This window comes from Shewanella sp. S1-49-MNA-CIBAN-0167, assembly GCF_040310145.1.
Taxonomy (GTDB): domain Bacteria; phylum Pseudomonadota; class Gammaproteobacteria; order Enterobacterales; family Shewanellaceae; genus Shewanella; species Shewanella psychromarinicola.
The window spans coordinates 1-57671 of record NZ_JBEOPO010000032.1 but is presented as its reverse complement, the minus strand read 5'-3'; the positions used below and the strand labels follow the sequence as shown (position 1 = coordinate 57671).

The window sequence follows — 57671 nt, the reverse complement described above, 5'->3', positions numbered from 1 at the left end:
GTTACCACTAGTCACTTGCATATTTACTCCTTAAGCATTGATTATTAATTATTTTAGGCAAGAATACCCCTTAACTACACGAGTGTTATTTGCGCTGTTTTGGCGGTTGTTTCATATCGTCAGGACCATTGGCGGGTACAGCGACAAGCTCGCCATCGATAATTTGACAGCTTGCTTCAAGGGTGTCGCCACGGGGGGTGTCAAAACTAACCTGATCATTTTCAGCACTGTTAGCACACGCTTCAACAGCTTCTTTAGGTGGTTTTCTATCATGTGGGTTAGCATTAGCACCGACAGATACTAATAACATAAAGCTAAGTAGACCAATACTGATTGGCTTAAGAGTCATGGTGACACTCCTTGGTTAGGTAACTCATGGCAATATAACCTAACAATGTGGAGTAATTGTGCAGAATTGGAGGAGATTTTTATCAGTTATTTATCGCGACTAGTTTGTGCGTATATAGCTGGTTATAATGTCTTTTATGAAAATATCTCAAAAGCTTTTCTTAGCCTTCGTTGGCCTTACCAGTATTGTACTTATCGCCACGTTATCATTAGCGAGGTGGAGTTTTGACCAAGGTTTTTTAGACTACATCAACGGATTAGAACAAGAGCGTCTACAGTATTTATCGAATGAACTATTGGCACTTTATGCGGCTAATCCGGTATCACAAACTGATCCATCAGTAATGACAGAGCAACAATCTACACGAGTGTGGCAGTCTATTAATCAAAAAGCATTAACACAAGCCATTGCGCTTCATGCGCCACGTCCACAAAAATATCGTCCAGACGGCAGCGCAATGCCCCCCCCAAGACCGATTGGTGATAATCCTCCTTTGGGACCGGGATCACAATTAGGTCCTCCTAGACGACGGCCTCCGTTTGCTTCACCACCTTCTGGTCCACCGACAGGGTTATATTCAGCAGCGCAACAATTTATCGTCGGCGCCGACATTGACCATGCGGACGTTCTCATTAGCTTACCGCTAATATTTGATGATCAGGTCGTCGGTTATTTATACAGCAGCCCTATTAGAGACATTGAATCTTCTTCGGCTACTGCATTTTCTCAGCAACAACGCTGGACCAGTATGGGAATTGGTTTATTGTGTTTACTGCTTGCGAGTGCGATTGCTTGGTGGTTATCTCGTTTTCTGCTTATTCCGGTAAAGCAAGTTATGCTGGGCGTGTCATATTTATCTCAGGGTAATTATGATCAACGTTTATCGCCTCAGCGCACCGATGAATTAGGCCAACTAATGGCTAATATTGATCATCTGGCGCTGACATTATCTAAAAATCGTAGTGCCAAAAATCGTTGGTTAGCGGACATTTCGCACGAATTGCGTACCCCTTTGAGTATTTTATGCGGTGAAATTGATGCGATTAAAGCGGGGATCAGAACATTTAATCACATTCAGTTAATCTCACTTGAACAAGAAGTGCTGCGTATGAAGCACTTAGTCGATGATTTGTATGAACTATCTTTATCTGATGTTGGTGGATTACGTTATCATTTCCAGCGGGTGAACGTCAGTGAATCACTACAAAGCACGCTTAATAGTATGGCTACCAGCCTACAAGATAAAGGCCTAACGCTACAAAGTAAGCTCCAGCCTGAGGTGTATTTATCTGCCGATATGCTTCGTCTTGAACAGCTATTTATTAATTTATTAATGAATTCTATGGCTTACACAGACAGTCCAGGGGTAATTGATGTGCGATTATCACAACAAAATAAAACGATGAGATTAACTATTAATGACACCAAGCCCAGTGCCAGCATTGAAGAGTGTGAACACCTGTTTGAGCCATTATATCGCCAAGACAGTGCCCGCACACGCCGTGGTAGTGGTGCAGGTCTTGGTTTAACCATCTGTAAGAATATTGTCGAAGCGCATGATGGCACCATTAAGGCCATCCCATCACCACAGGGTGGACTTTGTATTGAAGTACTATTACCTATGCACAGGGAGTCATTATGAGTGGACATGTTCATCAACAACCATTAACCATATTAGTGGTGGAGGACGAGCCTAAAATAGCGCAGATTTTAGTCGACTTTTTAACCCTTGAAGGTTTTAACACCTTGGTACAACACGATGGTCGTGAAGTGATTGAAACGGTTAAGTCTCAACAAATTGACTTTATGATTTTAGATCTGATGTTGCCCTATAAAGACGGTTTAACCATTTGCCGTGAGTTGAGGCAATTTTCAATGCTGCCAGTATTAATGTTAACGGCGCGGGTAGATGAAATTGACCGCTTAATGGGCTTAGATATTGGAGCAGACGATTATGTGTGTAAACCATTTTCGGCTAGGGAAGTCGTCGCTCGGGTCAAAACGATTTTAAGACGAGTTGAAAATACCCATGGCAGTCAAAGTGAACAGATTATTCGTTATAAATATCTGCAGATCAATATCGAACGTTTTAAATGTCAGGTCGACCAACAAGAGATTGAATTAACACCGGTTGAATTTAGATTACTGCACACTTTGCTAAAAAGACCCGGTGTAGTGCACTCTCGCGACAGCCTAATGCAAGTTTGCTATGTTGACGATCGTATTGTCAGCTCGCGTACCATAGATAGTCATGTCAAAAATCTACGTCATAAGTTGGCCCAAGCTAGTCAACAAAAAGAACTATTACATTCAATTTATGGGGTAGGCTATAAGGTGGAATGAGCTGGTAAATAATACCAGCGCATGTGGCTGGCTCGAGGCATGCTGAGCGTGTGGTAAGTCCGTTTGGCTATGATGAATATAGCTTGTTAGCTGCTCACCTTATTGATAAACGGCCTGGAATTGTCGACATAAAACGCCCTCAATCTGCCCCGTTTTTTCGAACATCTCTATCCGCCATGCCCATAGCAGTGGGCTTTGACAAGCAACAGTGGTATGCCTTCACTTATGACGCTTAGTTTACTGGTGCTATTTATGTTGGGCCGTTAAGAGCTATCATAACTTGGTACTATCTGTGCGCTACAACGCCTTATTCATCAGTTAACTCGGTTTAGCAAATGCTTAACTGAGATCATTAACGCTCCACTTTCCGCTTCTTCGGTAGTCATCTGATTATTAAAATATTATTGAGTCGACTTACTTTTATTTATTATATCTACAAGGATATTTGCTCGCTCATCGCTTCGCTTTTGTTTGACATGGCATTGAAATAATTCGCGGTATCAATGTGGTATCAATGCGGTCTCATTTTGATCTCATTTGGGTCTTATTTTGACATCGAACACACTGACGAGACATTGATTTAGGCGATCGGCAGTAGAGCATCGGTATTTAACTATTGGTATTAGCGCAATTGGTTGTAGACTAAGAGTTGATAGTCGGACCAAAGTGGATCAGGTAAGATAGTGCTTCCACTGGCATGTGCTATTTGGAATACATTTATACTGAGGTGGACTGTTTTTCTGCCTAGGAGCATTAATGCAACTGTTTGTAAAAGATTTAACTGTTATTGATTTTTCTTATCTTTGCCCCATTCGCGGCATGGTAGGTGAAAGCTGGATTGTCGATGTGCTATTAGATGGCGGCTTAGATGAGCAAAATATGGTGCTCGACTTTGCCAAAGTCAAGCGTACCATCAAAAACACCATCGATGATGTTGCCGATCATCGTTTGTTAATCCCTACGGCTTGCAGCGAAGTGCGCTGGCAGCAAAAGGGCGACCGAGTATGGATGGACTTTAGCAGCCAAAAAGGTGATATCCACCTGGCGTGTCCATCACAAGCTTTTGCACTGATCCCAACCGAAGTTATCGACTATGAAAGTGTTAATGACTTTTTGAAAAAAGCCTTACGTGAAGTGTTGCCAGAAAATGTCCAAGGTATCAGCCTGACATTACGCCACGAAGCACTTGATACGCCGTTTTATCATTACAGTCATGGTCTACGTAAACATGACGGTAATTGTCAGCGTATTGCTCATGGTCATCGGAGCCCGGTAACGGTATTTGAAAATGGCATCGCGACACCTAAATGGGACCACTATTGGGCTGAACGTTGGCAAGATATTTACCTTGGCACCGAAGAAGACTTAGTGTCTATCAAAACACTTCATTTGTCTAAGCAAACGAAAGTCAGCGACGAAACGCATTTTGGTTTTCACTATGTTGCCCCTCAAGGTGATTTTCAATTAGCGATTCCTAAGCATTGTTGTGACTTAATTCCCCATGACACCACCGTCGAGTTATTGGCTGAATACATGGCTAAAACATTGTCGAGTAAAGAGCCCGAAAGTCATTTTAAAGTCATCGCTTTCGAAGGTATTGGCAAAGGAGCCATTGCAGTAAGAGGTTAATCAAGTATTATTAATGGGCTGCCATACGGTAGCCCTTTTTTTATGTTTTTTGTCGCAATTAACAAGGAATGCATTTCGATTATGTTATTAAAAAAGACACTTTTACAATCGATTTCAACGGCCGCAATGCTGGTGATCAGTCTATGCGGACTCAGTACTAACGCTGCTGCAGCGGTGACATTTCAAGGTCAGTTTGAACAAGGTGCACTAGTGCGTGGCGCCGTGCCAGCAGGCAGTAAAATTTTACTTAATGGCCAACCGGTAAAAATCACCCCAAATGGTCAATTTGCCATTGGGTTTGATAGAGACGCGAAAGCAGAGCAAGTGTTTAAAGTCATTTACCCAGACGGATTAACCGAAATTAAACCGCTAAAAATTGCCGCGAGGCAGTACAAAATTGATCGGGTCACTGGCATTAGCCAAAAAATAATGAAACCCGATCCTGTCGCCCAAAAAAGGGCGGCTAAAGATGCCAAACAGACTCGCGCCGCCAGAGGCTTATTTAGTCAGCAACAGGCATTTATGCAGCCCTTTATTTGGCCAGTTACGGGCAGAATTTCAGGCGTTTATGGCAGCCAACGGGTATATAACGACGTTCCCGGTAACCCACATTTTGGTGTTGATGTTGCACGTCCAACAGGCACGGTCGTCGTCGCGCCAGCAGACGGCGTTATTACCTTAGCCGAGCCTGATATGTTCTATTCTGGTGGCACTGTGATTATCGATCACGGTTATGGGATTAATTCAACATTTTTGCACTTAAGTAAATTGTATTTAACCGTCGGTGACAAAGTTGTGCAGGGCGATAAAGTTGCTGAAATTGGTGCAACCGGTCGCGTTACGGGTCCGCATTTAGATTGGCGCTTAAATTGGTTCCAAATGCGCCTAGATCCAGTGTCAATAGTGCCGTCAATGGCCAGCGTGTTGGCAGCGGAGAAAGCGGCAAAATAGTTTTTAGCTTATATTTTATCGTTCCGGTAATGCGATTAAGTTGGAAGAGTTTGTTTATGTTTACATTTTTTTGAACTATAGCTGGCGCGATTTTCGGTTTAAATGAACCACTCTGGTGATATTTTAATGTTACCTCGAGTTACCGACATAGATAGCACGAGTCAATGGTTACATTATAAAGCACAAAGGGTCTTGGCATGATCAAACGAGTGGGCAATACCAACATTGAACTGAAACACAAAGCGACATGTCATTGTGGAGCGGTTGAACTTGAACTCACTTTACTAAACGGCATCGAAAACCCGAGACGCTGTGATTGTTCAATTTGTCGTAGAAAAGGTGCCATTGTTGCTTCGGTTAAACTCGATGGAATTCGATTGGTAAAAGGCCAAGATGTGCTTAAGCTATATCAATTTAATACCAACACCGCGAAACACTTCTTCTGTTCTCACTGTGGTATCTATACCCATCATCAACGACGCTCAAACCCGAGCGAATATGGCTTTAACATTGGCTGTTTAGACGGCGTCAATCCATTTGATTTAGGTAACGTGGTCACCGGCGATGGTGTCAATCACCCAATCGATCGGACTGCTTAACAACAAGTAAAATTTGACTAGCAGTAATCGTGGGTGTCACATTCATTTGTTCGCATGAGACGTTTTCCCAGCCAATAGCTGCCGACGTACAAAGCTCAGTCAAGTCAGGGTGCCGCTCGCAATGTCATGCATATAGTAAGAACACAAAGAGATTGAGCCACTAGGTCGCTGGTGTTGTCAGAAGAGTGAAATGGGACGGTTAAGGTTTATGGTCAATATAATGAGAATAAGACTACAACTGAAGATGTTTAAGCATGGATCTACATTGAGGTTATCGGGATTATTTCGATTACAGTTGACCAGGTCATACGGCTCAATCTTATTAGCAATGTTGCTAATTTATGTGCTGGAATAATCAAAGGCTATCGCAATGAATGATGAAAGCAGCTATGTTGTTGATTATAAGAATGGGTGGCTTAGTTTCGTTGTTAGTTTCGTTGTTAGTTTAGTTGTTATGTTTATTAGCTAGTTATGGAGAATATATTATGAGTAAACCAATACGTGCTTCAGATACCCCCTATGCAGTCGAGGTAGAAGCGGGTAAAAATTATTTTTGGTGTTCATGTGGGGAAAGTAAAAAACAGCCTTTTTGTGATGGTTCTCATAAAGGTTCTGAATTTACACCAGTGAAATTTACTGCCAAAGAGTCTAATAAAGTGTTCTTTTGTGGCTGTAAATCAACAAGAACTCAGCCAATGTGTGATGGCAGCCATAAACAAACATAACATCAACAGGAACATCAACAGGAAAATCACTCGCGGGGCGGGGCCAAAACGCGGGAGTTTTCCAGTGATATTAACATTAAATCTGCGCGGACATTTCAGCACTTGCGGCAGTGGCAATTAAGCGATTATCCATATGTGGCGTTGTTGCGCTGTTAATTTAAGACGACATTAACGGTTGGCTATCTGTTTTAGCATGTCTAATGCAACGGCTTCGGCAATACTGATGCCGTCGATACCCGCCGATAAAATGCCGCCTGCATAACCGGCACCTTCACCTGCAGGGTACAAACCTTTGGTATTAAGACTTTGATAATCTGCGCCACGTTTAATTTGCACTGGTGAAGAGGTACGCGTTTCAACGCCCGTTAACATGGCATCTTTACTGTCAAAACCTCGAATTTTCTTACCGAATGCGGGAATGGCTTCGCGGATCGCATCGATGGCGAATTGGGGTAATGCATCGCTTAAATCAGTCATTTTTACATTGGGTTTATAAGATGGCTCAACATTTTCAAACGGTTTACCCACCCCCGCGGCTAAAAAGTCGCCTACCATTTGCGCAGGTGCATCATAATTACTGCCGCCCATAACATAGGCATTGCGTTCCAATTTACGTTGCAGCGCGATCCCTTGCAGTGGATCGTTATCAAAATCACTTGGGTCTATCCCCACCACAATGGCACTGTTAGCATTACGTTCACTTCGCGAATATTGGCTCATACCGTTAGTGACTACCGCATGCTCTTCTGACGTTGCCGCCACAACCACACCACCAGGGCACATACAAAAGCTGTACACACTGCGACCACTTTTACAATGATGGACCAACTTGTAATCTGCAGCACCTAACATTGGGTGGCCCGCGTTACTGCCAAAGCGGTCTTTATCTATCATGTCTTGTTTGTGTTCAATACGAAAACCAATCGAAAATGACTGCGCCTGCATATACACGCCTTTATCATGCAACATTTGGAATGTATCACGGGCACTGTGGCCAATCGCAGCAATGACATGTGTAGAATGCAGCACTTCGCCATTTCTAAGTGTGACACCCGTCACCTGACGATCGCTAATATTGATTTCATCGACACGGGTTTCAAAGCGAACTTCACCGCCTAATCGGATGATCTCACTACGCATTTTCTCCACCATAGTCACCAGTTTAAAGGTACCAATGTGTGGTTTGCTGACATAAATGATTTCAGCCGGTGCGCCCGCGGCAACAAATTCTTGTTTTACTTTTAAGCCTTTAAAACCAGGGTCTTTGACTTGACTGTATAACTTACCATCAGAGAATGTGCCCGCACCACCTTCACCAAATTGCACATTGGATTCGGTGTTTAGCTCACTGGTACGCCAAAAACGGAAGGTATCTTTAGCGCGTTCGTGCACTGATTTACCGCGCTCTAAAATAATGGGCTTAAAACCCATTTGCGCCAATATAAGTCCGACAAACAAGCCACATGGTCCCATACCTATCACCAATGGGCGCTCCGTTAACCCTTCTGGAGCACAAGCAACATACTTATAATCGGTATCTGGTGAAACACGGATGTTGTGATCATCAACAAGCGACGCCAATAACGCCACTTCGTCTACATTGGTTAATGTCACATCCAATGTATAAATTAACCAAATTAAATTCTTTTTACGGGCATCGTAGCCACGTTTAAACACATGTATGTCAACCAGCTGCTCCGCGGAGATAGATAGCTTTTGCAATACCACATCTTGCAGCGCATCTTCATTATGGTCGAGAGGCAATTGTACTTGGTTTAAACGGATCATGATTTACCTAAAAAAGAGACTTAAAAAACAGCGCATAGTTTACGTGATTTAGCTCTAAAATGAAATTATCTATCGATGTCATATGCCATTCAGGCTGCGATTGGCGAAAGCTCATCATCGCTACTGGACAGGTTAAAGGGTGTTTTTAACATTTATTGCGCCGATTGGTTAATTAAGCGACCATTTTTAGGCCTTTATTTTCGTCACTATCAGGATGTCGTTTAACTGCCCCAATCGTTGTCCTGTCATTAACAACATGCTATATGGCTAGATTATATTTATGTCTTGGGTAAGCCCTGTCAAGAAAAGGGATTTCACGCCTGTTGTGTATTATTGAACTAAACTTAGGTAAACCGACAACCATTGGCCAAAAGGGCTTATGATGATCATTACCCGATGAATAGTGAGCCCCCCAAAGCACCTTTGGGCATTTTCCCTAGTTCCTGGAGTGAGCTGCGGGCTGGTCGAATCCCCGGTAATATTCCGATATGGGTGGGGATCCTATCTGAACTCACTGAATTTGGTATTTTTTTCGTCGCTTATTTTATTGCCAAATACCATTACCCAGAAGCTTTTTCTCAAGGCCCCCAAAGTGTAAGTACCCTCGCGGGGGTAACAAACACATTGATATTACTTTCAAGCAGTTACTTCATTGCAAAAGCCATGATCAATATTCGGTTAGACAATCGAGCCAAGTGTGAAGTCTATCTGTGGCTCACTCTGGCTTGTGGTTGCTTGTACCTATTGGTGAAATCCGGCGAATTCTATTGGAATCATCAGCAGGGTTTTCGAACCAGTAGCAGTGAGTTTTTTACTGTTTATTACTATATGACTTTTAATCATTTCCTCCATGTGGGTTGGGCTGCATGCGCGGTTTTATGGGTGATTTTTCGTGTGCGTAGAGGAGCCTATTCAGCGAAACAACATTCAGGTCTAGAAGCATTAGCCATGTACTGGCACATGATTGATTTGATGTGGATCCTTATTTTTCCACTCTTGTATGTTCTAAGGTAGGCCATGATGAAATCTTTTGGAAAAATGGAGTATTGCTGGTGGGCGTTGATTGGAATAACGCTATTTAATACGTTTTTGGGTGAAAAATTTAACTCTTCAGCGCTGGTTAGCATCTTGGTTGCATTGACCGTGATGTGTAAGGGATTAATGATCATCGATCATTTTATGGAATTGCGTCATGCCCATCGATACTTGCGATTATTGATGCGAGCTTATCTTATTTTCTTCCCATCCTTGATTATGGTGACGACTTTATTATGAATCAACTTTGTTATTAACCAACAGCGATGGGAGTTTTTCAGCCAAAATGTTAATAAATGCTATATTTAAATAGCTTTCTTTTCGAGTAGTGTCGAATACTAGGGACCCATATGACCTTATCAACTACCACTGCAATTGCTATTAATGAACAGATATTTTATCAGCAGCAAGACAACGAAATACAACTGTTCGAGTACGCGTTTTCTCATCAACTGCCATTGTTAATTAAAGGGCCTACGGGCTGTGGTAAAACGCGCTTTGTGGCTTATATGGCGGAGAAACTAGGCAGACCTTTATACACTGTGGCATGTCATGATGACTTAACTGCCGCGGATTTAGTGGGACGTCATTTGATTGGTCCAAAGGGTACCTATTGGCAAGACGGACCGTTAACGAGGGCGGTGAGAGAAGGCGGTATTTGTTATCTCGATGAAATCGTCGAGGCACGTAAAGATACCACAGTGGTATTGCACCCACTTGCCGATGATCGTCGCATATTACCGATCGAACGAACCGGAGAAGAACTCGCTGCAGCACAAGGTTTTATGTTGGTGGTGTCCTATAACCCTGGTTATCAAAATATTCTTAAAGGAATGAAGGCGAGTACTCGGCAGCGCTTTGTCGCATTGCGGCTTGGCTATCCAAATCCTCAGCTCGAGATCCAAATACTGATGACGGAATGTCAAATAGATCAAGATTTAGCGGGTAAGTTGATTGAATTGGCCGGGTCACTGCGCAGACTGGACTGTGACTTAGATGAAGTGGCTTCTACGCGCTTATTAATTTATGCGGCGCGAATGATATCCAGTGGTATGTCGCCACTGGCCGCGTGTCGCAGTTGCCTTGCGGAGCCATTGTCTGATGATCTCAGTACCGTTGAAGCGCTCATGGATGTCGCTCGACTGTATTTTGATTGTTAATGCCCTTGCAGATGAAAAGTCATAATATGGTCAATACCGGATCCAATCAGGTACCAACCGGTGATGTCGCGGGTGTGACATCAAGCCAGCGGCCACATTTGCCGGGTGATTTGGCAATGTGGTTTTTCATTTTGGCAGAGCTAACGGTATTCGCTATTTTTATTATTGGTTTTGCAGTAACACGGCAGCTGTATCCCGATATGTTTCAACAGGGACAAACCTACCTGCATCCCGTCGCCGGTGGGATTAACACCATTGCGTTAATTTCCAGTAGTTGTTTGGTCGCCCTCAGCTTAAATGCGGTAAAGCATTCACGCCAAGATTATGCTGCGGCGCTATTGGGCGGTGCGTTACTCACGGCGGGAGTCTATTTAGCGGTGAAGTCATGGGAGTATAACGAGCTGATCCAACAAGGATTTGGTTTGTCGACCAATACCTATTTTACCTTGTATTTTTTTATCACAGCATTCCACTTTATGCACGTCATTCTCGGAATGATTATCTTGGGCTCCATGGCATACAAAACAACAAGAGGAGCCTATCAGGGTAAGAGCCTTTCGGGTTTTGAGTCAGGAGCTTGCTATTGGCATATGGTAGACCTCGTGTGGATCATTATTTTCCCGCTGTTGTACGTCATTAATTAATCATAACTAATCATAACTAGGCTAATGTGAGGCTGCAAAATATGAACAATCATCAAGGTCTCATTCTTCGGGTATATCTCTATCTGATTATCCTGACTGCCGCTTCTGCTTATGTGGGCAGTGTTGCGCTGGGCGCAAGTAATGCCTGGTTGCAAGGTGTAGAAGATATTGTGTTAGCTAGCATTCTGCTGGTGACCTTGATAAAGGGACTACTGATTGTTGATGTCTATATGGAATTGAAACCGGCGCCAGCATTGTGGCGCAACTTATTACGGGCTTATGTTACCTTGCTCCCGATAGGTATTGGATTGATTTACTATTTATTTTGAGTGCCCAGTGGTTCACTCTTGAATCTCATATTAATATAATTAACCATATGATTAATGAGTTTTTAATAAGTTATTTAATAATATTTGCATTACTTATTGATGTCTTTTCGCCATAACATGAACAACTAAACTTGTTTGTAGCCCATTTTATTACCCGCCCACGCCCGCACTAACATCCATACCGCAATCAAAATAAAGAAGGCATGCACAGAGATAAAATAGGTAATCACAAATACCCAAGTCATGCCCGAATTGAAGCCTCCAAATAAAATCATCAGTGCACTTACCAGTATTAATGCCGTTGCAGCGGCTAAATTAAGCTTGATGGCAAAATTGAGGTGATAAGCGGAAAACGAGTCGGAAGCAAATTGATTGATTTTGCTAAGCAGCACGATAAACGATAGCAGGGGTAAAAAGGTGAGATTGAGCAGAGACCACAAGGCGATTGCAGACGCTTGTTTTATTTGTTTTTGATCGTATTTATTTAGTTTCATGTTTACATACCTGCCTGCGGTTATCTGGGTAAATAAATGATCATCAGTAAGCAAAATAACGCAATGAATACAAAGGCCCATAAAAAAACTCTGGTTTTATAGACACGGCTACTAGGGTGCGCTTTTGGTAAAGCCATACCACAGTGGCAACAGACAGGAACGGGGTCGGTCAAATACCTCGCCGTTTTACTATCAAGTGTATTTTCAGTCTGGCAATACAAACAGGGAACTTTTTCAATCATTTAGGTCTCCTTTGCTTAATAAAGTCTAGTAAGAAGATTGGGTGAGCTGATGATATAAGTGTGGCAATTTTGTCGGTAACTGGCTTGGGTCAAAGATAACGCTGAAGCCATTATGGCCAAAAATATAAGGCAGGTATTGGTCAGCCTTTTGATCTATGGTGATACAAAATGGAATGAGTCCAAGGCGGCGGGCAGCGATAATCGCTTGCTTGGTATCTTCAATGCCATATCGACCTTCGTAATTATCGATATCATTCGGCTTGCCATCAGTCAAAATAAGCAGCAACTTTCGGTGGTGTGTTTGTTCCGCCAAAATATTGCTCGCTTGGCGGATGGCGGCACCCATTCGGGTATAAAAGCCTGGCCGCAAACTTAGGATCCTGCCACGTATATGATCATTGTAGGGTTCGGCAAAGTTCTTTAATAGTGTAAACCTAACGTGATGGCGCTTTACCGATGAGAAACCATACAGCGCAAATGGATCGCCCACAGCCGCCAAAGCTTCACTGAATAGCAGCATGCTGTCCTTGATGACATCAATGACCCTAAGTTGGTTATTGATGTAGGCATCTGTCGACATAGACAGATCCGAGAGTAACAAGCAGCTTATGTCACGCTGGCAGTTCTGAAACCTAACGTAGAGTCCAGTTTCTTGCGCCATAGAGGTCTGACTTTCAATATGGAAATCCAACCAAGCGGTTAAATCAATTTCATCTCCGCTCGGCTGAGATTTTTGCCAGTTTTTAATACTTTGCAGTTGCTGGAATTGTTGGCGGATCTTTTTGGCAGCTGAGTCTAATGACCGCGGCAATGGCTGCGGCTTACTGTCGCGGGGCAACATAGGTTGTAATAGACAACGCTCAGCCACCAGTTGATTCGATTTGTAATTCCACTCTGGCAGCGTAATGCCTTTCCCTAAGGGCAAGTCATCCTCAATTGCAGAAGGTAAGTCGAGATCTATTTTAAGCTTGGCGGTTTTTTGCTTTGAGCCCTTTGCCACCGTAATAATATCAAGGTCTTCAGCCACTCTTTGGGCATCATCGTCTTCGGTGTCGTCCTCTGCGCGATTCACCCTAGAAAACTCGCTCCACGAGAACAAGTTTTCTAAGCGAAAAACCATCAGACTGTCTTTGGTGTCATCTTCTTCTATTCGCTGTGATTTTTTTCTAGCCTGTACGCTTTGCTGCTTAGTTGCCGCGGATGAACCTTGCTCTTCTTGGCAATCAATATCTGCCGCGCTAAAGGGGTTATCTTTGACGTTCTCATTGGGGTACAACCAGATATAAATGGCTTGAGGTGCATAGTGTGCAACCGGAAATTCAATAATAGATCCAGGGTGGGTTATTGCTTGGATCACTGCCCGTTCGAGCGGTTGTAAGGATTTAGGCAATGCTTCAACAGGAACTCGTTGCTTGAGTATTGCTGTCACCAGTCGTTGATAACGAGGCCTTAGAGCGGGGCATTTATTGAGTACTTTGGCTACGACAGCTTGATTGTCTCTGGCCCAGTGGGTGAACTGCTCTGGGTAATGCGGGGCAAGGGCAGCAAGCCAGAGGTAGAGTTCTTTATTGAGTTGTGGTGTATCAAAAATAGCGATGGATTGCGGCAGACGAAGGCTGGTTTCGTCTTGCCAAGCAAGGCTGACTTGTTGTTTGGCGCCAGAAATTTTATCGATAAAATTTCTATGAGCATAATAATCACGCGGCACTGCGGCTTCGACGCGTTTTGTCGGTGAGCCTCCTAGTGCGCGAAAAATCACCCCAACGGATTTCTTGATATCATCAAATTGAACTCGGGCATGATCAAATTCAGTGTTGCTCTTTTGCACAATGAACTTATGCCAAATACTTCCCACCCATTCTTCCATTTTAGTTTATGTGCCTCCATGGTGATAAAAATAGGGGGGAACTAGCGGCAATAACGACTCCGCGATAACTCTATTCGATTAAAGCAGTCCATTGTTCAGTTCGCTATTTAGCGACCTTTCTATCGACAATAAAGTTACACATATAGGTTATTAAGCCGATCAAAAATATGACCCCCGTCGCTTCTCGTGCCCAATAGAAAATTGATAATTTATCTTGGGTTTCCATAAAGCTGAGTGCTTCGCCGCCTTCAGGTAGACGTTGTAACCAGACCTGCAATACCCCAGCTCCAGTTAAGAACAGCGTAATGAAGACCATGGCAACCGTCATTAGCCAGAATCCCCACATTTCAAGTACTTGCGCTTTTTTACTCGATGCTTCGCCGATACCGCGTAACTTCGGCATAGCATAGGAAATAATGGTGAGTACTATCATTGCATAGGCACCGTAAAACGCCATATGGGCATGTGCCGCAGTGATTTGGGTACCGTGAGTGTAGAAATTAACCGGTGCCAATGTATGTAAAAATCCCCACACACCAGCGCCCAGAAATGCCATCACTGCCGTTCCTAACGCCCACAGCGTGGCGGCTTTGTTTGGATGTTCTCGGCGGCGGTTATTGACCATGTTGAATGCATACAGCACCATGGCAAAGAAAGGTAAAGGTTCTAACGCGGAGAATACCGAACCCACCCATTGCCAGTATTCTGGGGTGGCTAACCAAAAAAAGTGATGCCCAGTTCCCAGTAGTCCGGAGATCAATGCCATCGCCACAATTACATACAGCCATTTCTCAATAATTTCCCGGTCAACACCAGTGATCTTGATCAGTATAAAGGCGAGGATCGCACCCATAATTAATTCCCACACGCCTTCCACCCAGAGGTGGACCACAAACCACCAATAGAATTTATCCATAGCAATGTTGGACGGATTGTAGAAAGAAAACAGGAAAAAGACAGCCAGACCAATTAGCCCGGTGAGCAGTACCATGTTTATCACCGTTTTTCGGCCGCGCAACATGGTCATGCCGATATTGAACAGAAAACCGAGACAGACGATAACAATGCCAATTTTAGTAATTGTGGGCTGCTCTAAGAACTCCCGCCCCATCGTCGGGAAATACTCATTTCCCGTGATCTCAGCCAATCTTGAATAGGGCACCAACAAATAACCCAACACTGTGAGTGTGGCAGCAACTGCAAATACCCAGAAAAGCAGGATAGCGAGTTTAGGGCTATACAATTCGGTTTCAGACTCTTCGGGAACAAGGAAATAAGCGGCACCCATAAAGCCAAATAATAGCCAAACGATGAGTAAGTTAGTATGCACCATTCGAGCAACGTTAAAGGGAATGATCCCCGCGAGAAAATCTCCTACGACATATTGCAAGCCCATCACCAAGCCAAATAGAATTTGTCCGGTAAACAAAATAAGCGCAAATATAAAGTAAGGTGTCGCAACTGATTGAGATTGAAATTTTAAAGTGCTCATTGCTTAACCCTCAATGTTCGGTGGCCAGCTGTTAACATCTATTTCAGCGGTGAATTTCAAGAACTCTGCCAAATCGTTAACCTGTTGTTCCGTTAAGTTAAATTGAGGCATTTGTCGACGTCCAGGGATACCGAGAGGTTGAATTTTCATCCAACCTTGCATAAAGCCTTTAAATGCATCGAGATCACCGCCACCGCGGCGATAAAAAACATTTCCCAACTCTGGCGCATAATAAGCGCCTTCACCAATGAGTGTATGGCAACCAATACAGTTGTTGTCTTCCCATACGGCTTTACCGTTTACAACGGCTTGGGTGAGGTTCTCTCGATGATCAGATTTGGGCATTTCTCTGGTGGTATGCATAGCGAGGCCGGCAAACAATAGTATAAAAAACACACTGCCGCCATAGTAGATATTTCGAGCCATACCTTTCGTAAAAGTGTCTGACATATTGCTATCCCTTATACTTACTTACTTTAACTTTTGGTCAAAGATTAGCTAAAAGGTCAACTAAGTGTAGTGCACACTGAATTATTCACTGGAATTATTAGACATAATCGACACAGGGACATGACACTATTTGTAACCAGAGTTGTTTAGCTTGATTTTTTTGATCAAATATCTCCCTAAAAAAGCCTATCCCGGGCTGCTCTCCCAGTTATTCGGATACTCTAACAATTAACCACCAGGGGAACAGGCTTGATGATCCTATGACTTTGTTCATCACCAGCCACATAGCAAGTTTTTGGGGACTGTTAAATGCTAATTGATACTGCTAAAGTTGATGCGATGATGGAGGGGTATCTACAAGACTCAATAGAAACGTGTCACTTTGGTCTTGTTCAATAAGCTTTTTTATAAAATGAAAATGGGTGACTTGGTTAAGCGTAAAAATGGCACAAAGCGAGAAAAATTCTCTTTTTGCTTTTCCTCTTTTTGCTTTTCCTCTTTTTGGTTTTTCAATATAAGGGGGGGGGCGTGAAGGTCGTAGCTGAGAGTGGATCTTAGTATTTGATCGCTGAACATTAGAGCATAAATTTTTAAACGTCATTTATCCATTCGGCTGATGGTGTGATGGAGCACCTATGCCAAGGAATAAGCCTTCAAAACTGACGTTGCCGCCATAGCCTGCGACTTCAGGTAAAAGAGGTGGTCAATAAGTTAACTCAGGGACTCAGTAACGCTGCCTCTGTGTTGGAAGTGTTAGATTGTAAAAAAATATCAACATGGGTTATTAACAGGAGTGAATTATGGATATAACAGGCTTATTGATTACGTTAGCCATTGGCGCATTAGCCGGCTGGTTGGCTGGGACGTTAATGAAAGGGATGGGCTTTGGTCTACTCGGTAATATCGTAGTCGGTATTGTAGGGGCAGTGGTCGGGGGGTTTGTATTTAGTTTACTAGGCATTTCTATGGGAGGGCTACTGGGTTCAATTATTACCGCAACGGCGGGTGCTGTCATCTTGTTATTTGTTGTTGGCCTTATTAAAAAGCTATAGCAAGCTAACATATACCCAAACGACCTCGAAATGCAGGGTTGTGTATGTCCAGAAGAGACCGAGTTCAAGGTGCTAGGAATAGGGCAGCCTTCGGTCTGCTAGGTTCTAGGGTCGCTGCGCTCACGGATAGAGCGGTCTGGCACCTAGGCCCTTGGCTTGTCATATCAGGGCTAGCGACAGCTTCGCTGCTAAGATTTTATAGGATCTCGCCGCGCAGCGTCCTAGCAGCGTAGCGATCTAGGCTCTTGCGATACAGTCTCTTCAATCACTGTCTTGTCCAGTTATCCTTCGGGAGCGCTGAAAAGAGCATGTTGAAGTGGCTTGGGTATAAGTACTCAAAAACGCAAACTGCTATAGCATAACCATGACAACACTATTGTGAGCCGATACAACACGCCTTATGAGTATTGTTCTGAATATGAATATGTGTATGAGTAAATCGGCCTCTTTTGTTGGTTTACTTCAGCCATAGTGGTCATGGTTAATTATCTAGGGCTCAATTTACTGAGAAATGAGCTCTATGTATGTGCCTGAATAAACAAAGACTATCGCAATGGATGCTGAAAGAGACTATGTTATTGATTATAAATGTGACTTGGTCGTCTTTAGTTATCATTATGGCTTAGATCAAACTCACTGATAAATGTATCAGTGTTCGGCGTTATACCACTTAGTGTAGTGATAGGAGGACCACATGCTTCGATGGACTATTTTACTTTTTAGCATAATCGTTTGCTTGAATGTGACCGCTGCTACTAACCTGACCTCATTGAGTGACAAGGGGATTGATAGCTGGGAACCCAAAGAATTCTCAGGTGAATCAATTTACACCATAGATGAATATAAAGGGCGCTTGGCGCTAAAAGCACTCAGTCATAATGCCGCATCAGGGTTAGTGTTAGAACAGCAAATTGATCTTACTGCAACGCCTTACCTAAACTGGAGTTGGTTAGTCGAAAAAACGCTGCTGCAGTTAGATGAGCGCAGTAAAAAAGGCGATGACTTTGTCGCTCGAATTTACGTGGTTATCGATGGTGGTTTTATGGTGTGGAAAACCAAATCATTAAACTATGTTTGGTCGAGTAATCAAGATAAAGACTTGGTTTGGGATAATGCGTTTGCTGGCTCAAGTGTCAAAATGATGTCTGTTCGAGGAAAGGAAGCGCAAAAGGGTCAGTGGTACCAAGAAAAACGTAATGTATACCAAGACTTGATTGATATTTTTGGTGACAAAGGTAGTGAGCAAGCTAACCAGAAAGCTTATCAATATATAGACATTATCGCGATTATGACCGACACTGATAATAGTGGAAAAGAAGCTGAATCTTATTATGGTGACATAGTATTCAGTGCAATGTAGCGACTTGTTAATCAGCGATTGAAATAACATAAAATTAAATCAATACAATATTTTTACTTACGTTTAGCTAGCGAGTCAGCCGGTAATTTTATGGGTGTTTGACTACATTTAAAATATTGATTTGCATTTAAAGTATTGATTTACATTTTAAGTATTAATTTGCTTAATCATGGAAGATTTATGAACATCAAAAAGTGGATTTGGAAGATAGTAATAATATCGGTTATCTGTGTATTGTTACTTAACCCAGAGTTAGTGTCTTTAGCTGTGCTTGTTGATGCTGTTGGGCTTGATTTATTGTTATTACTTATTGAAGTACAGATAGTGGCTGTTAGTGGCTATTATTTTCAAACTTGGTTTAAGCCAATATTGATGCCTGCCTATAAGTTATTAGGTAAAGTGGACCCTTACTTTTTCATCCCAACAAGGGCTTTAGTTGCCAAGTACCCGATGATTTTGTGCCATGCAGTGCCCTTTTTAATATTGCTCATTATCGGTGCAGCAGTCGTTAAACCTGTGATTGATACGGGTGATATTTGTTAAGTTACTATTGTTGAAAGCTAGAACTGGCTATGCGGCCTCGAGTAAGCCGCATTGCTTGTTTTATCGTTAAAGCAGTGGGCTGAATAAGTAAAAAAACTGTTCCACTAATCGTTTGATCAAAGGTCTTTTGCGCCACTGACGAGCATCCATTTTTATCGAGTTAGCCATATATTGATGTTGGACTTGACTGAGGGACTGAGTAAATTCTACATTGTCTACAGAAAGAGTGACTTCGAAGTTAAGCCACAGGCTGCGCATATCAAGGTTAACAGTACCGATTAGACTATGGTGCAGATCAATTACGACTGATTTTGTGTGCAGTAAGCCGCCAGCAAAACGATGAATATTTACGCCCGCATTAAGTAATTCACCAAAGAAAGGCCTGCTTGCCCATTCCACCATCAGTGAGTCGTTTTTGTCGGGTATGATTAAATTAACCTGCACACCACGCAAGGATGCAGCAGTCAACGCAAAGAGTAGGTTTTCACTGGGCACAAAATAAGGGCTGGTGATGGTGATGCTGTGTTTCGCTTGATAGATACTCAGCAATAAAACCTGCTGGATCATGTCCTCAGGCATGCCAGGTCCAGAAGGGATGACTTGAACCATGTCGGATGCTTTATCTTCATGGGGATAACATTTTGGAGGCTCAGGTAACATTCTTTGGTCGGTTTCGGTTTCCCAATCCCACGCGAAAATACAATTAAGCACTGGCACATTGGAGCCGGTGATCCTGACCATAACATCTATCCACTCACCCACTCCGGCACTTTGATTAAAAAACTTGGGATCAATGAGATTCATTGAACCGGTATAACCGATTTGGTTGTCTATCACGACTATTTTACGGTGAAGTCGGATGTCGAGCCGGCGGAATAACATACGTACAAGAGAAACGGATAGCGCCGAAATAATAATTATGCCTGCATCGCGCATCAATTTTGGCCACTTGCTGTTAAAAAATGTTCGGCTTCCTGCTGCATCTAATAAGATTTTTACTGCCACATCACGTTGAGCGGCTTGGATAAGGACTTGGGCAACTTGGTCAGCAAGTCCGCCGGGATGCCAAATATAGAACTCTACATGAACCGACGTCTGTGCTTGTTGGATATCTTGGATCAGGGTAGTTAAAATTGTGTCGGGTGATGATTTAAGCGTGAGTTGATTATTGGATAATGTCGGGATCCCGAGGCGTTTTTCGCATAATTGGCTTATGGTAATGGTGTAATCATTTAAATTTTGCGGACGATATTGCTGGGTAGTGAAAAGCCGGCTAAGCCATTTCCGATAGGGGATATACATTTCTTTGGCTCTGGCTGCGCGCTTCTTACCAAGGTTCAGCTCGCCAACGAGAAAATAAAGCACAATGCCTATGATGGGGACCACATAGATTAGCATCATCCAAGCTAAGGATACGCCCACAGAGCGCCGTTTATAGACAATACGAGTGGTGATCCCGGCAATGATCAGCCAATAGGCTAACACGCTGATTAACGTTAATACTTTGTAAAGCTCAACCATAGCAAGCCAGTGGATCAATCATGCAGAAAAAGATATATTTATCATATCAGGTTTCAAACTATTTGATCTACCATCTACCATCTACCACCTGCCATCTGTACGGCTGGGTATATCAAACAGTTTGTTTTATTATAAAGGTGCTAGTCTTAATCAAACGGGTGTTAACCAAGCTCAAGCATAACGTTCAAACATCACCCGTAAAATGAATAGAGGTATCGTCAATCGGCATTTTTCGCTCAAAGCCAACATCAATACCAAGATTGCAACCAAAGCACAAGCTGCTAGGGCTTGCTCGATGGGGGAGTCTTGTTATCGTCATATTAATAATGACGACAGTAGTGGTTGTGCCATTGTTTATTCAGTTTGCGACTAAACCTCAGGTGATTAATAGTGAGCAAGAGTCGTTTGCTGCTCAATGTGTTGATGCCATACCTAAAGCCAATTTGGATATGGATGGTCAACTGGCTGTCGCGAGCTGGAATATCTATAAACAGCAAAATGCAGGCTGGCAAACGCTGTTAAGCCAACTGGCCAAGCAGAATCAATTATTGTTGCTGCAAGAGGTTAAGTTATCTGACAATTTTCAACAGTGGCGCCAACAAAACCAGCAGCAATTGGCGATGGTACAAGCCTTTCGTCAAGGTGATATACCGCTTGGTGTAATGAATATGTCTGAAGTTGCAGCGAGTCAAAGTTGTGGATATTTGACGGCCGAACCCCTAATTCAATTTCCCAAGTCGAGTCTGTTAAGTTACTTCCCCTTGTCCAATGGTGAAACCTTGCTAGTGGCAAATCTACACAGTATTAACTTTGAATACGCTCTAGATAGTTACACTGAGCAGTTACAGCAGCTGTTACCGGCATTGAGAGCCCACAAAGGCCCAATCATTTTCGGTGGTGATTTAAATACATGGCGCTCCGCTAGATTGTCCATGCTAGCTCAGACGACAAAGGCATTAGGGTTGAAAGAGGTAACACCAGCAGAAGACACCCGAACAACTGTGATGGGCTACCCCATTGACCACCTTTATTTCCGGGGACTGACGTTAGAGTCTGCAAGGGTGATCACCACCCAAACATCGGATCATCATCCTTTGTTGGCACAGTTTAGATTAGGCGAAAGTTAAACCACATAGCTTATGGTGATTTTGGTTTTTTGGTTTTTTGGTTTTTTTGCGAACAGTGCTCACTATGGTTAAATTATTAACGTATTAATAAAAATTAAGTAAAATTAAAAATTCGAATGTAGAAAACACAGCGTTTTAAATCGTTCACGTTTAAATCTCAATAGGGAACGCCTACAAAGTTTACCCATGGTGTGTCATTTTTTGCTCACGTTATCACGGTAAGAGCATAATATTACATTATGCTCTCCCTGCTATTCTCTTCATTTTGGTACATCTGAATCTTATCTTTAAGTCGTTTTTCGAGTAAAAAAGTGTTGTGTCACTGCTTTATCTAATCTGTAGAGAAAACCCCGTGATCAGAGCGAAGCGAAGTCGCGGGGTAATTTATCTTATTACTTCTTATTAAACATAGCTTGACCAGTTTTATCCTTATCGGACCAAAAATTAATATTGAATTGTGCATCAGGGCTTAATTCAATGCGGTGCCAGTACTCTGGCGGGCTGGTGGCAAACTGGCCAGCATTAATCACTACTTTCACTTCTGGCTCAGTCGCTTCGCTGTCTGCAAAACCAAAATACGTGACTACACCTTCCATCACACATAATTGGCCGAAGACACCTTCAGCGGTATTGTGGTGGTTAAGTAGCGCATCAGGCACATTTTTAGTGGTGAAAAATGGGGTAGAGCGTTGAATGGTCCAGTTTGCTGGAATACGTTGATGAGACATCATTCTCTCCTAAATTGATACATTAGCAGGCTTAGTTGAGCCTACTGGTTTAAATACTAAATACTAAATACTAAATACTAAAGATTAGCTGGCAAGGCTCTCAGCAGTGGAAAGGTGTTTTTCATGTGTCCTTCTGTTACCACAAAGCCGATGATCTCTTTTTGCTCGTTATACGCTTTTACTGAGCAACCTAAAGCATCAATATCAACCTGCCAGGATGCAACATCTATGACGGTATTACCGCCTAATTGGATAGGCATTTGCGGCGTTTTAACTTTGACCAGCATAGCAGGCAGTTTCAAATCTGTCGGTTGGCCTAATAAGGTTTTCGCTAACGCATTGGCGCTTAACATAATCGGCTGCAGGTAGGACATCACCTTGCCGTTTATCTCGGCGCAGTCTCCCAAGGCATACACATTATTAACTGAGGTTTGCAGCTGCTGATTAACCACCAAGCCGTTGTTGACCTTGAATCCCGACTTTTGAGCTAAACCCACATTAGCCTTTAACCCCGCCGCTGAAATGACACAATCAACAATATGTGTTTTACCCGAGCTGAGTGTGGCACAAATTCCTGATCCGGTTTGGTTTAAGGAGCTAATGGTGCGGCCAAACTCAAATTCAACACCTGTTTCGGTCATCTTCTTTTGTAATACACTGGCGACTATATCTGGCAGCATCGTTGCCATAAGGCCGTTGCTTGGATCTACAACTACTACGCTTTTACCGCAACGGTTAAGATCCATTGCTATTTCAGTACCGATAATGCCGGCGCCAATCACTAAAATCCGCTGCGCATTCTGTAGCTGCAGCTGCGCAGTTTCAAACTCGCGCAAACTATTTAAGGTGATCACCTTGTCGGTTGCATTACCAAGCATCGGTGGAACAAATGTTTTTGCCCCCGTTGCCAGCACCAATTTTGTGTAAGGGTAGGCGACACCTTTAACAAATACCGCCTGTTGATCGCTATCAATGCAGTCAACCTGAGTAAAAGCATGCAGAGTAATATTATTCTCAGAGGCAAATTCCTGCGCACTGAGGCGAATTAAATCCGCACTGCTTTGTTGATTACTAAATACATGGCTCAAATCAGGCTTATTATAATCGTGGCCCTCATCGAGGGTAAAAACAGTTATAGGTATGTGCTGATCTGTGCGCCTAATGGTTTTGATTAACTGATATGAGCCAAAGCCGCTACCAATAATGATGATGGGTGCACTCATGATACTTTCCTTGCTTCAATAGGGATAAATACCTCTTTGCCAAGGCCGCAATCTGGACAGAGAAAGACATCTGGTACTTCGCTCCACGGTGTTCCTGGTTCAACATCTTGATTAGGTTCGCCCAATACTGGCTCATAAACCCAGTTACACACAGTGCATAACATATTTTGTGAATCATCAATTGCCGAAGCAGCCCCGCATTCAGGTTTACTTTCCCGAGACTTAGTTGCTGGCTTAGCGGTGGCAGTGGCTTGATTGTTTTTGGCTAGGGATGCTGGTGAAATGGATTTAACATTACTAAGATCATGCCATGCCCAGTTTTTGGCAATCTGTCGCCCATGGTCGCGGCATTCGCGCATGGCTTTACCATCAGGTCGCCATTTTGCTTTTAGGCCCACAATCGTATCAAATCCGGCATCGGTAAGACGGGTGTGAATACGATCGACCGCACCGCCGTTCCAACCGTAGCTGCCAAAGGCACCGGCTTTTTTATCTTTAAAACGCAGGCCGGTGATCTCTTCTAGCATCCCAGCGACTTTCGGCATCATCACATTATTCATGGTAGATGAACCCACTAATATGCCTTTAGAGCGGAACACATTGGCTAAGATGTCATTTTTATCATGGCGGGCCACATTAAAGACTTTAACTGACACCCCAGGATCAACATCGTGGATCCCCTGAGCAATGGCATCAGCCATCATGCGGGTATTATTAGACATTGAATCATAAAAAATAGTGATCCTGTCTTCCTGATAATTATCTGCCCATTGCAGATATTGATGAATAATCTGGGTAGGGTCATCGCGCCACACTACGCCATGGGCGGTGGCAATAATATCAACTGGCAGATTAAAGCTCAGCACCTCGTTAATTTTAGCGGTAACCAGTGAGCTAAACGGAGTTAAAATATTGGAGTAATAACGTAAACATTGGTCCATCAATTCAATCTGATCAACCTCATCGTTAAACAGATGCTCATCGCAGTAATGTTGACCGAATGCATCGTTACTAAACAATACGGCATCCTCGGTTAGATAGGTCATCATACTGTCTGGCCAATGCAGCATAGGCGTTTCAATAAACACCAACTGCTTGCCGTTACCGATATCTAGCGTGTCGCCGGTTTTGACAATATTGAAATGCCACTCTGGATGATGATGTAAGCCAGTAATGGAATCGATAGCATTTTCGGTACAGTAAATCGGGGTATTAGGGATTTTAGCCATCAGAGCCGCTAACGCGCCTGAATGATCTTCTTCAGCATGATTAATAACAATGTAATCAATCTTATCTAGGTCAATTTCCATCTCAAGATTTTGAATAAACTGCAGGCTGAAGCGATGATCAACGGTATCGATTAAGACATTTTTTTGCTCACGGATAAGGTAACTGTTATAACTCGTCCCTTTGGTTGTTTTATATTCAGTGCCATGAAAATCCAATATTTCCCAATCACGTTGGCCAACCCAGTCGATATTATTTTTAATGTGAATTGTCATATTTACACCTGTATTAAATTGAAAAGTTACAAATTCATAAAGTTAAATATTTTAATGCAGACTGCATGCCAACTAGTTAAGTAACTGATTAATTGGGTAATTATTTAAATTAAAGTTTAGTCGTTGTCATATTAACAACTCTAAAAGGTGTCTTAATAACACCCACGTGTCAAAATGACACGTTCAAGGTAGTGTCCTCTCAAGAGTCTAATAAAGACCTGATCACTGGCCGCCTAGTCTTTGGTCACCCTTACTTGCTTGGCGGTAATGAATCATGGCTAGACCAAGACACATGATAGTGAGCTAGACGAGACTCCTTATGGTAATAACCGTGAGTAAGCAGGCCGCTTTTCTGATGTAAACCTGAAACATTGCTCAGAATTCATTATGTAATGTTAATTATCTAGAGCTCACTCTATTGAAAAAGCCCCCCAATTGAGTACCTGAATAGTCCTAAAATGTATCGCAATAAATGCTGAAAGAGGCTATGTTATTGATTAAAGTAATAGCTTGGCTAATTTGTTAAGCTTGGTCAGCAAGGAGTAGAGTTGCTCGATAATGTGAGGTGATGATATTCCTCATTTTCATTTAACATGTTAAGTGCTGGCAAGTCTCATACAAAGTGCGATGGTTTTTATTGGATTCTAAGGATGATTTACTAAAAAGGCTCAATCTTAGGGAATGTGCTATTCTTTTCTAGAAACGTGTCATTTTTTTGCTAGCGTACATAGACACGATCTCTAGCGCTAGGATAAAAAACTATTGGAATAAGTAGATTTAGCGGGGGTGAAACTAATTACAAGCACAATAGTCATGGGAATTATCATTGCAAGACAACAGCCAAGACAATTTATTGATGATAATCGGTTGAATATACCCACGCTGTGGAACGCTAACACAGCGTCCGGAGATTGATGTTAACTGGCGATGATACCAACGTCGCATGGAATTATTTTTGCTTAAGAAATAAAAGTGTTATCTATGGTGGATGACTAACTTCCGCACAATAAGTTTAGTCGCCAAGAAGTGATCAAGCTTTACCCTAGTCGCTGGCAAATTGAACTGTTATTCAATGAATTTAAAAGTGATAGGATACCGAAAAAAGTTGTTACGCGTCAGCCACTTTTAGTCGAGGGGTTGATCTGGGAGAGCCTGCTGAGTTTGCCGATAAAGCGTGATATCGACCGTGTCGCTCAGCGGCGGTTTAAAATGCAATTATCCCAGCTATAAATGGCCAAAGTAATGCAATCTTGGTTTGAGTGGCTATTAAATCGCTACTAGGAAATTAATCAACAGAAGGTTTATGGAGGGATAACATTTATCACGGCAAATATCTGTCGAGGTTGAGTGTTAAATAATAATATAAACAATGGTTTGTGGTCAGTTCTGGAATATTTAAATGCTTAAAGTCCAGTGTATGTGCTAACAGTAAAATACTGCGATGTGTGCACCACAACTGTGTTATAAGGAAATTATTCATTATGCTTAAACTTACATTGGTTTTAGTCACGAAGTTGACCATTCAGAGTAGAGCCTTTGCTGATCTTTTAAAGACGAGTCTAGATTGTGAGACCCGATTTATTAGTAATGAAATGGAACTGGAGAACCTCGATAGAGCATTAAATCCATTATTACTTGTTGATGTGGCTAACCTACCCAATATTGACGATCGTTGTTGGCAAATCCAGTTTGATACGAATCTTTCTCAAGTGCATATCGTTTTACTCAATACTTCTAAAAAATTCGATAAACAAGACTTACTCGATTGGCCAAATTGTTGCGGTATTTTTCCACAATCATCTTCACTGGTTTTATTGCTACAGGGGATGCGAAAAATTCTCGCCGGTGAATATTGGTTACCAAGAACTATGATGTGCCAGTTACTGCAACACTACCGAAAAGAAGATATACATCCTGAACAACCTATGGTCTCCCTCACTCGCCGTGAGTGCGATGTACTTAGATTAGTGACTGAATGTAAATCCAACATTGATATTGCCAATGCACTATTTGTGAGTGAGCACACGGTCAAATCACATCTTTATAAAGTATTTAAGAAAACGGAAGTTAAAAATCGTACCCAGGCAGCGAATTGGGCAAAGGATAACCCATCTGCATTTAAACAATTGCAAAGATACGACAATAAATAACCTCACTGAAGTGTTAAGCTGGGATCTTTTTACTGATCATGGTCGCATTTTTTATTTTAAATAAAAAACTAGGTTAAACTAACATTAACAGCGACCAAAACTAAAAACTTCCCAGACCAGATGCACTGATATCAATATGAATTTCATCTTCATAGATTCCCCCTGGTCGATTTTCTGTTTCACCAATTTGGATAGTCATAGGTATCCTCTGCCCATTATGGTTCTGTGGCGCATTAACAACCAGCTGATTGCCCGTTACCGTAAAATCAATGACACTGTCAGCCACACTAAATATGTAATCGATATCCCAACGCTCTTGTTTACTTTGATGCCTAAGCTTACCTTGATTATCTGAACGGAAACTAATTTCATAGCCAGCAGTACTTCGAATAAATAAATTAGGATCGATATTCAGCCTTTTTCCTGTTGTCAGGCGACCAAGGTCTAATGGATAAAGTCGTTGCGATAATCCATAGAAACTGATGCTTGCAACAGGAGGAATGCGTGCAGAGATCAATTGATTACGTTCATCTAATACAGTTGTAGACTGTTCAGGATTTGGAATAAGCTGCACGAGTAATTGATTGGTATAGTCTCCTTCTGAACCAAATTGCTGCGCAGGGAAACGTAATTGAAATCGAAAAATGGACTGTTGTGGTGATACCTCGGCAAACCAGTGTCTATTTTGAATAAAACTGCCTGACGTTTGAAGATAGGGGGAAAATGTCAATGAATTTCCGCTTTGCCCCGAGAGTTGATAGCCTTGCTCGATAGTCGAAATCATTAAACTTAAGGCACAATCTTCGTTAGGATCACTAAAACTCACTTTCACCTCGTAGTATTGCATTAACCCAAATGGACTTGTGGTAAAGACATCATATTGATTTTGTGCGCCTGAACTCATTAAACTGACACTTTGTACCCTTGCTTCACAAGCCGCAAAAGCACTAGCAGAATAAATACAGGAAGCAAGAAACATGGCCGTCACGCAGCAAGCCAGTTTCAGCCTTGGCATGATCACTTCGATAAGGTTAGTTAGTGTCATATGGACTCCAGATATATTGGTGCTCTATACACCCTGCGTTAATCAACATAAAGATTACCTAAGCGTAATAAAGCCTTGCTATCATCGCTTATGACTAGCTGATATGTTCGTACGTTTTTGCTATTTAACTTAAGTAAGTAACTACCAGGCTTAAGGCCACTAATGGCAAAGCGACCGCTGCGGTTAGTGAAAAAATCTAAAGCCTCAAAATTTTCATCCGTTTGCGATATTGCTTGTCCGGCTAATAAACTAATAGGCTCACCGGTTTGTTTATCAAATAAGGAGCCCATAGCTGTGATAATGGCATCAGACCCTACCTTAAGCGAATAACCTTGTTTATAACCTGGGTTAAGCGCAAATACCCCATCACCTAAATCGTAGCCAGGGGGTAAATCAGTCACCTCATAGGAAATAAGTTGCTCACTATAAGCCGGTAGATCTGGCACAACCATGGCGCCTAACCCATCGGTATAAACCCTTGAACCTTCATCTGAAATATCTACATCAATGCGATTATTAGCCAGATTAGAGTAGGGTTGTATAATGGCAAAGCTATCGCCAACCGGACGACTAATCGCAACGTTTGCACCAGAAAATACCAATGCTGAAGCCAGTTCTGCGCGGCTGAAATGGCTGCTCTCATTATTACTTAAATCATTAACGCGACTAGTATGCTGTAGGTTAAGATTATATCGATTTGCAGAGTAATCTATACCGGCTTCAAGGTTGGCATCGGTATCACTCGTGCGCTGACCACCAATAAACATATTGACGCCACCCGTTTTACCTATGCCTTTAAGGTAACTATATTCAGTTTGCAAATCTTCCATATCACTACTATAGCTGCTGATTACGCGAGAATATCCCCCAAATGGCCAACTTAAGGTAAATAATGCATTAAATTCATTAGCATCATCCTGGCGATCTTTGTGGGTTAATCTAATACTCCAACTGGCAGGAGTATCAAATAAATCGCCGGAGAGTGCAGGGCTGATTGTCCAATAGTCACCTTGTTCCTGATATGAATCAACATAGTTAACGGTCAGACTGACACGCAAAGCCTGGGTGATCGATTGACTATAACGCCCGGTAAAGAAGTTCCTGTTAATATTGAGCGTAGGCATTAAGTTTATTGGATTAATTGCAGAAATATTTTGTTGCGAAAAGAAATCATCAACTCGACTAAATGACTGCGAAAAATACTCATGAAAGAAACTGAGCTGAGTGTTATTAGGATCATCAGCAAAATCAACATCGAAACCTAGGCTGGCAGCCACGCCTTCACCGACAACATCTTGATGGCTATAAGCGACATTTAAATCAAAAATACCTAATGGCGTAGCAAATAAACTGCGCTGCCCTAGCTGATATAACTCTTGTGCCGCCTGCAGGTTAACGCCGAGGGTCAGAGATGGCGACACGCCATACTCAAACATACCACCGACAATAAATGCATCGTTATCATATTTGAGTTTATCTGCAACTAATTCGCTACTCACTCCCGAGCTAAATGCATATTCAAATTCACCGGGTTTTAATAAGTCCATACCCGTAGCGATACTAAAGTTAATTCGCTCTTGGCGACCATTGCGATCGGTTATCAGCAACTCGACATCACTTACCCCCTCTGCTAATGGAATATCCTCGAGATTATAGGAGCCCGCCCCTAAACTTAGTCTTTTGACCACCACGCCATCAATCAGGACATCGACTTCGGAAGTACGCTCTAAGGTAAATTGACGTGCAGCGGTTGGCCTCACATTACGGGTTGGAATAAGCGAAAAGTCACGAGAAACTCCGAATCCAAGAAAATCGACCCCATTTTGAAAACCGCTGGGACGGCTATAAAAATCCCCCAACACCATACGAGTACCTTGGTTGGGGAAGTCAATATTAAGCCGAGTACCTTGGCGAGAATACACCCCTGACTTACCATCTAATTTATTATAGACAGCTTCATACTCTAATAAGGCATGGCGGTAATTAAGCCCCGCCTCAATAAGATGGTTGAAATCGGTGAAACCTTGACTTTCTTCACTTATATTTTCCGTATTTGATGACGATAAGTAAAGGTTGGTATATCCGCTTAACGTTGAAGCGTCGATATAACGCCGGGTATTTTTTTTAGCTGCAAACGATAAACCGCTTACTTTAAGCGCCTCAATGGGAGCTTGCATGATCAGCTCTAAACTCGACATATCAAAAGTCAAATTAAGCCCCACCTGAGAAAAATCGGCTTGGTTTAATACATCATCATGTTGGTACCCAGCTAATGCCTCGAGGACTTCCGGCACTATAGTATCCGCAAGTAAGGCCAAGGTTGATTTTGCAGGGAGTTCAATATTTTGATCTGCGGTGATAATTAATTCGACGTCACCAATCGCACTATCTTGCAATCGCAATAGGCACTGCAAACGAATGTCTCGCCCAGTGGGGTTTAACTTTATCTCCTCGTTCGCCAAACCTGAAAGCGGCAACAAGCTCAGTAATAGCAATAGTTTACATAACCTGGCCATTAGGGTTCTCGCTCTATGGGGGTTAGAGCTAAACTAAATCCTACGGATAAAGGCCTATCAAGGTGAATAGACAGATTGCGCTTCGAATTGGGTGGGAAAAATGTATTAGTTTGCTCGGCGACCAACGCCTCCCCTTGTATAGTAAGTTCGGTACCGTCGACCCGGGTAATAATCAAGCGATAGTCATTTAGATCGGCGTACTTTCCTCCTTGGTTGTCAATGCTGAATTGCAATAAAGCCGAGGCCTTTGCCTGTTTATCTTGAGAGGGATTTTCCTTTTCGCCGTTGGCAGCTTGCTGGGTTATCGAATTGCGCTTTATCACTAGCAGAGGCTTCATACCAATGGCTGACACATGTACTGCCGCGTTAAAATGGACGAAGATCTTAACCCCACTCTTGTTGGTATTGTCGTCTGACAACTGAGGTTGGCTAAAACGAATAAAATAACTTTGGGACTCAGGCAGGGATTTTTGTCCTAACCACTGTACGCGAACCGACTGCACCGCCCCGGGGGCCAACACGATGGCGGGAGGGAATACTAATAAATCAGGGGTTGTTTCAGGTACAACGGTATAACTGGAACCAACGGCGAACGGATTAAACTGGATCCGATTAACATCGATTTCAACCGGCAATGTAACATTAGAATTATTTTTAATTAAAATTTGCTGATAATTAGGCCGGCTATCAATAGAAAGCGCGGTAACCATGGGAGATATTTCCATCCCATATACAGCCTTTGCCATTGACAGTGTAAGCGTAAATATAAAGCAACAACCAACCACGGCATGCAAGCCTAGTGAATTTCTGTGCATACAACTCCCTGTAACGCTAAGGTTATTCTATTGTCTAAACAAGCGTTAAGCATCACCACTACAATAATAGATATCCCATAAAATCAAAATCGCTATTTCACCATTTCAATTTCAATATTAAGTTTGTCCATACTCAAGGTTTCAATTGGCTGCATGGTTAAGGTACGAGAGGAGTTCGGTAAAATCAAACTGCCGGAGACTAATTCGGAAAGCTGTTCTTTAGTTAACTGCAGTGACTTTACACCATCGCTGACACGCCATTGAGTATTACTAAGACGCACATAACGGTTACCTGAATTATTAATCGTTACCTGCCAATTATTATCTTTAAAACTGATATTTTCGACGGCCAGAATGGCTTTAGCATTGGCCGGCACTACATTGACCAAAGTATTAAAATTGACCGCTAGACTCAATTTTGTGGCACTCTGCCCTGACACGGTAACGGGCAATTGTCGAAAACCTATGCTGTACGCTTGCGACTGGGAAATATCAGGTTCGCCTAAATAACGCACCATCACAGCTTGTGAACGCCCAGCTTGCAATACTGTTGTAACCGGAATAATTAATAAATCATCATCAGCTGGAATATATTCAATATTGCCTGAACTGTTAATTAGCACCTTAAGCGGTACCATTTCAAGTGTAAGTGGTTCGCTGTCGTTATTTTCAACCCGCAAGGTTAATTGGGCATTTCTGCCAACAGGCTCCATTTCGGCCACCATAGGCTGAACTTTATAGGCATATACCTTAGTTACACCAAGGGCACCAATAAGGCATGCCAGCGCTAATAGGCATGATATTTTTTTATTATTTTTTATCATCTGTCACTTCCCAAAAAGATAATGAAACATGAGAGAGTAATACTCCCTCATGTTTTATTTACTTAACCTAAATTAGTTTGCCGCATCAATTTGTACTGTTAAGGTATCTGAATAACCACCAGACCAAGTTGCCCCACCAGGTGTCATAAACGACAATACACCAGCAGCGCCACCGAGCAATCCAGTAGCTGAATATGAAGCATCGACGTTGGCACCATTAGTTCCAACACCGCCTGGCGCATTAAGAACTAAATCTGGATAAGCACCAATTGCCAAAGTGGCGGTATATGGAAGCGATTGATCCTCTGCATCATCTGACTCAAGGCCACCTTCAGCACTGATCATTTGTATCGTTGCACCGTCAGCATCATTACATTCAACAGTTAATCCAATATTTGCTGCATTGGCAGATCCCGAGACGTTACCAAAATCTCTTAATTGGGTATTTAGACCTGAAACCTCACAAACCGCGGGCACATAACCGACTAACTGAACATCACCGGCATTTGCTGTACTTGCGAAAAGTGCTGTTAAAGATGCTGCAACTAAAGTAATCTTTCTCATGGTAAAACTCCTTGTAATATTTCAGATTGGTTTTTTACTAGCCGACCAGTTCTTGCCAACTGGTCGGCAACTTTTCTCCATTGGGGAGAAAATCTCATTAAATACCCTGCTGAGTAAAATTGGGATAAACCTCAATATGCAGGGTATCGCTGTATTTTCCGGCATGTACCAGTGCCTCAGGCAGTGTAATATCTAAGCTTGCTGAAGTCGCAAACGGAATATCCTCGCCAGCACTAAATCGCCGTTCTTGTTGAATATCAATACTATTAGCCGTTAATCTAAACTGAATAGATTCTATTTTTAGCTCAATATCATAGGCCGCAACCACATCATTTTCAGCCTCCGCTTGGCTTAGCTTAAGCCCACCATTCTCTGAGCGTAGGGCAACCAACATCGCTTGATTGCAGTCAATTGCTATCGTTGTGGAGTGGACTAACTGCTGGCTAAAATCGAAAGTGGAGCTGGTGGGTATTGCTATTACACACCTATCTTCAATAACACCTGAAAGTGCCAGAGTCAGTGATTCGTTGGCCTGTGTAGTTGTTAGGCTGTAAGAGAAGTGTAAAACGAGGAATGCGGTTGTATATTTTACAAAAAAAAGCATATTCCTCCCATTTACATTCATATTAATGTCCCCATTACATTAGATTACAGATTACTTTTACATCGATTACCTGAGATAGGTACAGATGAAAGTGTTGCAATAATGTTAGCCATAATACTGATTAACACAATATGAATTAAAGTATGAAGTTTGAGATAATCATTCATACTTACTGTTACGTTAACTCATACTTTCTCAATGTCTTTCTATCAGGGTTAACTATGTAAATTATTGAAAAATAGGTTTTTTACTCGAAATTATAGGTCAGTACATATATATTGGAGTATGACATAGGTATCAGTCCGGCGAACGACACCTCGCTTAGGTAATAAATGATCAGCTTGTTAAGGTTTTGGGATCAGTCCAGTTCCAATCGATGATTAAGTCGTAGAGGCGCCGTTCTCATTATGGCCAAAGAGCCGATTTTTTTTTACAGAAAGGCCGAATATTTGGACGCATTTACAGTATGTTTTATTCATCATTAAGCTAGTGGTACTATGATGCTGCCAACAAAGCCACGGTGAGTCGACGTTGTGAGTTATCCCGTGGACGGTCTTATTTCAGCGTTAAAGACTAGAGTGTGCTGGTAGAAGGTACTGACCGAATTATCCGTGGAGAAAAAGTGGTTCGATTGGCTTAAGCAGCCAACACATTCAAGACAGACTCAACATCCCTACGAAGAACGGACTTAACATTACCAACAGCTTTGGTCATTTACCCAAAGGTGCTGTCGGTTCGTTACCCACATAAACCGAATACTGTAGATATTTCTAAAATGGTGTCAGATGCCGCAAACCGCCAATGTTGGTATTGTGGTTAAAGCCTAACCTTTGCAATTACTTGCAAGTCATTTTCAGCTTGATTGGTATCACGCATGTTTTGCTTGTTGAAATCAGCCAATTTCTTCATTTTCATATACCTTTCACTACTTAGGGCTCACTCTTCTGAGCAATGTACTTAATTTATGCACTGGTATAATTAAAGGCTATCGTAATGAATGCTGAAAGAGGCTATGTTATTGATTATAAGAATGGCTTGGGTTAGTGGCTAGCAAGGCTAGAAAAGGTCGCTGTACAATGACAGCCTATGCCTATCGACTGTTGAGACTGGATGATTTATGTTAGTAATTAGGTGCTTAATGTATGGGTTTGGCTATTGTCTGAATGTTACTCGAGTCTTTCATTTCGGTTTTAGTGATAGCCCATTTGGCACAAGCTTTTAGATGAGCCTGGTGTTTATGAATTCAATTACAACGCGTACATAACACTAATAGCATCGAAAGGATGCGTAAATATTTGGATAAAGGTGAAAAATATGTCAATCACATTGATAGTTATTCTGGTTCTGGTGGCACTGGTGTTTTTTTATGTGACCGGGGTATTTAATAAACTGGTTACGCTGAAAAATCGCTACAAAAATGCCTTCGCACAGATCGAGGTGCAATTAAAACGTCGATATGACTTGATACCTAATCTTGTCGAGACCGCCAAGGGTTATATCAAACATGAACGGCAAACCTTGGAAGCCGTGGTAGAGGCACGTAATACGGCGCAGAATATGTTGTCAAAGGCGGCGGCCGATCCCAGTAACACTGATGCCATAAAAGGACTGAGTGGCGCTGAAAGTAAACTGGGGGAGGCCATGATGAACTTTAACATGGTGATGGAGGCCTATCCGGATCTTAAGGCCAATCAGAATATGCTGCAGTTAAGTGAGGAACTTATCTCCACGGAAAATAAGGTCTCTTTTTCCAGGCAGGCCTTTAACGATCAGGTGATGGCTTATAATACTTATAAACAAACTTTTCCTCCGGTGTTTTTTGCGGCGCGATTTGGTCATGGGCAAGATGCAACATTGTTGGAGTTTGAAGATACTGTGGCCATCCAGGCGGCACCCAAAGTCTCATTTTAGTCATTTTCCTAGGTATGCAACATGAATTTTTTTGAATCCCAGGACCGAGCACGTAAAAACACTTTTCAGCTGATTTTGCTGTTTAGCTTGGCGGTGATCATCCTGATCGTGATGGTTAATCTGCTGGTTATGTTGGCGTTTGGTTTTATCGACAACGAGCAAATGTCAGCGGGTCAGTCTTTTTGGCAGCAAATGGATTGGCGCACTTTTGCCACTATCAGTTCGGCAGTCGTTCTGGTGGTCTTGGGAGGCAGTCTTTATAAAATCATGGCTTTGTCGGCTGGTGGCAAGGTTGTTGCCGAAGGGCTAGGAGGGCAATTAATCGCACAAAATACCACGGTTCTGAATCAACGAAAATTATTAAATGTGGTAGAGGAAATGGCTATCGCTTCTGGTACGCCAGCACCACCGGTATATTTGTTGGCTGACGAGAACGGTATCAATGCATTCGCCGCCGGTTTCTCCCCCAAAGATGCCGTTATTGGCGTGACTCAAGGAGCGATTGATCACCTCAGTCGCGATCAACTTCAAGGTGTCATCGCTCATGAGTTTAGCCATATTTTTAACGGTGATATGCGCCTAAATATCCGCTTGATCGGTGTTCTTAACGGGATACTGATCCTCGGTATTATTGGTTACCACTTACTGTATTCCACTTCTCGTTCTCGGCGTGGACGGGACAATGGTAAAGGGGCCGCAGGAATATTAGCACTGGCGATTGGGCTCATTGTCATCGGCTTTGCCGGGACTTTTTTTGGCGGCTTAATAAAAGCGGCCGTGAGTCGACAAAGAGAATACCTAGCAGATGCCTCAGCGGTTCAGTTTACCCGTAACCCAGAAGGCATTGCGGGTGCATTGAAACGCATCGGCGGGCTAGAGTTTGGATCTTTGATAGAGGATCCCGGGGCAGCTGAAATCAGCCATGCTTTTTTTGCTCAAGGCGTTTCAGGTTTGATGCAAACGTTGTCCGCTACCCATCCACCACTGGCAAAGCGTATCTTGCACATTGATCCCCATTGGGATGGCAAATTTGCCACTGTCGACAAGCTCGAAATAGACCAAAGTGTGCAATCTGGCGATGGAAAAGTATCCAAGGCTCAGCCAGAATTGGCGAAAAAAATGAGCACAATTGCTGCCGGGGCGTCCATAGTTGATCTTGCCAATAGTATTAGTCAAATAGGCAATCCTACGCGGGAAACGGTCGATTATGTTCGGGCGTTAATTGCGCAGTTACCCACTGTCATCAAGGATGCTGCTCGCGAACCCTATGGGGCTCGGGCCGTTGTTTATGCCCTGCTATTGGATAAGGATCAGCAAATTCGGCTTAAACAATTAGCTTATTTACACCAATATGCCGACGCAAATGTTGCCGTTTTTACCCGTAAACTGCTGTCTGAAATAGATAGGTTAGAGGCTGGCTCTCGGCTTCCATTAATTGATATTGCCATCCCAGCTCTCAAACAGTTATCACTGTCTCAGTACCAGATTTTCAGAGTCAATATGGATGCTCTGATTGACATGGATTTTAAACTTGTCTTAAAGGAGTGGACCTTACGTAAAATTCTGTTCATTCATCTGGATGCTCACTTCTTCAAACATCCGCGCAGCCTACTGGCTAGCGTAGATAGCGAGCAACTTAAGCCCGAAATTGCATTGCTGCTATCCGTGTTGACCTATGCCGGTCAGCAAGAACAGGTTGTCAGAGAGGACGTTTTTATCACCGCGGTAGAAGCATTGGGAATGAGCGAGCTCAAATTAGTTAACGAAAATGCAGTCAAGCTATCAGATCTGGACACAGCGCTACAAAAACTGGAAAAGTTAACTCCTATGGCCAAACCGATGTTATTGCACGCCTGTGCCGTTTGCATCATGCGCGATCAAAAGATAGATCCGGTTGAGGTTGAATTATTACGGGCTTTTGCCGATGTTCTGGCTTGTCCAATGCCACCACTGATCTCTTATGCTTAAGCATTGTATCGCTCAATTTACCTTGAGTATGGATTGCACTCGTTAGCCTTAACTCATAAGAATATGCACCAATAATGGAATGGACCTACCGTTTGCTCGTCTTTTTAATAAGCGATTAAATCATCAAATTAAATGCATCTCCCGCCATATTATTAACTGCGTTGCAAGAAACCTATCTAGACAAATGGATCGAAACCTACAAAAAAAGATCGAATTCATTTGGGGAAATGTGCCGCGGCTCACCGGCAATGAAACATTACTTAATGGGAAATAGGTTGGGGCTGATAAGAATTTAGCTAAAAGCTAAATTGAAGGTCACCATTTTAAAAACGGGTAACGGTTAGCTTAAGTCAGAGCCATTACATTTGAGATGGAAATGACACAACAATGATGACTTAAGAGTGTTGCTGGCATCGCAATGATCTGCTGTACCATAGCGACATTAAGTCAATTTTTTAGACAAAAAATAATAAAAAAATAATATAAAAATTAGTGGCTTATGTTTTTTAGGTAAAAGGGAATGCAGCCCTCCATTAAACCCACTAGCCATCGGCTATTGCTTGACGTCAATACTTGTCTCAATTGGTGCTTTGGCGCGTCGTTAAGTAAAGGCCAACAAAAGAGGCTATTTTAAGGCGCCCCGGGGCATTAAGCGTCTTCGTTTTTTATTCTCAGATGCAGTCACTGTCGATGTAGGCAGAGGATTATCGGTGGCCAACGGCAAGGTGAAGTATAAAAACCGCCTCCCAGTGGTATAGTTGGTTAATTTCGTTGCACAACAGGAGACATATTATTTACACACTGTATTGGGATCGCGGTGGGGCCAACATGGCCACTCACGCCGTACTGGAAGAGTTGGGCGTGGCCTACGAGTTGATCGAGATCGATTTGGCTAAACGAATGCAACGTACACCGGAGTACCTGGCGATCAACCCGAACGGCAAGGTGCCCACATTACAGCACCGGGGCGAAATCATTTATGAATCGGCGGCGATTCTGATGTACCTGCTTGACCAGCACCCGAATGCCGGTTTGGCCCCCGCACTGCATTCGCCGCAACGAGGGCATTATTACCAATACCTCACTTGGATGTCGAACACCTTGCAGGAAGCGGCTAACCGCTGGGCCCACCCGGAGCACTACGTCACTGGCGATACCGATTTGCCCTCTGTGGTGGATAAAGCAACCCAGGACCTGAGCCGCTGCTGGAGCATCCTCAACGATGATCTGGGCAATAAAGGCCCATGGCTTCTAGGTGACAGACTAAGCGGCGCCGACTTTCATTTGTTTATGGTGGCCTACTGGAGCAGCCGTTATGGCAGTCGAGCGCAAGACTGGCCAAACCTACGCCGCCACATGCAAGCCATGCTTCAACGCGACTCTATCCAACAGATGATGTCTCAGGAGGGACTGACATTGGAATGCTGATCCGAGGTGGGATGGTTCACGCACTTAATAGAATTTTGCAGTGAATAAGTCCCTATGGCCATTAATTCATTATGTTTAACACTCGTGGAGTCCATATACGCAAAGTGGCACAACGCGAGATAGAACTAGGGTGAAAATAATTTTAAGGTAGTGGCCATTTTTTCTTCATAAAGAGCATGTTTCCATTAGGCAATTGTAGGGCTGTGATTACTGTTTTTGGTGTCTATTTGTTGGTTACATAATTAAATTTTCAGTTTCTTCTCGTGAGAGTATGAAAAAAAAGCGAAAAACATTGCCAGTAATATGTACACGGCGAGCCAGAAAAAAAGCTGAGAGCCTGTGATCCCATTATCAATGAGATAACCAAATAAAATCGGAGAAATCGAGGTCGATATCACACCAAGAGAGACCATGAGTGCGCGTATTCTCCCAAGATACTTGGTGCCATAGACTTCAGCCCAAAGCGCATTAATGATTGGGCTACCGGAGCCCATGGCGATGCCGAGTAAAATAAGTAGCGCGTAAGCAACCCAGTTGCCTGTTAGTTGCGAGGCCAACAACAAAGCCATGAGCATTGGGATTGGGTAATATTTTAACAATTGTCTCCCGCTGAATCTGTCAACCAATGCGCCCGTATACATTGATGAAAGCCAATGGGCAATCCCATAAAAGACGAAGCAATTGGCAAAAAGCATGGGTGTCCAGCCCATCTGAGGAAGAAAAAATCCCTGATGAATAAATATTCCTGTCACGATGAATGGTGCGGCAAGGACTGTGGGTAGTACCAACCAAAAACGATAATCGGCAAGTAATGTTCTTCTCGATCCATCCTCTTTGAGTGGTTTAGAAGGTTCACAGTCTAAAGTTGGATCATGTTCGGCATATTTTTGATTTCTCGCACGTTTAATAAGAAAAAGTGCCAGAGGAAGATAAAGTAAGGGGACTGATACTGCTATGATCAACCAACTTTGTTGCCACCCGAATTGTGCAATAAAAAATACTGCAATGGAAGGCAGTATGATTTCACCTAAGGGAACCCCTGTGGTTGCTACACTTACACCTTTGCCACGATTCAAAGAAAACCTTTTCATCATTGTGGTTATGGCGGTGTGTGGAAAAAGTCCCTGACCAAAAAAACGCAGGAGAAAAAGTCCGACAACAAGCGTTGTTAGGTTATTGGTCTGCCAGAGCGTAAGCGCTGCCAGAGAAAGTCCAATTGTGCAGAATAGGATAAACTTTTCTAACGAGACTTTGTCAATACTCCCACCAATCCACATGATAAGTAGGCCACTGGCAAGTGTTGCCATAGAGTAGGCGGTTCCATAGCTTGTGGCTGATAGACCAAGACTTTCTTTAAAGCTGTCTCCGAACCAGCTAATGAAAAACGACTGACCGAAGTTGCCCATGAAAACGGTCATCACGCCAAAAATGAGAATTGGCCAGCTGTGGCTTATAAAACGTAAATATTCGCGGATCATGTATTATATAAGCTCCCTAAAAAATTCACACAATTGACTTTTTTGATGGTTTGTCAACAAAGGGAAATGCGGATGACTATTATGCTATTCACATTTAGCTATGTTTCCAAGTCCAAATAGCCAAATGAACCTATTTCCTTTTTACTCTATTGCCTTTGTAGGATAGGCGGCTTTGTCATTTTTGTTTATGTGCATGTTAGCATGGTAGGTTTCTAAGTCGCTTTTACCTGAAGATAGCACACCGCCACAACGGGGCTTGATTGATGGATAATAAACTATCTTTTTAAATGCCCTTGCATCAAAGGAGCCATAGTATCAACGCTAGATTGTTGCTGCCAATCTGGTAAAAGCCGATATAAAAAAAGCGATGTATACGAAGCAGAATGAATGATTGTGTTCAAAGCAGTATTTTTTCGTAAATAGATTTTACTCTTTCTATACGGCACAAACTTTTTCTTTACAGAAATGGGTTTTCTTGTTGATGAGTGAAACGTTATAATTTCGAACACTTAACTGAAGTATCGTATAAATAATGCGCGCTTTGGTGATAACGTAAATGGATATATTATTTTGATGAAGATATTTGGAACACACAGCGGGGCATTTCATGCCGATGATGTTTTTGCCATTGCGGCGTTGTCGATGTTGCATCCGGAGTATGAAATACATCGCTCACGTGACCCCAAAGTATGGGCAAAATGCGATTACCTCGTTGATGTTGGTGGTTACTACAATCACGATGAAAAGGTATATGACCACCATTTTAAGAACGGTCCGACATACGATGATGGTTTAAAAATGTCATCTATCGGCCTTATTTGGTCTCATTATGGTACTGAGATTTGTGGCTGTCCTGATATTGCCGATAGGATTAGTCGACGTTTGATTAGACAGTTTGATGCAATTGATAATGGAGTGACATTAACACATCATATTGAAGACTTTTCTGATGTGCGCGAAATCTCACTATCGGGGTCAATTTCTATGATGAACCCTCAGGACCACTCTAAAACAGACGACGTTTTTGAGGGCGAAGTAGTGCGCGCTCGTTTAATGCTTCAGACTGCCATCGCACAAGCCAAGCACTGGATTGATAGTCGGGAAGGGGTGGAACTTGCTCTTAACGTGGCTCACAATGAAAAACGTTCATATATCATTGTGCCTGAAGATTGTAAGTGGATAGAACACCTGTTTAACAGCAATGGAAATGAAACGATACTTTATGCAATATTTCCAAATGGTGAAAAATGGTACGCCCGCACCGTTCCATCAGCTCCTGGAGAATTCTCTAACCGTAAAGATTTTCCAACATCATGGGCTGGTTTGAGTGATGAAGCGTTTTCAAAAGTGGCACAGATCCCAGATGGCGTATTCTGTCATCATGGCTTATTTATCTGTGCAACAGGTTCACTTCAGTCAACTATGAAGTTAGTCGCTGATGCCATTAAAGCCTAAACCGACAACGCCATGATAAATGTTTGTATTTGGTAAGCAGTGCTCAGTAAAAGGTGAAGACCTAAACGAGCTTGAACGTAGGGCTGTGAACCAATGTAGTACTCAAAACATGGCCAAGATTGTTGGCGGCATCAAAAGGATTTGCTGCGCCATAGCGTCATTACGTAAACTCGTTAGTAAAAAGACTAGCGAGTTATCTTTAAACGCAATGACATCATGCTAATGCGAGCCTGTAAACGATTCAAAAGATGTTATTAGTTTATAGACATTCGAAATCATTCTGAGACATTCAATATCACACGAATATATGCGCTCATCATTGGCGATAACAAGTCTAGATAACCTCAACAATCGAGTAGCCAACATCGCGGCTGAGCTCAACGTTTTACCGAAGTAGGAAGCAAAGATGAGTAGAGATTTTTTCGAGCATAAAGCAGTTATTTTCGATAGCGATGATAATAGAGTTTCAAATGTCGAAAACATTGCCAATGCTGTCATTAAAAATGTAAGCCTTGATCGACAAATGCACTTAATGGATTTTGGCTCAGGTACCGGATTGCTACTTGAGCGCATTGCGCCGTCTGTACGAAAAATTACTGCTATTGACATTTCAAAATCGATGAATGATCAGCTTGAAAAGAAGCGAGTCAGTCTTAGTTGTGAAATTGATATATTGGCCATTGATTTAGAATCTACAGATATCACAGATAAATTTGATGGCATTATATCTTCAATGACAATGCATCATGTGAAAGATATTGGGGCAATGTTCGTTAAGTTCTATTCTCTGCTAAATGATGGCGGAATAATCGCTATATCTGATCTTGACAAGGAAGATGGAAGTTTCCATACAGAAGATACTGGTGTCTACCATTTCGGTTTTGACCGAGATGCGATTGCTCTTGCAGCAAAGCAAGCTTGTTTTCGAGAGGTTGAAGTCGTTGATGCTAGTGTAGTGCACAAGTCACAAGGAGAGTTTGCGGTATTTTTATTAACGGCTAAGAAATAAGCATGTATCAAGTTGATCAAACGAACAACACCGTTGGCTGTTGTTCGTTGCTTACTTATTTTCTTGTCATTGATCTAAACAAGCCAAACTCAGTTATGGCATTGGCATATCGATGTTTGGCTTGTTTTATCTAATCTGTAGAGAAAACCTCGTGATCAGAGCGAAGCGAAGTCGCGGGGATGAATCGATAAACTAACCTTGCTCTTGAATATATTGACGGATCGTATCAACGGAAGTGCTGCCGTTTCCAGATAAAGCGTTATTAGTACTATGCTTAGCAGGCTTGTTCACTTTCAACAATCTTTTGAATATCGTGCGGGTGTACTTTAACGCAAATGCCATTGGCCTTAAACGCTATGGTTGGGTTGGCTAAGCGCTCTTTATCGCCTTTTGGCGAACTTTGCTTTACCTTAATGTCACTGTTTTCTGAATCATTACTCGCAATAATATCAGCCAGTTGTGGCACTTTTTCGATAAGCTCTGCGACTAGTTCATCACAGGTTTGTGCCTGTGACGGAAACACTAACTCGACATGTTCCCAGCCTTCAACTGGATAAGCTTTGTCGGATGGGAAGGGCAGTTCAACACATTGAATGTGCATTGCGCCAATAACTAATGGCTCGGTTAATTTAATGATTAAAATAGGCCGACCGTTAATGATATTATTGGAGATTATTTTGCCATGTTGGCTAAATTCATCAGCTAATAACTGCGCCATGTGGTTGTCGTTCACTCGTAAGGCGGCATGATCGCAGTATAGTGATAAGTTCTCTAGGCCTAACTGATCAATAAATGCCGTAATGCGCTGACCAAAGTCGACCCAAGTATGTTGTAGGTGTTGGTAATTCATTTTGTGACCCAAAAAACAAAGCAAAAATGGTATGGTTGAGATTAAATCAGCCTATGGCCATATTTCAATCGGTGTACCGGCATCAATCATTTGCCATAATTCATCCATTTCTTTGTTGGTGACGGCAATGCAACCATTGGTCCAGTTGTACTTTTGTGCTTCTTTTGGCGGCAACGTTGAACGAGGGTTTTCACCGTGGATCATGATCATGCCACCGGCTCGGATCCCTAATGCGTCAGCCCTTAATTTATCTTCTTCATTGGGATACGAAATATGAATCGATTTATAAAATGCACTATCAGATTTTTTATAATCTAAAACGTAACGGCCTTGTGGAGTGCGTTGATCACCTTCTTTAAGCTTATGACCACTGGGCACATCGCCCATGGCAATGAGGTAACTTTTAACCACTTTTCCGTCACGCATGACAGATAAACGAGATTCGGATTTATTGACCACAACTAAATCCACTTTTGCTGTTGTTTGGCTTGTCGAAGCAAGCGCTAATAACGGGCAGAAAATTAAGGCTATAAATAATATGTACAACGCGCGCATGAAAACTCCGTAAACCAATGACCTTTTTAATTTTTATTGTAAAATGACCTTATTTCGAATGTTAACATCCGACAGTCAATGTTAGATTTTAACGACTACAAGGGTTAATTGATATTAGTTAACCAAGTTTATTTGCAATTTATTGCCCAAGACAGTGAATATTAAGATGAATACCGAAGAAAAACCCGACAGCCCACTGAAACAATACCTTAGAAGTGTGATTTTTGGTACCGAAACCTTAGCAGGAAAACGCTTCGATATTGCCCTTATGGTCTGTATTGTACTGAGTGTGTTATTAATTTTTATCGATACGATAGAACGAGTTAATTCGCCGTACGGTGACTATATTCAAATTGCTGAATGGACCTTTACGGTAATCTTTACCGTTGAGTACATATTAAGGATCTATTGTTCGCTTAATCGGTTACACTATGCACGCAGCTTTTTTGGTGTAGTGGATTTAGTGTCCATTTTACCCAGTTATTTAGACTTGATTTTCCCAGGTGCCAATGTGGCGTTAGCGCTAAGGGTACTGCGTTTATTTCGTGTGTTTAGGGTATTAAAGTTACTTCGATATTTAAGAGATGGTCATATATTACTCAAAGCCATGATGCAGTCGAGTCGAAAAGTGTTTATGTTTTTTTTCGCAGTAAGCCTGATTATCATGGTATTAAGTGTGATTATGTATGTAGTCGAAGGCCCAAATAATGGCTTTACTTCAATACCTCAGTCCATGTATTGGACCGTGGTGACCATTACCACGGTTGGTTATGGAGACATTACGCCACAAACACCATTAGGTCAGGCGATTGCGGCACTGACTATGCTCATTGGTTATTCGATTATTGCCATTCCAACAGGCATTTTAACCGCTGAAATTACACATGAAATGGTCAGAACCCGTGATTTACGTAAATGCAGTAATTGTGGCAAGAAAGGCCACGATAACGATGCTGAATATTGTAATCATTGTGGTAGCGAACTGGAAAAACTCTAGGGTTATCGGCCATAAAGCGAGCTTGGGTTTGCTTATATATATTTACACTCAAGGATACTAATGACCACTGCTAAATTTGTTGAGGGTTCGATTTTACGCCATATCCTAGTGATGAGCTCTACTGCTGCAGTAGGGATTTCGGCACTGTTTGTGGTCGACTTACTCGATATTTTCTTTTTAAGTCTGCTCGGCGAAGTTGAACTTGCCGCTGCGGCAGGTTATGCCAGCACGATTTCTTTTTTTACCACATCAATAGGCATCGGCTTATCTATTGCTCTGGGTGCATTAGTGTCAAAAGCAGTGGGTGCTAAAAATATTAAGTTAGCTAAACGATTGTTTTTAAACAGTGCCATCGTGACGTTAATCACCAGTGTGCTGGTGGCTGCGGTAGTGATTGCGTTTATTCCAGAACTGTTAGCCTTGGTGGGTGCAACAGGGCGCACGGCGGAATTAGCGCAAAGCTATTTATATATTCTGGTGCCATCATTACCGTTTATTTGCTTAGCAATGGCACTTGGCGGTGCATTACGCGCGGTGGGCGATGCCAAATTGTCGATGATGTCGACGCTCGCCGGTGGTGGTGTAAATGCCATATTAGATCCTATCTTCATTTTTTCCTTATCAATGGGGATAGAAGGCGCGGCCGCGGCTTCGGTATTGGCTCGTATTGTTGTGTTTATTATCTCCGCCCGCGGCGTAGTGATAAAACATAAACTGTTAGGTCGGTTTTCGCTTGATGAGTTTAAACAAGACCTCGGGACTATTTTTTCAATTGCCGCACCGGCAATGCTGACCAATGTGGCAACCCCCATTGGTAATGCGGTGGTAACGCGAGCTATCGCCGATTTTGGTGATAGCTATGTGGCTGGTTGGGCTGTATTAGGTCGTTTGATCCCCGTATCGTTTGGGATGATTTTTGCACTGTCGGGGGCCGTTGGACCGATTGTGGGGCAAAACTTTGGTGCCAATGAAATTGAGCGAGTTAGATTGAGTTTGACCAAAGCGATTCAATTTTGTGTGGTTTATGTGCTGGTGATGTCACTTGGACTGTATCTATTACGCAATGTCATTATTAGCAGCTTTGCTATGAAAGGTGATGCGGCAGAGCTTATTTTATTTTTCTGTCAGTACATTGCCGTGTTCTTTATCTTTTCGGGAATTCTGTTTATTGCCAACGCCTCATTTAATAATTTAGGTAAGGCCAAATATTCCACCTTTTTTAACGTCGGTAAAGCAACCGTCGGCACCATACCCTTTGTCTATTTTGGCGCGCAGTGGGGCGGCGTGTTTGGGGTATTAATTGGCCAGGTTATTGGAGCGATTATCTTCGGTGTGATAGGTATTTTCTGTGCATACCGATTAGTCGACAAAATTAGTCGCCAAGGTTTGTTGCCGGCTGGTGCCAACCAACAACTGTTAGAAGACGATGCGATAAACATTGATATGGTTGCAGCACCATCACCTATGCCAGGACGCACTCAGATGGCCCAATTGGATGAAGAGCCCTTTTGTAAGCAATTTGCGCAACAAGATAATGCCGATGACACTATTGCTGACGAAACCAATACTGACAAAACGAGCGCCGATAAAACTAATTGATCTAATCAGCATTTAACACATCATGAATACCTATTTAACAGGCAATAAAAAGCCCCTATTATATTGGCTAAGGCCAACATAATAGGGGCTTTTTGTCACTAACACCCTTGTGAGGCGGCGTTAGTCTTTATCAGTTTCAGTGTTGCTGGTCTCTGTTGCTGCGGCTTGTTCTGCGGCTTCTGTTACCGCAATTTTTTCGCGTTCAGCTTTAGAGATATAACGCTCAACAGCCTTGCTGCTAGGGTTAGACGGCACCACTTTGTTTTGGCGAGCCTTGGCACGTTTAGCCAGCTTTTTGATCATCTCTTGCTTTCTATTCATCTGATTTCTTACTTTGTAAACGACAAGCTATTGATATCATTTTTGATGATAAACAGCTTATCAAAGCGTGATGACACTGGTCTTAGAGCCAACGGCAACATCACGAGAAAATTTGGATGCTATTTTAGCTTAATTGCTTAGCTGGATATAGTGTTTTATCCGTCAGCGACAGTATTAGTCTTTCAAGTCAGGTAAAACATCATCAGCTAAATTACCTCAACTCGGGTTAAAAGATGAGATAAAGCGGTAAATATCAGAATATTTTACCTGATTAACAACCGTTTAGTATCCCGAACGGGGTTTACTCATTAAACCCCGAATTTTTTGATATCTTCAGCGGTAGCACCATCGTTACATTCGCCACGAATTTCACCGCGTTCAGTTTCAACATAACGACTTAATTCGATAAATCCGGCTTTACAATAACCGTTCATTTCGATGGTTTTTTTAAGGCCAAGATCGATTTGTTGATGCCACAGTTCTAGGCGATTTTCAGCTTTACGTAGTTCTATTTGATAGCTTTGGGCATCTTGTTTACTGCGGCGAATGACTCTATCTCGAGGAGCATCACCGGGAATGCTACGATCAAGGGCGGTAGCTAATTTGGCTTTATAGACAAATAACTTAATCCCTTTACCTTTAATTTGCGTGCTGAATGCGTCGCGAAACTGGCCAACATAGTCCATTGGGTCTGGTTCGCTGGTGCTACAGGCGCTTAGAAGTATGGCGCTACAAATGATTAAGCCGATTTTTGACACACATAACCTCATCAGTTTTTTATCCTAAATGATATCTGGAAAAAGCTGCAGAAGATAATTATCAACCATTTATTGATACAACAATGGTCTAAAAAACAAAAGAATATATACAGCAATCTGTTAGCCACAGCATTAAGCTAAACTGTGGCGAAATAATACGAATTGTGGTTTACGCAAAACGCTCGTTGAGGTAGCTCATAATGGCTTTTGATTCATATAGCCATTGGGTTTTGCCATCTTGCTCGATACGTAGACAAGGGACTTTGAGTTTGCCACCTTGCTCGGTTAGCACGCTTTTGTGCTCATCTTGTTTGGCATCAACTAAGTTAATGGTTAAGTTTTGACGACGCATTTCACGACGAACTTTGACACAAAAAGGGCAGGCGGCGTATTGATACAATGCCAGCGATTGAGTCTGTTGATCGACAATGACTTGTTGATCTTGCGGACGTTGGCGCTTTTTAGGAGCAAACACAAAATTTAACAACAAAATAATTCGACCTAAAATCCAGCGAACGATAAACATATAAAACCTCAATCTTAACAATATTAATGATACGGCATGATTGCAAACGCCTGTTATTCCTCGTTTACAATGTATGCGCAGTCTACCCGATGTCGAGAGCCGTTAATAGCTATGACGGGTTAATTTACTTGTAGTTCAAGCAATGCTTCAGCGGCATCTTCTACGGTGTTGATGCGGCTTTCTAGTACAAAAACTTTTCCCGCATCAATGCCTGCTTGATCAATTAAATACGCTTTAACTGCGCTGGCCCGCTGTTGTGCTAATTGGCCAAATTCATCTGTAGTGATCTGCTGGTGGTTTTTAAGCATATTGTATAAGCCAATGTGCCAGCGAGTAACGAGCTCTACTTCTGTCAGCTCTGGAGTTTCTTGTTGTAAAGATTGTTTTATCGCTAATGGTGGCTGCGACAATTCTTGCTCAACTAATTGATACAGTGCATCAGCTAATGGCCCTGTTGCAGGGAACTGGCTGGCAGATAAACTTTTTGGTAACGTGTTAAATTTTATCCCTGCTGTTATAGCCAGTTGTTTATGCAGTTTGATTTCAGCTAACGCTTGTTTATCGTTAATTAAGTCAATACTGCCTTTAATATTGAGATTCAGCAGCGGTCTGTCTATTAATGCTTTAGCCAGTTTGTCGAGGGTATTTTTTTGTTTAAGTGAAAGACTGCTGAGTCCGTAATCAAAACTGATTTTATCCATTTCCTCATCACCATCCACAAGGCCTGCTAAGAATGAAAAGGGTGAGGTCACGGCTTTGGTAATAATATTACCCAAAGCATTCACGATTATGCTTCCAAAGCTGAAGTTGGGAGAATCAAGGTCCCCTGAGACATCAACGCCCAAATCAATCACACCGTGGCGATCTTGCAATAATGCCACCGCCAACGTCACCGGTAGACTGGTTGCTAAACTGCTATTGCTGGGTTTGCCCAGTTTAAGTTGATCAATGACGACGTGATTACTGCCAACTAATGCAGTGTTTTTAAGTTGGTAGTTTAGGTCTAATGACAATTGGCCTTTATCTATGTAATAGCCAGCATAAGTACTTGAATAGGGATTGACCGAGGTTAACTCTACGTTGTCAAAATTCAAGTTAAGATCAAGATACGGTTGGTCGAGTAACGGATTTATCTCACCTTTTAACGTCACCGGAGCATATCTATCGATTTTACCCACCAAATCAACCGATGCCGTGGTCTGTGGTTTCGATGAAAGATGGCTAATTTGGCCATTGAGCATTTCTATGCCTGAAGCAAAATTAGGTGTTAATGAGTTATCCGCAAAAAAAGCTGAGCTGTCTTTAATGCCTATTTTATTAATGTTGAATTGCATTTGCGGTGAATCTGTCATTGGCGGTTCACTGCCTGCTGATGAATTCAGTGTTGAGGCATCAGCTTTGCGCTGATCGACTATCAATTTGCTCGGATCAACGCTATCAACAGCTTGCTTTATCTCCACGGGATCGGTTGTGGCTTTTTTTGTGTGGATCAGCTGGCTGATATTAGTGCCGCGATCGGGTGAAATAATGATGCGACTAAAGAGTTTATCGAAGTTTATTTCATCGATGTCAATGATAGCTTGTTGGCGATCAAACGATAACTGGTTGATGTCCATGGTTTCCCATGTCAGCAATGGTTTATTTAGCACATTATCGTTAATGTGCAGCTGGTTGATGTTAGCGCTGCCTGTGTAGGTGAGGGTATCTTTAGCATCGGCATGTAAATTACCTTTAGTGGAAAATACCCCGTCTTCTACTGTGATATTAATGTATGGTGCGATATAGGGTTGCAAGCGTGACAGCAACATATTACTAAAATCGATATCAGCATTAATCGTTTGTGCTAATGCATCGACTTGCCCTGTCGACGTTAATAGGCTTTGCGCATTGATGCCAGTCGAGAATTGGTAATCAATAGGGGTGGATAAATCAGATTTTACCAAGCCGGTTGAGACATCAATGGGACCGAGTTGCCAAAGGATGATGTTATCACTGGCAATGCCTTCCCCAAGGTCTACTTGGTACTGTGCCACAGTGATTTTATGTAAATTGACTAACCATGGAGAATCAACCTTATCAGCAGTATTAGGATCAACATTTTGGCTTGTCATTTCAGTTTGTGACGGGCGGGGTGAACCTGCGTTTGTTTGCGGTGCTTGGGTCACAATAGCGTCAGGTGTTTGGGTGACTTGTTCAGTGGTTATGTCAGACTCTGCCTCTATGCTGGCGTCAGTGATATTTGAGACATTTGCAACCTCTGTGGTATCTGTGGTGTCATTAGTATCAGTTTGGCTCGAAGCAGCATCGTCGAGAAGTTGAGTATTTTGAGGTAACAGTAACGCGACTAAATCAGCTCCTTTAGGGGTGATGTTGAGTTTGATTTTACCATTTTCAGTATGAAACTCATCAATGCTAACAAGTTTTTTCTGGCTATCTACATTGATATTTTTTAACGCTAACACATCAATGGCGATTTTTTCATCTTGCTGATGTAGCGCTTTAAAACGGTTAATCACTATCTGCGCTTTGGTGACATTAATGTGGCTTATTGGGGCTAAGTTTTTATCTTGTAACGTCACAGTGTACTGGCCGTTTACGCTGAGCATGCCTTCAGATAAGTTAATCGCAAACAGTTGATCAACAAAAGTCCAATAACGAGATAAATCAACGCCAGCAGCGTCGAGATCACCTTGTATTGCTAATGGCGATAATTGAAATTGTCCTTGCAGTGCCACCGAGCCGTTAAATTGATCTTCTATGCTCAGATTATAGCGATTAACCTGGTCTTGTTTATCCTCTAACGCGGTACTCAAGCTGCTAAATTGTGTCAATGACAGATTGATATTTGGGTAGTTGATATGAGTATCGGTGACGTTGTCATCTAAGGTGAACACACCTTGTAGCAGCTCAATTTTACCGATGTTTATCGCAGGTAGACTTGTCGGTGCAGTATTGGCTGGTGTTGATTGAGTGTCTTTACCTAGGCGCTTGATAATATCACTAAAGTTAAATACAACCTGTTGATCATCGGTTTGAGTAAGCGACACTCGGATAGTGGGTTGTGCTAGACGGATATCTTCAATCACTAATGTCCAAGATGTGATGGATTGCCACAATTGAATGTTGCCATACAGCGTGGCTAGTGATGCAAAGGTTTGCTGACTATTAGCTTCATTGATAACCAAACCCGATACCGTTAGTTCTAGCGTAAAAGGATTGATACTAATGTCTTGTAGACTAACGTCTCTACCTAATTGCTCGGCTAATATCTCTGGTGCTTGTTGTTTGGCAATATAAGGAATTAATCCACCGAGTACAGCGCAAGACAATAGGTAAATTGTTAATCCATAAAGGGTTAATTTTTGAATACGAGAGCGCGGTTTAACCGCTGAGCGCAACTGAGCTAAAAACGGGGTCATATGAAGTAGTCTTGATAAAAACAATGGTAACAGGTACCTATTTTAGCAAAAAAACTATCTTTGCAAATCATTATTTTGGCCGCAAAACTGATTAATTTACATTTAGGTTTATTGATGGTAGCGTTATATTTAAGTTTATGTAATTAATAGGTTTTATTTTATCTTATTGTTAACTTATTTTCGTATCTGACTTTAACTAGGAGTGTTAAGTCGTTATAGCGGGATGTTATCCTTGGCCCTTATGGCGTGATGGCATCATTTATTTAGCATAATATCTGCAGTATCCATGCGCGGATTTAACCTCAATTTTCAAGGATGACAAATGCAAATTCGTCTTGCTTCGAGCATAGATTTAGAACCGCTGAGCCTGCTATTTGATCAATATCGGCAGCAATTACACCAAGCCTCAGACTATCGTGCCTGCCATGCTTTTTTGAAACATCGCTTGGCTGAAAATGATTCGATGATTTTTGTGTCGTTCAAAGAAGATAAAATGATGGGTTTTATTCAACTGTATCCGTCGTTTTCTTCATTACGACTGGCGCCTGTGTGGTATTTAGAGGATGTGTTTGTCTCACCACAGGATCAGCAGCTTGATATTATCAGTCAGATGTATCAAAAAGCACAAGCATTGGCGCAAAGTACCGGGGTATTATTAATTAATCGCCACGATATAGAGGGCATTGTTGAGTCGGAATCAGTTGGTTCTTAGCATAAATCACCAATGTGAACTCGATTGACGGCTGTTTGACCTTGCTGGCTCAAACTATCAAAATATAAGCGTTAGTTATTTTAGACCTCAGTTATTTTTCTGGTAAAATAACTGAGGTTTTTTTATTATTTTTTCATCGTAGATGTTAAGGAACAGAGATTGAATAAGAGTGTATTAACCAACCTTATTGCGGCCATTCTTATGCTGGTCGGGTATGTGTTAGAACAACAGATTGTGCTGACGATAGGATTATTTGCATTATCGGGTGCGTTAACAAATTGGTTGGCGATCCATATGTTGTTTGAAAAGGTCCCCGGTTTGTATGGCTCTGGAGTGGTTCCATCGCGTTTCGAAGAGTTTAAATTGGGCATTAAACATTTAATGATGAAACAATTTTTTACCCAAGAGAATATCGATCGCTTTTTGACAACCAGCAGTGCCAGCAGTATTGATTTAACACCTGTGATTGAACAAATTGATTTGGCGCCGTCATTCGATGCATTGGTGTCGACCATCGAAAAGTCATCATTTGGTGCCATGATAGCAATGTTTGGTGGCACAGAGGCGTTGATCCCACTAAAAGAGCCTTTTATTGAAAAAATGAAACTGTCTTTAGTTGAACTGGCTCAAAGTGAAGAGTTTAATGCGATTTTAGTCAATGAACTTGAAAAGCCAAATATCATCGCTGATATGCAAGCGAAGGTGGCCAATATTGTCGAACAGCGTTTAAACGAACTTACGCCTGAATTAGTTAAACAAATCATCCAAGATATGATTAAAACCCATTTAGGTTGGTTAGTTGTATGGGGTGGTGTGTTTGGCGGTGTTATTGGTGCCGTTGCGGCATTGGTGCAACAATAGGGCGACAGCTATAATCTAGCTATCGAATCAATCATCATATTAATGCCGTAAGCCATAGTATTGCGCTATCGTATGAGTACTGGATATGAGTGATAGTATTAATATGAGTACTGAGTGATTGTACCTAGTAATAGTTATTAGTCTTAGTTCTTAGCATTAGTTCTTAGTTTTAGCCCTGAGTAATAGAGGTGAGCATGAGTCAACATCATAGTATTAATTATTTAGAAATACCCGTGAAAGACATCATTGCAACCAAAGCCTTTTTTACTCAGGTTTTTGGTTGGCAGTTTCAAGACTATGGTCCTGAATACAGCTGCTTTTTGAAGGTCGGAATTGATGGTGGTTTTTATCGAGCTGAGTGTCAATTTACCTTAGCTAAAGGCAGCCCGTTAATTGTGCTCTATAGCCAAGATTTAGGCGCGACCGCAGCCAAAATTATTCAGGCTGGTGGACAGATAACCAAAGCCGTATTCAGTTTTCCTGGGGGTAGACGTTTTCATTTTTCTGACACCAATGGTAATGAATATGGCGTATGGTCAGAGTAACGTTAATCAAATTGCCTCACCTTGCGTGAGGCAATGTTGTTTAGATGCACAGGATGTCTGTTTAGGGTGTCATCGCTCGCTCGACGAAATTCTGGCTTGGCACTCAATGAACGAGCAACAAAAAAGCGCGTTACTTGAAATATTACAACAACGCAGTATCGCGTGTAAAAACCGTTAGTACGACAGTTATCCATGACCTTTTTTCGCTACGCAGAGTTTGGGTTCATTCTTGGTTCGGTATCAGTTCTAAATAAACTGAATCCGCGTGCTTGATAGTTTTGTAATGCGCTGGGGTGATCTAACGAGCAAGTATGTACCCAAACTCGGCGGGTGTTGGGTAACAACCAAGCTTGCTCAATGGCTTGGGTCAGTAAATAGCCGCCAAATCCTTTACCGATAAAGCGTTCGCCTAAGCCAAAATACATAATCTCTACAGTCGCTTCTTCTTGCTGCTGCAATTCAAAGTAACCCGCTGGTGCGCCATCTTTATAGGCCACAAACAAATGTAAATTGTCCGCTTCGCTATATTCTTGCCACTGGCTATCGGTCAAGGTCAGTTTATCTGTCCATTGCCACCCTGCACCGACAAATTGATATAGAAACCGATTAAATTGATATTGTTTTATTTTTACCTCAACCACGGTTAATCCGTTGGGATCATTTTTAGGCTTTAATTGACTAGGGTCGGTCATTTCAAGATTGAAAATACTGATATCTGTCATGGGAAACCTTATTGTTGCTCAATTAATACGCTAAGCATTATGCCTCTGGACGCTGTTGTCATTATCTTACAAGATGGAGGCAAACAAAAACACCACCCAATAGGGTGGTGTTTAGCTATCGAGGAAAAATTAATATGCGCTAGCGTGAACGTTTTTAACTGCGCGGCCTGATGGGTCGTTAAGTCCTTGCAAACTTGCATCCCACAATAGTGCTTCAGGGGTTGAACAAGCCACTGTTTTTCCTCCGGGCACTGTTTCAGCTGCGCTGGCTAATGGGAAAAACTCTTCAAAGAAGCTGCGGTAAAAATAGGCTTCTTTTGACTCTGGCGTGTTGTATGGGAAACGGAACTTTGCGTTAGCATATTGCACGTCGCCGACGTTTTCTGCTGCGTGTGCTTTTAGACCATCAATCCAAGAGTAACCTACGCCATCACTGAACTGCTCTTTTTGACGCCATACTACTTCTTTTGGCAATTTATCCTCAAATGCCTGACGTAAAATATGCTTCTCGATGCGGCCATCTTTAGACATTTTGGCTTCTGGATTAATGCGCATTGCCACGTCGATAAATTCTTTATCTAAGAAAGGCACCCGAGCTTCAAGTCCCCATGCCGCCATGGATTTGTTGGCACGCAAGCAGTCAAATAAGTGCAGTTTATCTAGCTTACGAACTAACTCTTCATGAAATGCTTGCGCGTTAGGCGCTTTGTGGAAATACAGATAACCACCGAATAACTCGTCAGCACCTTCGCCAGACAGCACCATTTTAATGCCCATGGCTTTAATTTTACGCGCCATTAAATACATTGGCGTTGCTGCTCGAATAGTGGTGACATCGTAAGTTTCGAGATGATAAATCACTTCTTTAATCGCATCTAAGCCTTCTTGGAAGGTATAGACAATAGGATGATGAATGGTGCCAATGGCGTCAGCCACTTTTTGTGCGGCAACTAAGTCAGGAGATTCCGCTAACCCTACGGCAAATGAATGCAGCTGTGGCCACCATGCGCCAGTTTCGCCGTCGTTTTCAATACGATGTTTGGCGTAAGTTTGGGTAATGGCAGAGATCACGGATGAATCTAACCCACCAGACAATAATACCCCGTAAGGTACATCTGACATTAATTGGCGTTTTACTGCGGCTTCTAATGCTTCACGCAACTCTTCAATGCTTGCTGGGTTGTCTTTAACCGCATCAAAATCGCGCCAATCACGTTGATAATACTGGGTTGGTTTACCGTCGGCAGAATATAAATACTGTCCAGGGTAAAACTCAGCAACGGTTTTACATACCGGCATTAATGCTTTCATTTCAGAGGCAACATAGAAGTTACCAGATGCATCGAAGCCAGTGTAAAGTGGGATTATACCCATATGATCGCGGCCGATTAAGTAAGTGCCTTTGGCTTTGTCGTACAGTACAAATGCAAAGATGCCGTTCAGTTTGTCTAAAAAGTCACAACCGTATTCTTGGTAAAGTGACAAAATCACTTCACAATCTGAGTTAGTTTTATATTGGTATTTGTCACCAAGCTGAGCTTTTAATTGCTTGTGGTTATAAATTTCACCGTTTACGGCTAAGACTAAGTTGCCATCAGTGCTGATAAGCGGTTGCGCTCCGTGGTCAACGTCAACAATGGATAAACGTTCATGAGCTAAAATGGCATGTTCATCAGCATAAATACCAGACCAATCTGGACCGCGGTGACGCAGTAATTTTGACATTTCTAAGGCCACATGACGAAGTTGGCTTGCATCAGTTTTGATATCTAAAATCGAAAATATTGAACACATAGTACGGCTCCAGCAGCGTTGGCTAATCTTTTTCTGCCACTACTTTGCCAGCATTTTGGTTAACTGCCAAGTTTGTTTTTTAAGATAACATCATAAAATTGGTTGTTTTAATGATTTTATCTCTTCGAAATATCTTTTTATTTAAATATTATCAATAATAACCTCTATTTTTATGAGATATCTTTATTTTTACTGCGATTATGATGATTTATTTTGATATTTCATAATCAAATACAACTAAAACGATAATTGCACTAAGGCAGTGCGTCTGATCGTTATTTGAGCAAAAAGAAGGTTGAATAGTCGTTTTGTGCTGTTGGTTAGCCATATCCAAGCTTAATAGGATTATTTATGCGCGATATTGGGGCTCCAGTTCACTCGGTGATAGCCAACCAAGCAAGGCTTAACTTGTTAAGTATATTAAGACTGGATAGGGTTACCTTGGTCACTTATGTTGTAGCTGGGTGGCATAAGCTGCATTTAAGTTAGGCGACATTTTAGTCAGGCAGCCCCTTTTTATTTGCAAAAGAATACCTTGATTCATAAAATCGCTTTATAACGGAAAAATATTTAAGGAAAAAAGAATGGTAGGTGAAACAAATTTAACGGCACTACTCGCATCGATGTCACCGGTATTATTAGATGACGAATATGTTTTTTGCTCAGTGCAGGGGCAATATGGTGATTACCAAACTTTATCGCCACTGGCGACGTTTCGCGAATCTGAAGGGCTGACATTAGTATTAACAAAAGCGGCTGCTATTGAGGGCGGTTTGTCATTTGAATCAGTATTTAAAGGCATTACCTTAACGGTACACTCTAGCCTTGATGCCGTCGGTTTAACGGCTGCAGTGGCCAATAAACTCACCGAAAAAGGCATTAGCGCTAATGTTATTGCCGCGTATTATCATGACCATATTTTTGTGCAAACAGAAAAGGCGGCTTTAGCCATCGAAGCGCTAAATGAATTGAGTAAAGTGTGAGTACCGTTTATCCAGAGGATTAACTCAAAGACTAGGGGCTGTTGATCTTTCACATTGGCAGCCAAATTATAGAGCAAGCTAGAGCCAGCAGGCTTTCAAAATTAATTTT

54 protein-coding genes (1 of these 54 running past the window's edge) are annotated in these 57671 nt (G+C 42.2%); 28 read left to right on the top strand and 26 right to left on the bottom strand.

The features are described 5' to 3' along the window. Both AAEZ00_RS15115 and AAEZ00_RS15110 read right to left on the bottom strand, forming a co-directional pair. Positions 1–21, bottom strand: partial view of a hypothetical protein gene (locus tag AAEZ00_RS15115; RefSeq protein ID WP_351076019.1) — the beginning only. Its footprint begins 342 nt before the window's first position; 21 of the gene's 363 nt are visible here — the first part of the coding sequence; its start codon is at positions 19–21; the stop codon falls past the left edge of the window. 64 nt (positions 22–85) lie between these two features. Beyond that, positions 86–349 (bottom strand): hypothetical protein, encoded by a 264-nt coding sequence (locus tag AAEZ00_RS15110; protein ID WP_101032043.1) that lies wholly within the window; start codon positions 347–349, stop codon positions 86–88. A 136-nt stretch (positions 350–485) separates the two neighbouring features. On the opposite strand from AAEZ00_RS15110, the gene AAEZ00_RS15105 reads away from it, so the two are divergent. The 6 genes from AAEZ00_RS15105 (at position 486) to AAEZ00_RS15080 (ending at position 6596) form a co-directional block, all read left to right on the top strand. After that, a complete protein-coding gene (locus tag AAEZ00_RS15105; RefSeq protein ID WP_351076022.1) occupies positions 486–1991 on the top strand; it encodes an ATP-binding protein in 1506 nt (501 codons plus the stop codon). Continuing rightward, positions 1988–2692 carry a response regulator gene (locus AAEZ00_RS15100; RefSeq protein WP_351076025.1) on the top strand — a complete coding sequence of 235 codons (705 nt, stop codon included), beginning with the start codon at positions 1988–1990 and terminating at the stop codon, positions 2690–2692. Before AAEZ00_RS15105 ends, AAEZ00_RS15100 begins: the two co-directional genes overlap by 4 nt. Before the next feature lie 756 nt (positions 2693–3448). Beyond that, entirely contained in the window at positions 3449–4321 is an 873-nt protein-coding gene (locus AAEZ00_RS15095; RefSeq protein WP_124011739.1) for a 6-carboxytetrahydropterin synthase, read from the top strand. Between the two features lie 126 nt (positions 4322–4447). Then, the gene (locus AAEZ00_RS15090) at positions 4448–5272 is read left to right on the top strand and encodes a M23 family metallopeptidase (RefSeq protein ID WP_164839573.1); all 825 of its coding nucleotides are present in this window, start codon (positions 4448–4450) and stop codon (positions 5270–5272) included. Positions 5273–5469: 197 nt separating this feature from the next. Continuing rightward, on the top strand, positions 5470–5871 hold the full coding sequence (locus AAEZ00_RS15085; RefSeq protein ID WP_351076029.1) for a GFA family protein: 402 nt from the start codon (positions 5470–5472) through the stop codon (positions 5869–5871). A 485-nt stretch (positions 5872–6356) separates the two neighbouring features. Next, on the top strand, positions 6357–6596 hold the full coding sequence (locus AAEZ00_RS15080; RefSeq protein ID WP_101032036.1) for a CDGSH iron-sulfur domain-containing protein: 240 nt from the start codon (positions 6357–6359) through the stop codon (positions 6594–6596). A gap of 168 nt (positions 6597–6764) precedes the next feature. Here AAEZ00_RS15080 and AAEZ00_RS15075 read toward each other — a convergent pair whose 3' ends face one another. Beyond that, positions 6765–8384 carry an NAD(P)/FAD-dependent oxidoreductase gene (locus AAEZ00_RS15075; protein ID WP_101032035.1) on the bottom strand — a complete coding sequence of 540 codons (1620 nt, stop codon included), beginning with the start codon at positions 8382–8384 and terminating at the stop codon, positions 6765–6767. A 396-nt stretch (positions 8385–8780) separates the two neighbouring features. On the opposite strand from AAEZ00_RS15075, the gene AAEZ00_RS15070 reads away from it, so the two are divergent. The 5 genes from AAEZ00_RS15070 (at position 8781) to AAEZ00_RS15050 (ending at position 11552) form a co-directional block, all read left to right on the top strand. Next, positions 8781–9398: a cytochrome c oxidase subunit 3 family protein gene (locus AAEZ00_RS15070; protein ID WP_124011735.1), complete on the top strand. Its 618-nt coding sequence runs from the start codon at positions 8781–8783 to the stop codon at positions 9396–9398. A 3-nt stretch (positions 9399–9401) separates the two neighbouring features. Beyond that, positions 9402–9659 carry a cytochrome C oxidase subunit IV family protein gene (locus AAEZ00_RS15065; RefSeq protein WP_233768545.1) on the top strand — a complete coding sequence of 86 codons (258 nt, stop codon included), beginning with the start codon at positions 9402–9404 and terminating at the stop codon, positions 9657–9659. A 110-nt stretch (positions 9660–9769) separates the two neighbouring features. Continuing rightward, positions 9770–10579: a CbbQ/NirQ/NorQ/GpvN family protein gene (locus AAEZ00_RS15060; RefSeq protein ID WP_101032032.1), complete on the top strand. Its 810-nt coding sequence runs from the start codon at positions 9770–9772 to the stop codon at positions 10577–10579. A gap of 11 nt (positions 10580–10590) precedes the next feature. Then, positions 10591–11223, top strand: a complete 633-nt coding sequence (locus AAEZ00_RS15055; RefSeq protein ID WP_233768544.1) for a cytochrome c oxidase subunit 3 family protein — start codon at positions 10591–10593, stop codon at positions 11221–11223. 41 nt (positions 11224–11264) lie between these two features. Next, entirely contained in the window at positions 11265–11552 is a 288-nt protein-coding gene (locus tag AAEZ00_RS15050) for a cytochrome C oxidase subunit IV family protein (RefSeq protein ID WP_101032031.1), read from the top strand. Positions 11553–11677: 125 nt separating this feature from the next. On the opposite strand, the gene AAEZ00_RS15045 is transcribed toward AAEZ00_RS15050, so the two are convergent. From AAEZ00_RS15045 to AAEZ00_RS15030, 4 genes are all read right to left on the bottom strand, one after another. Next, positions 11678–12046, bottom strand: a complete 369-nt coding sequence (locus AAEZ00_RS15045) for a hypothetical protein (RefSeq protein WP_101032030.1) — start codon at positions 12044–12046, stop codon at positions 11678–11680. Positions 12047–12313: 267 nt separating this feature from the next. Further along, positions 12314–14155, bottom strand: coding sequence for a nitric oxide reductase activation protein NorD (locus AAEZ00_RS15040; RefSeq protein WP_124011734.1), 1842 nt, complete (start codon positions 14153–14155; stop codon positions 12314–12316). Between the two features lie 103 nt (positions 14156–14258). Then, positions 14259–15647 (bottom strand): cbb3-type cytochrome c oxidase subunit I, encoded by a 1389-nt coding sequence (locus tag AAEZ00_RS15035; RefSeq protein ID WP_124011733.1) that lies wholly within the window; start codon positions 15645–15647, stop codon positions 14259–14261. Positions 15648–15650: 3 nt separating this feature from the next. Continuing rightward, positions 15651–16097, bottom strand: coding sequence for a c-type cytochrome (locus AAEZ00_RS15030; protein WP_351088955.1), 447 nt, complete (start codon positions 16095–16097; stop codon positions 15651–15653). A gap of 800 nt (positions 16098–16897) precedes the next feature. Here AAEZ00_RS15030 and AAEZ00_RS15025 point away from each other — a divergent pair. From AAEZ00_RS15025 to AAEZ00_RS15015, 3 genes are all read left to right on the top strand, one after another. Beyond that, positions 16898–17149 (top strand): GlsB/YeaQ/YmgE family stress response membrane protein, encoded by a 252-nt coding sequence (locus tag AAEZ00_RS15025; RefSeq protein ID WP_101032025.1) that lies wholly within the window; start codon positions 16898–16900, stop codon positions 17147–17149. A 694-nt stretch (positions 17150–17843) separates the two neighbouring features. Next, positions 17844–18509 (top strand): DUF3047 domain-containing protein, encoded by a 666-nt coding sequence (locus AAEZ00_RS15020; RefSeq protein WP_351088953.1) that lies wholly within the window; start codon positions 17844–17846, stop codon positions 18507–18509. A 180-nt stretch (positions 18510–18689) separates the two neighbouring features. Next, positions 18690–19052 carry a hypothetical protein gene (locus AAEZ00_RS15015; RefSeq protein WP_351088951.1) on the top strand — a complete coding sequence of 121 codons (363 nt, stop codon included), beginning with the start codon at positions 18690–18692 and terminating at the stop codon, positions 19050–19052. A gap of 66 nt (positions 19053–19118) precedes the next feature. Here the strand turns inward: AAEZ00_RS15015 and cls are convergent, their stop codons facing one another. Beyond that, positions 19119–20573, bottom strand: a complete 1455-nt coding sequence (cls, locus tag AAEZ00_RS15010) for a cardiolipin synthase (protein WP_124011729.1) — start codon at positions 20571–20573, stop codon at positions 19119–19121. 260 nt (positions 20574–20833) lie between these two features. Here cls and AAEZ00_RS15005 point away from each other — a divergent pair, with 260 nt between their 5' ends. After that, positions 20834–21700, top strand: a complete 867-nt coding sequence (locus tag AAEZ00_RS15005; protein WP_267898627.1) for an endonuclease/exonuclease/phosphatase family protein — start codon at positions 20834–20836, stop codon at positions 21698–21700. Between the two features lie 392 nt (positions 21701–22092). On the opposite strand, the gene AAEZ00_RS15000 is transcribed toward AAEZ00_RS15005, so the two are convergent. The 3 genes from AAEZ00_RS15000 to norV all read right to left on the bottom strand — a co-directional run bounded on the left by AAEZ00_RS15000 (position 22093) and on the right by norV (position 25153). After that, entirely contained in the window at positions 22093–22428 is a 336-nt protein-coding gene (locus AAEZ00_RS15000; protein ID WP_101032020.1) for a TehB family protein, read from the bottom strand. A gap of 77 nt (positions 22429–22505) precedes the next feature. Beyond that, complete coding sequence (gene norW / locus AAEZ00_RS14995) at positions 22506–23651, bottom strand: NADH:flavorubredoxin reductase NorW (protein WP_124011727.1); 1146 nt, start codon at positions 23649–23651, stop codon at positions 22506–22508. Continuing rightward, a complete protein-coding gene (gene norV, locus AAEZ00_RS14990; protein WP_124011726.1) occupies positions 23648–25153 on the bottom strand; it encodes an anaerobic nitric oxide reductase flavorubredoxin in 1506 nt (501 codons plus the stop codon). The genes norW and norV overlap by 4 nt, the downstream gene beginning before the upstream one ends. Before the next feature lie 1481 nt (positions 25154–26634). Here norV and AAEZ00_RS14985 point away from each other — a divergent pair. Continuing rightward, positions 26635–27303: a LuxR C-terminal-related transcriptional regulator gene (locus AAEZ00_RS14985; protein WP_351076052.1), complete on the top strand. Its 669-nt coding sequence runs from the start codon at positions 26635–26637 to the stop codon at positions 27301–27303. Between the two features lie 100 nt (positions 27304–27403). On the opposite strand, the gene AAEZ00_RS14980 is transcribed toward AAEZ00_RS14985, so the two are convergent. From AAEZ00_RS14980 to AAEZ00_RS14955, 6 genes are all read right to left on the bottom strand, one after another. Then, on the bottom strand, positions 27404–28348 hold the full coding sequence (locus tag AAEZ00_RS14980; protein ID WP_124011724.1) for a hypothetical protein: 945 nt from the start codon (positions 28346–28348) through the stop codon (positions 27404–27406). A gap of 38 nt (positions 28349–28386) precedes the next feature. Then, the gene (locus AAEZ00_RS14975; RefSeq protein WP_124011723.1) at positions 28387–30864 is read right to left on the bottom strand and encodes a fimbria/pilus outer membrane usher protein; all 2478 of its coding nucleotides are present in this window, start codon (positions 30862–30864) and stop codon (positions 28387–28389) included. Next, complete coding sequence (locus AAEZ00_RS14970) at positions 30864–31679, bottom strand: fimbrial biogenesis chaperone (RefSeq protein ID WP_124011722.1); 816 nt, start codon at positions 31677–31679, stop codon at positions 30864–30866. Before AAEZ00_RS14970 ends, AAEZ00_RS14975 begins: the two co-directional genes overlap by 1 nt. A 92-nt stretch (positions 31680–31771) precedes the next feature. Next, entirely contained in the window at positions 31772–32503 is a 732-nt protein-coding gene (locus AAEZ00_RS14965) for a fimbrial biogenesis chaperone (protein ID WP_124011721.1), read from the bottom strand. A gap of 72 nt (positions 32504–32575) precedes the next feature. After that, on the bottom strand, positions 32576–33067 hold the full coding sequence (locus tag AAEZ00_RS14960) for a hypothetical protein (protein ID WP_124011720.1): 492 nt from the start codon (positions 33065–33067) through the stop codon (positions 32576–32578). A gap of 97 nt (positions 33068–33164) precedes the next feature. Beyond that, positions 33165–33671, bottom strand: a complete 507-nt coding sequence (locus tag AAEZ00_RS14955) for a hypothetical protein (RefSeq protein ID WP_124011719.1) — start codon at positions 33669–33671, stop codon at positions 33165–33167. 1314 nt (positions 33672–34985) lie between these two features. Between AAEZ00_RS14955 and AAEZ00_RS14950 the strand changes: the two genes are divergently transcribed. The 3 genes from AAEZ00_RS14950 (at position 34986) to AAEZ00_RS14940 (ending at position 38978) form a co-directional block, all read left to right on the top strand. Then, a complete protein-coding gene (locus AAEZ00_RS14950) occupies positions 34986–35582 on the top strand; it encodes a LemA family protein (RefSeq protein WP_351076058.1) in 597 nt (198 codons plus the stop codon). Between the two features lie 21 nt (positions 35583–35603). Further along, complete coding sequence (locus tag AAEZ00_RS14945; RefSeq protein ID WP_124011717.1) at positions 35604–37550, top strand: M48 family metallopeptidase; 1947 nt, start codon at positions 35604–35606, stop codon at positions 37548–37550. A 771-nt stretch (positions 37551–38321) separates the two neighbouring features. Then, a complete protein-coding gene (locus tag AAEZ00_RS14940) occupies positions 38322–38978 on the top strand; it encodes a glutathione S-transferase family protein (protein WP_267898626.1) in 657 nt (218 codons plus the stop codon). Between the two features lie 242 nt (positions 38979–39220). On the opposite strand, the gene AAEZ00_RS14935 is transcribed toward AAEZ00_RS14940, so the two are convergent. Then, positions 39221–40456, bottom strand: a complete 1236-nt coding sequence (locus AAEZ00_RS14935) for an MFS transporter (protein WP_124011715.1) — start codon at positions 40454–40456, stop codon at positions 39221–39223. Between the two features lie 573 nt (positions 40457–41029). On the opposite strand from AAEZ00_RS14935, the gene AAEZ00_RS14930 reads away from it, so the two are divergent. Both AAEZ00_RS14930 and AAEZ00_RS14925 read left to right on the top strand, forming a co-directional pair. After that, on the top strand, positions 41030–41911 hold the full coding sequence (locus tag AAEZ00_RS14930) for an MYG1 family protein (RefSeq protein ID WP_233768666.1): 882 nt from the start codon (positions 41030–41032) through the stop codon (positions 41909–41911). A 406-nt stretch (positions 41912–42317) separates the two neighbouring features. Beyond that, positions 42318–42920, top strand: a complete 603-nt coding sequence (locus tag AAEZ00_RS14925; RefSeq protein ID WP_351088948.1) for a class I SAM-dependent DNA methyltransferase — start codon at positions 42318–42320, stop codon at positions 42918–42920. Between the two features lie 274 nt (positions 42921–43194). Here AAEZ00_RS14925 and AAEZ00_RS14920 read toward each other — a convergent pair whose 3' ends face one another. Both AAEZ00_RS14920 and AAEZ00_RS14915 read right to left on the bottom strand, forming a co-directional pair. After that, on the bottom strand, positions 43195–43770 hold the full coding sequence (locus tag AAEZ00_RS14920) for a VOC family protein (RefSeq protein WP_124011712.1): 576 nt from the start codon (positions 43768–43770) through the stop codon (positions 43195–43197). A 51-nt stretch (positions 43771–43821) separates the two neighbouring features. Continuing rightward, entirely contained in the window at positions 43822–44325 is a 504-nt protein-coding gene (locus AAEZ00_RS14915) for a L,D-transpeptidase family protein (RefSeq protein WP_101032012.1), read from the bottom strand. A gap of 166 nt (positions 44326–44491) precedes the next feature. Between AAEZ00_RS14915 and AAEZ00_RS14910 the strand changes: the two genes are divergently transcribed. Further along, on the top strand, positions 44492–45322 hold the full coding sequence (locus tag AAEZ00_RS14910) for an ion transporter (RefSeq protein WP_101032011.1): 831 nt from the start codon (positions 44492–44494) through the stop codon (positions 45320–45322). Between the two features lie 60 nt (positions 45323–45382). Next, positions 45383–46921 (top strand): MATE family efflux transporter, encoded by a 1539-nt coding sequence (locus AAEZ00_RS14905; protein WP_124011711.1) that lies wholly within the window; start codon positions 45383–45385, stop codon positions 46919–46921. Between the two features lie 120 nt (positions 46922–47041). Here the strand turns inward: AAEZ00_RS14905 and AAEZ00_RS14900 are convergent, their stop codons facing one another. The 4 genes from AAEZ00_RS14900 to AAEZ00_RS14885 form a co-directional block, all read right to left on the bottom strand. Next, positions 47042–47242, bottom strand: coding sequence for a DUF2986 domain-containing protein (locus tag AAEZ00_RS14900; RefSeq protein ID WP_101032009.1), 201 nt, complete (start codon positions 47240–47242; stop codon positions 47042–47044). 308 nt (positions 47243–47550) lie between these two features. After that, positions 47551–48000 carry a hypothetical protein gene (locus AAEZ00_RS14895; protein WP_124011710.1) on the bottom strand — a complete coding sequence of 150 codons (450 nt, stop codon included), beginning with the start codon at positions 47998–48000 and terminating at the stop codon, positions 47551–47553. A 169-nt stretch (positions 48001–48169) separates the two neighbouring features. Beyond that, on the bottom strand, positions 48170–48526 hold the full coding sequence (locus AAEZ00_RS14890) for a glutaredoxin family protein (RefSeq protein ID WP_124011709.1): 357 nt from the start codon (positions 48524–48526) through the stop codon (positions 48170–48172). Between the two features lie 119 nt (positions 48527–48645). Further along, a complete protein-coding gene (locus AAEZ00_RS14885; RefSeq protein WP_351088946.1) occupies positions 48646–51945 on the bottom strand; it encodes a DUF748 domain-containing protein in 3300 nt (1099 codons plus the stop codon). 322 nt (positions 51946–52267) lie between these two features. On the opposite strand from AAEZ00_RS14885, the gene AAEZ00_RS14880 reads away from it, so the two are divergent. The 4 genes from AAEZ00_RS14880 (at position 52268) to AAEZ00_RS14865 (ending at position 54241) form a co-directional block, all read left to right on the top strand. Next, the gene (locus AAEZ00_RS14880) at positions 52268–52657 is read left to right on the top strand and encodes a GNAT family N-acetyltransferase (RefSeq protein WP_124011707.1); all 390 of its coding nucleotides are present in this window, start codon (positions 52268–52270) and stop codon (positions 52655–52657) included. A 159-nt stretch (positions 52658–52816) separates the two neighbouring features. Continuing rightward, on the top strand, positions 52817–53518 hold the full coding sequence (locus tag AAEZ00_RS14875; protein ID WP_101032004.1) for a DUF445 domain-containing protein: 702 nt from the start codon (positions 52817–52819) through the stop codon (positions 53516–53518). Between the two features lie 194 nt (positions 53519–53712). Beyond that, positions 53713–54063, top strand: coding sequence for a VOC family protein (locus AAEZ00_RS14870; protein ID WP_351076071.1), 351 nt, complete (start codon positions 53713–53715; stop codon positions 54061–54063). Further along, complete coding sequence (locus AAEZ00_RS14865; RefSeq protein ID WP_164839495.1) at positions 54038–54241, top strand: DUF1289 domain-containing protein; 204 nt, start codon at positions 54038–54040, stop codon at positions 54239–54241. Before AAEZ00_RS14870 ends, AAEZ00_RS14865 begins: the two co-directional genes overlap by 26 nt. A 28-nt stretch (positions 54242–54269) precedes the next feature. Here the strand turns inward: AAEZ00_RS14865 and AAEZ00_RS14860 are convergent, their stop codons facing one another. Continuing rightward, positions 54270–54785, bottom strand: coding sequence for a GNAT family N-acetyltransferase (locus tag AAEZ00_RS14860; protein ID WP_351076074.1), 516 nt, complete (start codon positions 54783–54785; stop codon positions 54270–54272). Positions 54786–54914: 129 nt separating this feature from the next. Beyond that, positions 54915–56579 carry an asparagine synthase B gene (gene asnB / locus AAEZ00_RS14855; RefSeq protein WP_101032000.1) on the bottom strand — a complete coding sequence of 555 codons (1665 nt, stop codon included), beginning with the start codon at positions 56577–56579 and terminating at the stop codon, positions 54915–54917. A gap of 584 nt (positions 56580–57163) precedes the next feature. On the opposite strand from asnB, the gene AAEZ00_RS14850 reads away from it, so the two are divergent. Continuing rightward, on the top strand, positions 57164–57562 hold the full coding sequence (locus AAEZ00_RS14850) for an ACT domain-containing protein (RefSeq protein WP_351088944.1): 399 nt from the start codon (positions 57164–57166) through the stop codon (positions 57560–57562). Positions 57563–57671 lie beyond the last annotated feature (109 nt).

What these genes read in the sequence shown, in the direction of transcription:
- AAEZ00_RS14930 (WP_233768666.1), top strand. Translation starts at nt 41,030, where the DNA reads ATGAAGATATTTGGAACACACAGCGGGGCATTTCATGCCGATGATGTT.
- AAEZ00_RS15065 (WP_233768545.1), top strand. Translation starts at nt 9,402, where the DNA reads ATGATGAAATCTTTTGGAAAAATGGAGTATTGCTGGTGGGCGTTGATT.
- AAEZ00_RS15050 (WP_101032031.1), top strand. Translation starts at nt 11,265, where the DNA reads ATGAACAATCATCAAGGTCTCATTCTTCGGGTATATCTCTATCTGATT.
- AAEZ00_RS15105 (WP_351076022.1), top strand. Translation starts at nt 486, where the DNA reads ATGAAAATATCTCAAAAGCTTTTCTTAGCCTTCGTTGGCCTTACCAGT.
- AAEZ00_RS15100 (WP_351076025.1), top strand. Translation starts at nt 1,988, where the DNA reads ATGAGTGGACATGTTCATCAACAACCATTAACCATATTAGTGGTGGAG.
- AAEZ00_RS14965 (WP_124011721.1), bottom strand. Translation starts at nt 32,503, where the DNA reads ATGATAAAAAATAATAAAAAAATATCATGCCTATTAGCGCTGGCATGC.
- AAEZ00_RS15045 (WP_101032030.1), bottom strand. Translation starts at nt 12,046, where the DNA reads ATGAAACTAAATAAATACGATCAAAAACAAATAAAACAAGCGTCTGCA.
- AAEZ00_RS14880 (WP_124011707.1), top strand. Translation starts at nt 52,268, where the DNA reads ATGCAAATTCGTCTTGCTTCGAGCATAGATTTAGAACCGCTGAGCCTG.
- AAEZ00_RS15085 (WP_351076029.1), top strand. Translation starts at nt 5,470, where the DNA reads ATGATCAAACGAGTGGGCAATACCAACATTGAACTGAAACACAAAGCG.
- AAEZ00_RS15090 (WP_164839573.1), top strand. Translation starts at nt 4,448, where the DNA reads ATGCTGGTGATCAGTCTATGCGGACTCAGTACTAACGCTGCTGCAGCG.
- AAEZ00_RS14900 (WP_101032009.1), bottom strand. Translation starts at nt 47,242, where the DNA reads ATGAATAGAAAGCAAGAGATGATCAAAAAGCTGGCTAAACGTGCCAAG.
- AAEZ00_RS14945 (WP_124011717.1), top strand. Translation starts at nt 35,604, where the DNA reads ATGAATTTTTTTGAATCCCAGGACCGAGCACGTAAAAACACTTTTCAG.
- norW (WP_124011727.1), bottom strand. Translation starts at nt 23,651, where the DNA reads ATGAGTGCACCCATCATCATTATTGGTAGCGGCTTTGGCTCATATCAG.
- AAEZ00_RS15070 (WP_124011735.1), top strand. Translation starts at nt 8,781, where the DNA reads ATGAATAGTGAGCCCCCCAAAGCACCTTTGGGCATTTTCCCTAGTTCC.
- AAEZ00_RS14915 (WP_101032012.1), bottom strand. Translation starts at nt 44,325, where the DNA reads ATGCGCGCGTTGTACATATTATTTATAGCCTTAATTTTCTGCCCGTTA.
- AAEZ00_RS15060 (WP_101032032.1), top strand. Translation starts at nt 9,770, where the DNA reads ATGACCTTATCAACTACCACTGCAATTGCTATTAATGAACAGATATTT.
- AAEZ00_RS15040 (WP_124011734.1), bottom strand. Translation starts at nt 14,155, where the DNA reads ATGGAAGAATGGGTGGGAAGTATTTGGCATAAGTTCATTGTGCAAAAG.
- AAEZ00_RS14980 (WP_124011724.1), bottom strand. Translation starts at nt 28,348, where the DNA reads ATGACACTAACTAACCTTATCGAAGTGATCATGCCAAGGCTGAAACTG.
- AAEZ00_RS15110 (WP_101032043.1), bottom strand. Translation starts at nt 349, where the DNA reads ATGACTCTTAAGCCAATCAGTATTGGTCTACTTAGCTTTATGTTATTA.
- AAEZ00_RS15055 (WP_233768544.1), top strand. Translation starts at nt 10,591, where the DNA reads ATGAAAAGTCATAATATGGTCAATACCGGATCCAATCAGGTACCAACC.
- AAEZ00_RS14885 (WP_351088946.1), bottom strand. Translation starts at nt 51,945, where the DNA reads ATGACCCCGTTTTTAGCTCAGTTGCGCTCAGCGGTTAAACCGCGCTCT.
- AAEZ00_RS14985 (WP_351076052.1), top strand. Translation starts at nt 26,635, where the DNA reads ATGCTTAAACTTACATTGGTTTTAGTCACGAAGTTGACCATTCAGAGT.
- asnB (WP_101032000.1), bottom strand. Translation starts at nt 56,579, where the DNA reads ATGTGTTCAATATTTTCGATTTTAGATATCAAAACTGATGCAAGCCAA.
- AAEZ00_RS15020 (WP_351088953.1), top strand. Translation starts at nt 17,844, where the DNA reads ATGCTTCGATGGACTATTTTACTTTTTAGCATAATCGTTTGCTTGAAT.
- AAEZ00_RS14870 (WP_351076071.1), top strand. Translation starts at nt 53,713, where the DNA reads ATGAGTCAACATCATAGTATTAATTATTTAGAAATACCCGTGAAAGAC.
- AAEZ00_RS15095 (WP_124011739.1), top strand. Translation starts at nt 3,449, where the DNA reads ATGCAACTGTTTGTAAAAGATTTAACTGTTATTGATTTTTCTTATCTT.
- AAEZ00_RS15035 (WP_124011733.1), bottom strand. Translation starts at nt 15,647, where the DNA reads ATGAGCACTTTAAAATTTCAATCTCAATCAGTTGCGACACCTTACTTT.
- AAEZ00_RS14920 (WP_124011712.1), bottom strand. Translation starts at nt 43,770, where the DNA reads ATGAATTACCAACACCTACAACATACTTGGGTCGACTTTGGTCAGCGC.
- AAEZ00_RS15025 (WP_101032025.1), top strand. Translation starts at nt 16,898, where the DNA reads ATGGATATAACAGGCTTATTGATTACGTTAGCCATTGGCGCATTAGCC.
- AAEZ00_RS15080 (WP_101032036.1), top strand. Translation starts at nt 6,357, where the DNA reads ATGAGTAAACCAATACGTGCTTCAGATACCCCCTATGCAGTCGAGGTA.
- AAEZ00_RS14970 (WP_124011722.1), bottom strand. Translation starts at nt 31,679, where the DNA reads ATGCACAGAAATTCACTAGGCTTGCATGCCGTGGTTGGTTGTTGCTTT.
- AAEZ00_RS14850 (WP_351088944.1), top strand. Translation starts at nt 57,164, where the DNA reads ATGGTAGGTGAAACAAATTTAACGGCACTACTCGCATCGATGTCACCG.
- AAEZ00_RS14925 (WP_351088948.1), top strand. Translation starts at nt 42,318, where the DNA reads ATGAGTAGAGATTTTTTCGAGCATAAAGCAGTTATTTTCGATAGCGAT.
- AAEZ00_RS14865 (WP_164839495.1), top strand. Translation starts at nt 54,038, where the DNA reads ATGAATATGGCGTATGGTCAGAGTAACGTTAATCAAATTGCCTCACCT.
- AAEZ00_RS15015 (WP_351088951.1), top strand. Translation starts at nt 18,690, where the DNA reads ATGAACATCAAAAAGTGGATTTGGAAGATAGTAATAATATCGGTTATC.
- AAEZ00_RS14975 (WP_124011723.1), bottom strand. Translation starts at nt 30,864, where the DNA reads ATGGCCAGGTTATGTAAACTATTGCTATTACTGAGCTTGTTGCCGCTT.
- cls (WP_124011729.1), bottom strand. Translation starts at nt 20,573, where the DNA reads ATGGTTGAGCTTTACAAAGTATTAACGTTAATCAGCGTGTTAGCCTAT.
- AAEZ00_RS14935 (WP_124011715.1), bottom strand. Translation starts at nt 40,456, where the DNA reads ATGATCCGCGAATATTTACGTTTTATAAGCCACAGCTGGCCAATTCTC.
- norV (WP_124011726.1), bottom strand. Translation starts at nt 25,153, where the DNA reads ATGACAATTCACATTAAAAATAATATCGACTGGGTTGGCCAACGTGAT.
- AAEZ00_RS14955 (WP_124011719.1), bottom strand. Translation starts at nt 33,671, where the DNA reads ATGCTTTTTTTTGTAAAATATACAACCGCATTCCTCGTTTTACACTTC.
- AAEZ00_RS15030 (WP_351088955.1), bottom strand. Translation starts at nt 16,097, where the DNA reads ATGTCAGACACTTTTACGAAAGGTATGGCTCGAAATATCTACTATGGC.
- AAEZ00_RS15000 (WP_101032020.1), bottom strand. Translation starts at nt 22,428, where the DNA reads ATGTCTCATCAACGTATTCCAGCAAACTGGACCATTCAACGCTCTACC.
- AAEZ00_RS14890 (WP_124011709.1), bottom strand. Translation starts at nt 48,526, where the DNA reads ATGTTTATCGTTCGCTGGATTTTAGGTCGAATTATTTTGTTGTTAAAT.
- AAEZ00_RS14950 (WP_351076058.1), top strand. Translation starts at nt 34,986, where the DNA reads ATGTCAATCACATTGATAGTTATTCTGGTTCTGGTGGCACTGGTGTTT.
- AAEZ00_RS15075 (WP_101032035.1), bottom strand. Translation starts at nt 8,384, where the DNA reads ATGATCCGTTTAAACCAAGTACAATTGCCTCTCGACCATAATGAAGAT.
- AAEZ00_RS14905 (WP_124011711.1), top strand. Translation starts at nt 45,383, where the DNA reads ATGACCACTGCTAAATTTGTTGAGGGTTCGATTTTACGCCATATCCTA.
- AAEZ00_RS14860 (WP_351076074.1), bottom strand. Translation starts at nt 54,785, where the DNA reads ATGACAGATATCAGTATTTTCAATCTTGAAATGACCGACCCTAGTCAA.
- AAEZ00_RS14910 (WP_101032011.1), top strand. Translation starts at nt 44,492, where the DNA reads ATGAATACCGAAGAAAAACCCGACAGCCCACTGAAACAATACCTTAGA.
- AAEZ00_RS14960 (WP_124011720.1), bottom strand. Translation starts at nt 33,067, where the DNA reads ATGAGAAAGATTACTTTAGTTGCAGCATCTTTAACAGCACTTTTCGCA.